Source organism: Rhodoligotrophos defluvii (assembly GCF_005281615.1).
GTDB lineage: Bacteria > Pseudomonadota > Alphaproteobacteria > Rhizobiales > Im1 > Rhodoligotrophos > Rhodoligotrophos defluvii.
Genome location: NZ_SZZM01000001.1, coordinates 1,022,069 through 1,077,593 on the forward strand (window position 1 = coordinate 1,022,069; position 55,525 = coordinate 1,077,593).

The following is a 55,525-nucleotide window of genomic DNA, read 5'->3' on the forward strand; positions in this document are numbered from 1 at the left end:
CGGTCGCCCCTCCCGGTCCGTTGCCACGATGTCGGAGGCCTCGACCTTGTCCACCGTCACGCCGGATCGGGTGATGAGCATGCCCGTGGCGGTCCGGCAGCTCACATTGCCCGAGCCGCCGAAGCAAAATCCATGGGTGCCCAGCAAGCGGTAGGTCTCGGCCACCGCCTCAGCTGTTTCGTCCGGCATTGTCACGTCGATTCTCCCATCCGGCTGAGCAGATAACCCCAATAGCAGGCTTCTCTCCAGCCAAAATGACGGGACGCGGGTGTCACCAGAGCTATGCCGCAGCGGATGCGTCCGCCTGGCCCGGTATGTAGTTGAGAATGGGCCCGAGCCAGCGCTCGACGTCGCTCACCGCCATGCCCTTGCGCGCCGCATAGTCCTCGACCTGATCCCGTTCAACCTTCGCTACGCCGAAATAATATGAGTCCGGATGGGCGAAATAGAGTCCGGAAACCGACGATGCCGGCCACATGGCATAGCTCTCGGTGAGCCGCACGCCGGTCGCCTTCTCCGCATCCAGCAGGCGGAACAGCGTGGCCTTCTCCGTATGATCGGGTTGGGCCGGATAGCCCGGCGCCGGCCTGATGCCGCGATAAGGCTCGGTGATCAACTCCTCCGGCGTGAATGTCTCGTCGGGCGCATAGCCCCAGAACTCGCGCCGCACCCGCTGGTGCATCGCCTCGGCGAAAGCTTCCGCGAACCGGTCAGCCAGCGCCTTCACCAGGATAGATGAATAGTCGTCATTCGCCCGGGCAAATCGCTGGGCAATGGCCTCTTCCTCGATACCGGCGGTCACCACGAAGCCTCCGAGATAGTCGGCCTTGCCCGACTCGATCGGCGCTACGAAATCAGCCAGCGCCATATTGGGCTTGTCCCCGCGCTTGGCCAGCTGCTGGCGCAGGGTGAAGAAGGTGGCAAGCTCCTGCTCCCGGCTCTCGTCCGTGAACAGGCGGATATCGTCACCCACCGCATTGGCCGGCCAGAAGCCGATGACCGCCCGCGGCTTGAACCAGCCTTCGGCGATGATCCTGGCGAGCATCGCCCGGGCATCCTCATAGAGCTGCCGTGCCGCCTGGCCCTGCTTCTCGTCTTCCAATATGGCCGGAAAGCGCCCCTTGAGCTCCCAGGTCTGGAAGAACGGCGTCCAGTCGATATAACGGGCAAGCTCGGCGAGATCGTAGGTGTCGAACACGCGCCTGCCCAGGAAGCGCGGCGCCGGCGGGGCATAATTCGCCCAGTCCGCCTTGAAGGCGTTGGCCCGCGCCCGTGCGAGGGGCAAACGCAGCTTCTCTGCCTCGCTGCGGGCATGCGCCTCCGCCACCTTGCGATATTCGGCCCGCACCGTCTCCACATAGCCGGGCCGGGCCTCCGGCGACATCAGGCTCGAGACCACGCCCACGGCGCGGCTGGCGTCAGTCACATAGACCGCCTGCCCGCGGTTGTAGCGCGGATGGATCTTCACCGCCGTATGCACCCGGCTCGTGGTTGCCCCGCCGATGAGCAACGGCAGGTCGAAGCCTTCCCGCTCCATCTCCGAGGCCACATGCACCATCTCGTCCAGAGACGGGGTGATGAGACCGGACAGACCGATGATGTCCACCTTCTCCTTGCGTGCTGTCTCCAGGATCTTGGTTACCGGCACCATCACCCCGAGATCGATCACCTCGTAATTGTTGCAGGCGAGCACCACGCCGACGATGTTCTTGCCGATGTCGTGGACGTCGCCCTTGACGGTTGCCATCAGAACCTTGCCCGCGGCCGAGCGCCCGCCGCCGTCACCGCCATTGGCCGCCTTCTCCTGCTCCATGTAGGGCAGGAGGTAGGCCACCGCCTGCTTCATCACCCGGGCGGACTTCACCACCTGCGGCAGGAACATCTTGCCCGAGCCGAACAGGTCGCCGACCACGTTCATGCCGGCCATCAGCGGACCTTCGATCACGTGCAGCGGACGCGCTACCTTCTGCCGTGCCTCTTCGACGTCCACGTCGATGAATTCGTTGATGCCGTTGACCAGCGCGTGCTCCAGCCGCTTCTCCACGGGCCAGCTGCGCCAGGCCAGGTCCCTTTCGCTTGCCTCCCGCGTGGCGGTGCCCTTGAAGCGCTCCGCCAAGGCCAGGAGCCGCTCGGTCGCATCCCCCCGGCGGTTGAGCACCACGTCCTCGCAAGCCTCGCGCAGCTCCGGGTCGATCGCCTCGTAGACCGCCAGCTGCCCGGCATTGACGATGCCCATGTCCATCCCTGCCTGGATGGCGTGATAGAGGAACACCGCGTGCATCGCCTCGCGCACCGGCTCATTGCCGCGGAACGAGAAGGACAGGTTCGAAACGCCGCCCGAAACATGCACATGCGGCAAAGTCTGCCGTATGCGGCGCGTCGCCTCGATGAAGGCCAGCCCGTAGCCGTCGTGCTCCTCGATGCCCGTGGCCACCGCGAAGATATTCGGGTCGAACACGATGTCTTCAGGCGGGAAGCCGGCCTTCTCCGTCAGCAGCTTGTATGCGCGGGTGCAGATCTCGACCTTGCGCTCCTGAGTGTCCGCCTGGCCCCCCTCGTCGAAGGCCATCACCACCACCGCTGCCCCATAGGCGCGAACCCGGCGGGCATGCTCCAGAAACGCGTCCTCGCCCTCTTTCAGCGAGATGGAGTTCACCAGGGCCTTGCCCTGCACGCATTTGAGGCCCGCCTCGATGATCGAGAACTTGGAGGAGTCGATCATCACCGGGACCCGGGCAATATCCGGCTCCGCGGCGATGAGATTCAGGAACTCCACCATGACCCGCTCGGAGTCGATGAGGCCCTCGTCCATATTGACGTCGATGACCTGAGCGCCATTGGCCACCTGATCGCGTGCCACCTCCAGCGCGCCAGCATAGTCGCCGGCGGTGATCAGCTTCCGGAATTTCGCCGAACCCGTGACATTTGTCCGCTCGCCCACATTGACGAAGGGAATGTCTGGCGAGAGCACGAAAGGCTCGAGCCCCGACAGCCGCATGAGCCGCGGAACCTCCGGCACAGCCCGTGGCGCAAGACCGGCCACTGCATCGGCAATCGCGCGGATATGCTCAGGGGTCGAGCCGCAGCAGCCACCCACCACATTGACGAGGCCCTCTTCCGCAAAGCCCCTGATCTGCGCCGCCATGTCGTCCGGGCTTTCATCGTAGCCGCCAAAGGCGTTGGGCAGGCCGGCATTGGGATAGGTGCAGACAAGCGCATCCGCAACGGCCGCGATTTCGGCCACGTGCGGCCGCATGGCGGCGGCGCCCAGCGCGCAATTGAGACCGATGGTGAACGGCTGGGCGTGGCGCACGGAATACCAGAACGCCGTCGGCGTCTGGCCGGACAGAGTCCGGCCGGAAAGATCAGTGATGGTGCCGGAGATCATCACCGGTAGCCGGTTTCCCTTCTCCGCGAAAACCTGCTCGCAGGCGAAGATCGCGGCCTTGGCGTTCAGCGTGTCGAAGATCGTCTCGATCAGGATGATCTCGGCGCCGCCGTCCATGAGCCCGCGGACCTGCTCGCCATAGGCGTCGCGGAGCTGGTCGAAGGTCACCGCGCGATAGCCCGGGTTGTTCACGTCAGGCGAGATCGAGGCCGTGCGGTTGGTTGGTCCGAGCGCGCCGGCCACGAAGCGCCGCCGGCCGTCGCGCGCCATCGCTTCCGCGCACGCCGCGCGCGCCAGGCGCGCGCTCTGCACGTTCATCTCATAGACGAGGGCCTCGGTGCCGTAATCCGCCTGCGCGATGCTGGTCGAGGAGAAGGTGTTCGTCTCGATGATGTCGGCCCCGGCCAGGCAATAATCGAGATGGATCTGCCGGATCGCCTCGGGTTGGGTCAGCGATAACAAGTCGTTGTTGCCCTGGAGCTGACAGCTGCAGCCAGCCGTATGGGTGCCGTGGAAGTGACCTTCCCCGAAGCCCAACCCCTGGATCTGGGTCCCCATCGCTCCATCGAGGATAAGGATCCGCTCACGCGCCAGCCGGGCGAGAGCGGTGCGAATCTCGCTGCCGCTGGCTGGCGCTGAATGGCTGAGGTTATCCGACATGCTGTCGTCCTAGCTTCAAGGGACCATCTCGTAATCGAGATATAAAGATATGGTTATATATGCGCAACCAGGAAGCTCCGATATCACGCAAAGATTCCCCCACGCTATCTGGTTATGTGAGGAGAGGACAAAACAAGCCCCCGCACTGGAGCGCGGGGGCTTCGGTGGACGGACGATGCCAATTTGGATGGCGGCTAGGGGGAATGATCGGCAAAGGGGGCTATCTGCCGGTGGCCTCCTGCGGGGCTCACTGATGCCAAAGATCGCCCAGAGCGTGCAACACTTGTTCAGCTGTGGCTGGCACGAAGTGATCCCCACCGGGAGCATGATGATCCTGCGGATCGCCGGTATTTGGGTGGAACGCAGCGTAACCTACAAACGGCTGGGCCGCAGATGACTGCCCGGTAGTATAGGTTACCGGATTGTTGTTTGTGATATACGTACCACCGAGACCAAGATTTATGTGAGGCCCCAAATCGTAATGCTGATTAAACATACTAACCATCGACGCACCATAAGAAGCGATTGAGCTGCAACCCTACTCATGATTGTCTAGCGCCAGGTCTTTAATATTCCATTATTTGTAACAGTACGATTGCGAGGTCCCGTAGCCGTCAAAGCTCATCACCTCAATCTGCTCAACTGGGCACTGCCGCCTGAACCCATGGTCAGCATCCAAAAACACCATCCTGCAGCCGCTCTCGTTCCAATATCCATCGCTTGACAAACCGATTGGAAATCACCAGCCTTCTTCATATGAAGAGGCGCATGAAAATCGTCCGAGCTCTGTTTCTGCGGGCCCACCCCATCGCGGGCTAGCGCGCCCTCGGCTCGGCATCTGGCGCTTCCGGGCCGAGGGTCCGAGGCTTTCATTCCCAAGCGCAGAACCAACGACGGCCGCCATGCCTCCTTAAGCTTGCCGGCCGTACTGTCGACGTTCCGCTGAGTTGTTCCACCAGCGGCCGCTAGGCGGCCGATCGATAGGACTTGCCCATGCGCAAAGACACTCATTCCGCGAGAAAGCCAAGCATCATCATCAGCGATAGTGATTACGAGCGCTTGACCAGGCTTGCGACCAACGCCCTGGGATCGATGGCGGAGGTCGCGGAGGAGCTTCTGGCCGAGCTCGAACGCGCCAAGGTGGTCGACGACAAGGCGGTGCCGGCCAATGTGGTGCGCATGGGGTCCACCGTCACCTATCGCGCCGACAATGGCCAGGAACGCACGGTTACGCTGGTCAATCCCGGCGAGGCGGACATAGCGGAGGGCAAGATCTCGATCATGACCCCGATCGGCACCGCTCTGATCGGCCTCGCCGAGGGCAAGTCCATCGGCTGGCTGGGACGCGACGGCCACAAGCATCGTCTTACAGTCCTCTCGGTGGGCCAGCACTGATCATGGCGGCCGTCATCGCGCGTGCATCTCGGACCCGAGCCATACCGCGATGCCGGTGGCCGCAGCCACTGCGGTGGCGAAGGCGCCCTGCAGGAGGTAGCCGCCCGTGGGCGCATCCCAGTCGAGCATCTCACCGGCGACAAAGGTGCCGGGCAGCGCCTTGAGCATGAAATGCTCGTCCACCGCATCGAAGCGAATCCCGCCGGCCGAGGAGATCGCACGGGCAATCGGCTGAACGCCGGTGAGCGCGAGTGGCACAGCCTTGACCAGCGCAGCAAGGGCCACAGGATCGGTGGGAACCGCGCCGGCCGTGGCTTCGTGCAAAATGCCGATCGCCAGCGGCGTCAAACCGACCGCCTTGCGGAAGGCATTGGACCGTGACTCCCCGCGGCGCCGGCGGACCAGCCGGTCGGCGATCCGCTCCGCATCGAGATCCGGCCGAAGATCCGCGGTGAGCAACGCCCTCCCCTTCCGCTCGATCGTGGTACGCAGGCGGGAAGACAGGGCATAGACCGCGCCGCCTTCGATGCCATAGCGGGTGATCATGGCTTCGCCGCGTACGCTTGCTCCATCATGCGACAGCCTCACCGGCTTGAGCGGCTGTCCCGCGAACCGGTCGCGAAACCTCTCGCTCCAGGCGATGTCGAACCCCATGTTGGAAGGCGCGAGCTGCGCAATGGGGACGCCGCGGGCGGCAAGGATCTCGGTCCATGCGCCATCGGCGCCAAGCCGCGGCCAGCTCGCGCCGCCCAGGGCGAGCAGGGTGGCAGCGGCCCTGACGGAAATCAGCTGTCCGTTGGCCTCACGGAACAGCAGCGCGCCGTCTTCGTGCCAGCCAAGCCAGCGATGGCGGGTTAGCACCCGCACCCCTTGGCGATCGAGCCGCGCCAGCCAGGCGCGCAGCAGCGGCGAAGCCTTCATGGCCCGCGGAAACACCCGCCCGCTGGAGCCCACGAAGGTCTCGGCGTCCAGGCCGTCCGCCCAGGCACGCAAGGCTTCAGGTGGAAAGGCCTTGATGGCGCGCAGCAAGGCTTCCCCACCTGGGTCATACCGCGCGAGGAACCGGTGAAGGTCCTCGCCATGGGTGAGATTGAGGCCGCCACGCCCTGCCATCAGCAATTTGCGCCCGACCGAGGGCATGTGCTCGTAGACCGTGACCCTGCAGCCGGCGGCGCTCAGGCGATCGGCCGCCATCAAGCCGGCCGGGCCGCCGCCGATCACCGCAACGAAAGGTCTTTCTTCACCATTTTCAGGCTGGCTGCTCATCGGCCGCCCTTGTGGGCGATCGAGGCTGACCGGGCAAGCATATTCCGTCAGTCCCCGCGCTCCCCTTTGCGCGGGGCTGCAAAAGGGCTAAACACCGCGCATGAAATTCCTCGACCGCGCCAAAATCTATGTTCGCTCAGGCGATGGCGGCTCCGGCAGCGTCAGCTTCCGGCGCGAGAAATTCATCGAGTTCGGCGGACCGGATGGGGGCGATGGTGGGCGCGGCGGCGACGTGTGGGCCGAAGCGGTCGATGGCCTGAACACCCTGATCGATTACCGCTACAAGCAGCATTTCAAGGCGCAGCGCGGCACCAACGGCATGGGCCAGAACCGCACCGGCCCATCGGGCAAGGATCTCGTGCTCAAGGTGCCGGTCGGCACCCAGATCTTCGAGGAGGACGGCGAGACCCTGATCGCCGACTTGACCGCGGTCGGCCAGCGGGTGCGCCTGGCGGTGGGCGGCAATGGCGGCTTCGGCAACAGCCACTTCAAGTCATCGACCAACCGCGCGCCCCGACGGGCAAATCCCGGCCAGCCGGGCGAGGAACGCTGGATCTGGCTGCAGCTCAAGCTCATTGCGGATGCCGGACTGGTAGGCCTGCCCAATGCCGGCAAGTCCACCATGTTGGCAGCGGTCACGGCGGCCAAGCCCAAGATCGCCGATTACCCCTTCACCACCCTTTCGCCTGTGCTCGGCGTGGTGCATGTGGACGGCAATGAATTCGTGCTCGCCGACATCCCCGGCCTCATCGAGGGCGCCCACCGCGGTGTCGGCCTCGGCCACCGCTTCCTCGGCCATGTGGAGCGCTGCGCCGTGCTGCTGCATCTGATCGATGCCACCCAGGACGATCCGGTCGCCGCATACCGCACCGTACGCGGCGAGCTCGATCTCTATGGTCACGGACTTGCGGAAAAGCCGGAGATCGTGGCCCTCAACAAGATCGACGCGCTCGCCACCGAGGACGTCGAGGCGATGCGCGCGGCGCTCGCTCAGCAGATCGGCAATCCGGTGCTCGCCCTGTCCGGTGCTGCCGGCATCGGGGTGAAAGAAGCCATGCGTGAGCTCTTCCGCATCCTCTCGCGCGAGCGGCCGCAACCGCTGCACGAGAGCGCGGAAGAGAAGCCTCGTGAGGGCTGGCAGCCATGAGACGGCTCGATCGGTCGAAACGGCTGGTGGTCAAGATCGGCTCGGCCCTGCTCGTCAATCCGGATGGGCAGCTTAACCGGCCCTGGCTCGAGAGCCTCATCCACGACTTGGCGCAACTCAAAGCCGCGGGCGTCGAGACGCTCATCGTCTCATCCGGCGCAATCGCCTTGGGCCGCCGCACCCTCGGCCTGCCGAAGCGCCCGCTGAAATTGGCCGAAAGCCAAGCGGCTGCCGCCGTCGGCCAGATCGCGCTGGCCCGGGCTTATCAGCAGATCCTGGCCGAGCACGGCTATGTGGCGGCCCAGATCCTGCTCACCCTCAAGGACACGGAAGAGCGCCGCCGCTATCTCAACGCGCGCTCCACCGTCGGCACGCTGCTCAAGCAGGGCGCCGTACCGGTCATCAACGAGAATGACACGGTGGCCACCACCGAGATCCGCTATGGCGACAATGACCGCCTCGCCGCCCGGGTCAGCAGCATGATGTCGGCCGATTGCCTGGTGCTGCTGTCGGATGTGGACGGCCTTTATACCGCTGCCCCCGGCGCCGGCGCCGACGCGCGGTTGGTCGCCGAAGTGCACGAGATCACGCCCGAGATCATGGCTATGGCCGGCAAGCCGGTGAGCGGCGTCGGCTCCGGCGGAATGATCACCAAGATCGAGGCCGCGCGCATCGCCGTCGGTGCCGGCGCGCATATGGTGATCGCCTCCGGCCGCCACCTAAATCCCTTGCGCCGCATCGATGCCGGGGCGCCGTGCACCTGGTTCCTGTCCAGCGCATCACCGGTTGCCTCGCGCAAGCGGTGGATTGCCGGCGCGCTCGAGCCCGCCGGCAGGCTGATCGTGGATCAGGGCGCGGTCAACGCGCTGCTTGATGGCCGCAGCCTCCTGCCCGCCGGCGTGAAACGGGTGGACGGATCCTTCGCGCGGGGCGATACAGTAAGCATCTGTGCCTTGTCGGGGGTAGAGATCGCGCGCGGCCTGGTTGCCTACGACCGGGACGAGGCGGAGCGCATTGCCGGCGCCCGCAGCCACGAGATCGAGCAGCGACTCGGCTGGCGCGGTCGCGACGAGATGGTGCACCGCGACGATCTCGTCATCATTGGGAGCTTGCATCATGAAGCTGGCTGAGGTGGCCGCAGACACGCCTTCGCTTGCGGCGTCCATGGCCGAGATTGGACAGGCGACGCGGGCGGCCGCGGCCGTGCTGGCGCGCACGCCGACCAGCGCGAAGAATATGGCGCTCCTCGGCATGGCGGCCGAGATCCGCGCCGCCCAAACAGCCATTCTGGCGGCCAACGACGCCGATATGGGGCGAGCCAAGGCCGCAAAGCTGGCGCCGTCCTTCCTCGACCGCCTGCAGCTCACCGAGGCACGCATCGAGGCCATGGCCCGCGGGCTCGAGGAGATCGCAGCGCTTCCCGACCCGGTGGGAGAGACCATCGCCGAATGGACCCGGCCCAATGGCCTCGCCATCTCCAGGGTAAGGACGCCCATCGGTGTGATCGGCGTGATCTATGAGAGCCGCCCTAATGTGACGGCAGATGCCGGCGCGCTCTGCCTGAAGGCGGGAAATGCCGCCGTTCTGCGCGGCGGCTCCGACAGCTTCGAAAGCAGCCGCGCCATAGCCGATTGCCTGGCCGCAGGTCTCGCAAAGGCGGGGCTGCCGCGCGCCGCCATTCAGCTGGTGCCCAGCAGCGACCGCGCGGCGGTCGGCATGATGCTGGCCGGCCTCGACGGCAATATCGACCTGATCATCCCCCGCGGCGGCAAGAGCCTGGTCGCCCGGGTTCAGGCCGAGGCGCGTGTACCCGTATTCAGCCATCTCGAGGGCATCTGCCACGTTTATGTGGACAAGGCGGCCGATCCGAAGATGGCCCGCGACGTGGTGCTCAACGCCAAGATGCGCCGCACCGGCATTTGCGGCGCCGCTGAAACCCTGCTGGTCGACCGTGCCGGCGCCGACCGCCACCTCAAGCCGCTGATCGAAACCCTGATCCAATCCGGCTGCGAGGTGCGCGGCTGCCGCGAAACGCGGGCGGCCGACCCTCGCGTGAGGCCTGCCACCGAAGCGGACTGGTCCACCGAATATCTCGATGCCATCGTGTCCATGCGGGTCGTGGATGGGGTCGACGCGGCCATCGACCATATCGCCCGCTACGGCTCGCAGCATACGGACGCGATCATCACCGATGACGAGGCCACAGCCGAGCATTTCCTCGGCGCGGTGGACAGCGCCATCGTGCTGCACAATGCCTCCACGCAATTCGCCGATGGCGGCGAATTCGGCATGGGGGCAGAGATCGGCATCGCCACCGGCAAGCTGCATGCGCGTGGCCCCGTGGGCGTGGAGCAGCTGACCACGTTCAAATACGTGGTCCGCGGCAGCGGCCAGACTCGCCCTTGAGCAGGGCCTGACCTGGCATGAGCCGTCTCCCCCTGCCGTTCCCCGCGGTCAGCCCCGGCATGCGCATCGGCATCTTCGGTGGCTCCTTCAATCCCGCCCATGCCGGCCATCTGGCCATTGCGAATGAGGCCTTGAAACGCCTGCGCCTCGATGAGCTCTGGTGGCTGGTCTCGCCTCAGAACCCCCTGAAGGACCCATCCGAAACCGACGATTTCGAGCGCCGTGTCGCGCTTTCTCGCAAGCTGGTCCATCATCCCAGGATCAAGATCATGACTTTCGAACGGCAGCTTGGTACCACCAACACCGCCGCCACCTTGCGCGCGCTGCGGCCGTTGCTGGCTCGCGCCCGTTTCGCCTGGGTGATGGGCGCCGACAGCTTCGCGACCCTGCACCGCTGGCACAACTGGCTGCGGATTCCCCAGGCGCTGCCGCTCGCCGTGTTCGACCGCCCTGGCTACACTCTGCAAGCCTTGCATTCGCCGGCGGCGCAACGGCTCGCGCCGTTCCGGCTGGACGCCAGCGACAGCGCCGCCTTGCCTGGCCATCCAACGCCCGCCTGGTGCTTCATTCCCATTCCCCGCCGCTCCGACAGCTCCACGGCCCTGCGCCGCCGCCCGGCAGCAAAATAGAAACAGTGCGGCTCTATTCGGCGCTTGTGTTGCAGCCGGCCTATTGCACATCGAACGAAGGGCGCTAATCTAACAGAGTCAGAACGAGGTTGAAGATCGTGGCGTTAACGCGTGCGTAACCTATCGTGTCGTGGAACCGTGGCGCCTGATTGCGCGAATCGGGCGCTGACGCCGGGAAAGGATCATAGCTCTGACAGTTCGTGCAGATGGATACGATGCCGTGCATCGTGTGGAAACTGGAGTGCTGCCCGAAGGCAGTATTTCGAAACTGGTGGCCGAGGTTCGCGATTCACTTGATGATTCCAAGGCCGAAGACGTGGTCGCCATCGACCTGACTGGACGTACTCCGATCGCCGACTATATGGTCATCGCCTCCGGCCGGTCGGACCGTCACGTCGGCGCAATCGCCGAGCATCTGGTCGAGAACCTGAAGAAATCCGGACATCGCGATATCAAGGTCCAAGGCCTCACTCATTGCGACTGGGTGCTGGTCGACACTGGGGATGTCATCGTGCACATCTTCCGGCCGGACGTTCGCGAGTTTTACAACCTGGAAAAGCTCTGGTCGGAAAACGCACCGATCGAGCGGCGGGTCTGACCGGGGCCCGCCGGCCAACCAGGCCGGACTGATCTCTAGAGGGCTTCCCGAGCGGGGGCCGGCGGGTTTATGCGTCTATCTCTCATCGCGATCGGCCGCCAGAAGCGGGGGCCGGAATACGAGCTGTTCGACATCTACCGCAAGCGGACCATCGCACAGGGCCGCTCCCTCGGCATCACCGCCGTCTCGCTCAAGGAGCTGCCAGAGGCCGCTGCAGGTTCGCCGGCGCTCCGGCAAGACGACGAGGCGCAGCGGCTGCTCCAGCAAGTGCCGGATCGCGCCGTCGCCGTGACACTCGACGAGCGCGGCCGCGAGCTGACCAGTGAAGGCTTTGCCGAATACCTGAAGGCCTGGCTGGAAGGCGGGGCGCCGGAAGTGTCCTTCCTGCTCGGCGGCCCCGATGGCCATGGCCAGCAGGTCCGCGATGCCGCGAAACTGGTGCTTGCCCTCGGCCGGATGACCTGGCCGCACGGGCTCGCGAGAGTGCTGCTGATGGAACAGATTTACCGTTCGGTCACCATTTTGCTCAATCATCCCTACCACCGGGCGTGAGGCTGTGGGGCCCTGGAGAGGGTGCATCGAGGTGACGTGGAGCATGCCGCTGACCAGCCCTGGTCTTGACGGCCATCGCGACGGCCGTAGACCTGGCTCGGACCCGTCCGGCACGGGAGGAGCAGGCATCTGCCGGTCCCCAGGCCTGATCCGCGTGGTCGAGCAGGCTCGGCCAAGACACCTGCCCTGCACCATTCATCCACGCATCCGCGTCGCCACCGCACTGATCATCGGCACGGTTCTTGCTTGCCTGTTGCCCACCGGGGCCTCGCCTCTGGCCAATACCGCCACAGGCGAAGGGCCCTCGCCGGAAGAGCAGCTGAAGCAGAACGAGTTGGACGCTGTTAGTAGAGAACTCGAGCAGCGCAAGGCCCGCGAGGCGGAGCTGAGCGCGAGACTCGCCGAGCTCGAACGGGAGTCGGCCGAGCTTTCCCAGCGGCTGGTCGGCCTCGCGGCCAAGATCCAGTCGCGGGAGGGCGCGATCACCGCGGCTGAGCAGCGCCTGACCGTGTTTGACGAGCAGGCGCGAGCCTTGCATAAGCGGCTCGCGGAGCGGCGCACTTTCCTCTCGGAGCTGCTGGCGGGACTGCAGCGGCTGGAGCGCAACCCGCCGCCGGCGCTGGCCGTGAGACCCGATGACGCACTGCAGGCCGTGCGCAGCGCTATGGTCATGGGCGAAGTTGTGGCCCAACTAAAGAGCCAGGCGGACGCCCTGAGCGCCGATCTCGCAAATTTGACCGAGCTGCGCCGCCGGATGCTGCGAGAGGGCGAGGTTCTCGAAGCCAATATGACAGGCCTCGAGCAGGAGCGTGCGGAAATCGCTGCCCTTCACAGGCAGAAGCAGGCCTTGGTCGAGGCCACGTCGGAGCAGCTGGGCGAGGAACGCAAGCGGGCGGAAGCTGCCGCGGCGAAGGCCGCTTCCCTAAAGGACCTGCTGCGCAAGCTGGAGACCGACAGGCTCGCTGCGGCGGAAGCGCGACGGCAAGCGGAGGCGCGACGCCTTGCCGCCCAAATGACGCCGCAAATACCGTTCACTCGTGCTAAAGGGAAAGTGAACTTCCCTGCGCAAGGAGCCGTGGTACGACATTACGGCGACGACAACGGGTTCGGTGGTCGCAGCCAAGGGGTCTCGATCGCGACCCGACCTGAGGCGCAGGTGACAGCGCCGAGCGACGGCACGGTGAAATACGCCGGCTCGTTTCGCAGCTACGGGGAAATCTTGATCCTGGACGTTGGCGAGGATTATCATATCTTGCTAGCTGGGCTGGATAGGACGATGGTCCAGACAGGACAGTTCGTTCGGGCTGGCGAGCCTGTGGGCGTCATGGGCAAAGACCCCGCTCGGGCAACATTGATCGGCGATAGGACGGGTGATCCGCGGCCGATTCTGTATATTGAGTTTCGAAAGAACAGCGATACGATCGATCCTGCGCCCTGGTGGGCTGGAACAGGTAGAGAGGCACGGAAGTAATGCGAAGGAAATTTCTCGGCGCGGTCGGCTACGGAGCTGTCGGCGCAATTGTCGCGACCGTCGTTTGGAACGGTGCCTCCGCCCTGGATGCAGCGACCACGGCCTCGAAGACAGATACCTATCGGCAGCTGAACCTGTTCGGCGACGTGTTCGACCGTGTCCGGTCGGACTATGTGGAGCCGCCGGACGAGGAGCAGCTGATCGATTCCGCTATCAACGGTATGCTGTCCTCTTTGGATCCGCATTCGAGCTATATGAACTCGGAGCGGTTCCGCGAGATGCAGGTGCAGACCCGTGGCGAGTTCGGAGGCCTCGGCATCGAGGTCACTATGGAGAACGGCCTGGTTAAGGTGGTCTATCCCATTGAGGATACGCCCGCCTCGCGCGCCGGGGTGAAGCCGGATGACTTGATCATCGGCATAGACGGCCAGGAGGTGATGGGGCTTACCCTGAACCAGGCTGTGGACATGATGCGCGGGCCAGTCAACACGCCGATCAAGCTGACCATCCAGCGCAAAGGTGTGGATAAGCCGCTCGATATCGAGATGAAGCGCGCCATCATCCGGATCCGCGCGGTTCGCTCGGAAATGGAAGGCGATGTGGCCTATATCCGGCTGACGTCGTTCAACGAGCAGACCCAGGAGGGCCTGGAGCAGGCGATCCGCGATGCGAAGAAGCAGCTCGGTGACAAGCTGAAGGGCTATATCATCGATCTCCGCAACAACCCGGGCGGCCTTCTCGACGCGGCGATCTCGGTTTCAGACACCGTGCTGGATCGCGGTGAGATCGTGTCGACGCGCGGGCGCAACGCCGACGAGACCCAGCGCTATAACGCCCAGTCTGGCGACTTGCTCGACGGCAAGCCGGTGGTGGTGCTGATCAATGGCGGCTCGGCCTCGGCGTCCGAAATCGTCGCCGGCGCGCTCCAGGACCACAAGCGAGCCACGCTGATCGGCACGCGGTCCTTCGGCAAGGGTTCGGTGCAGACCATCATTCCGATGGGCAGCTACGGTGCCCTCCGCCTGACCACGGCACGCTACTACACGCCGTCCGGCCGCTCGATTCAGGCGCAGGGTATCGAGCCGGACATCAAGGTCGAGCAGGATATTCCTGAGGAAGAGGCCGGCAAGTTCCAGACGCGCGGCGAGGCGAGTCTTCGCGGGCACCTGCAGAACGACAACGGCGAGGAAGCGTCGGGTTCGCCCGCCTACGTGCCGAAGGAAAAGGAAAAGGATACCCAGCTGCAATATGCGCTCAACTACCTGCGTGGCGGCGCGGTGAGCGCGGCCATAAAGCAGGCGAAGCCCGCAGCAACGACGGCGCCGCAGGTCAAGGCCAACTGACGAAGACGCGGCTGTGTACGCAGACCAGCCACGCGAGCGGACAAGCCGTTCGCGTGGCTTTATCATCATGTCTCCCGATAGCGATTGCCATGGCCTCGAACCGGCGAATCGGGGTAGACCGGCTATGGCTGTCGTGACGTGCTAAGATTTACAAGAAAAATCTGAAATCCGGTCGTATGGCGGCGAGGCAATGGCGGATAGCCTCTGGGACGATGTCGGATGATCTTCGCAAATCGCTTCACCCGAGGGCTGAAAGGCCCGTGACGGGCAGATCGCTTGCCAAGCCGCTCTATATCGCGGTTGGCACGCTGGCAGTTCTGATGATCAGCGTCTTCATTTGGCTCATGCTCGCCCATGACCCTGACGCCGGCCAGCCGAAAGTTGTGATCGACATCGAACGATCGGACCGCCTGACAACCGGCTCTATACAGGCTCCAGGTCCTGTAGCCGGCCTGCCTACCGCTCCTGACACACGCTCGCTTCCGGACCGCATCTCCCCGGCGCTGCCGCCTGCACCCGCGCCAAGCCTCGTGGAGGCTGGCCGATATGGCCCCCTGCCACGGGTAAGCCAGGGTGAAAAGCCGCTATTCGCCTATGCCAGGCCGCTCTCGCGGGAGCAGGTGAACTCGCCGTTGCCGAAGATCGCCCTCGTCATCGCCGGTATTGGTGGCGACCCCCATGTTCCAATGGTTGTCCTCGACCGTCTGCCGGCCGATATAACCTTGGCTGTACCCTCCTCCGCTCGGGACGCACAAGGCTGGATTGATCGGGCGCGCGAGAAGGGGCACGAGGTGCTCCTGGAACTGCCCATGGAGCCCGCGGCCTTCTCGGAAGCGGGCCTGTCCAGGCGGCCGATCCTGGCCGACGCAGCCGAGCACGACATCGTCGACGACATGCATTGGCACCTGAGCCGTGCCTCGGGCTACTTCGCCGCCGCCAATCCGTCCCGGAGCCGCTATCGCAGCAATGCGGAGGCGCTCCGGACCATCTTTCGAGAGCTCGGGCAGCGTGGCTTGGGCTTCATCGAAATCACGCCCGGCACGGCCGCCGCCCGGCAGGTTGCCACGTCTATGGGGCTGGATTACGCAGGCGTCGATCTCGTCGTCGATGCCAATCCGACCGGCACGCGTATCGAGGCGGCCTTGGACCGGCTGGTGGACGTGGCCCAGAGGAACGGCTTCGCCATGGCAAGCGCTACAGCGACGCCGACCACCATCGAGCGGCTTTCAGCTTGGCTCGACAAGGTGAATGGACGAGAGGCGGTGGTCGTGCCGGCGAGCGCCGCTCTGCTCATGCCCCGCAACGGATGGAAGTGATGACGCTGCTTGACGACGCCCAGATTGCCGCGATGCCCTACCGGCCTTGTGTTGGCATCATGCTGGCCAACCGCGAGAACAAGGTATGGATAGGACGTCGCGTGCCGAAATGGGAGTGCGACGGCGGACCCGAACTCTGGCAAATGCCGCAAGGCGGTATCGACGAGGGTGAGGATCCGCGCGAGGCAGCGTTCCGCGAGCTGTTCGAAGAGGTGGGCACGCGCAGCGCCTCGATCATCGCGGAATCGGAGCAGTGGTTTCAATACGATCTGCCACGCTCGGCCATCGGCAAGGCATTGGAGGGGCGCTATCGGGGCCAGAAGCAGAAATGGTTCCTGATGCGCCACGAGGGCCAGGATTCCGATTTCAATCTCGTGCCCGTCGATGGTGGCGAGATCGAGTTCGACGACTGGCGCTGGGTTCATGTGGACGAAGTGACGGGCCTCGTGGTGCCGTTCAAACGCCGCGTTTATGAACAGGTGGTCGCCGTCTTCGCCCCTTATCTGCGGGCGTAAGCCCAGGCGTGACCGGCGCATGCGGCCTCCCGCCGGCGAAACCTGGGCGGTTTAGCCATAAGGATGGCTGGAATCGTCTGCCGGACGAGCTATCATCGGCCCCAAGGCTCATTCATATGACACTGGGGAAACGCTGATGATCACGCTCACACGCCGGCACGTTCTCCTGGGAAGCTTCGCGACGGCGGCCGCCGCCTTGAGCTTTCCCACGCGCGGCAGCGCCGCCGAGTTCATCAATATCGCCACCGGTGGCACCAGCGGTGTCTATTATCCCCTCGGCGTCGCGCTTTCGAAAGTCTACGGCTCGGTTCTCCCCGACGCCAAGATCTCTGTCCAGGCGACAAAGGCATCTGTCGAGAACCTCAACCTGATCCAAGCCGGACGGGCCGAGGTGGCCTTCAGCTTGGGCGATGCGGTGGCCGATGCGTGGAATGGCGAAAAGGAAGCGGGCTTCAACAACAAGCTCACCAAGCTGCGCGCCATCGGCGGCCTCTATAATAACTATGTCCAAATCGTCGCGTCCGAGGCATCGGGAATCAAGACGCTCGCCGACCTGAAGGGCAAGCGCATCTCGGTCGGCGCGCCCCGCTCGGGCACCGAGCTCAACGCCAGGGCCGTGCTTGGCGCCGCCGGCCTGACCTACGACGACTTCAGCAAGGTAGAATATCTGCCGTTCGGCGAATCGGTCGATCTCATGAAGAACCGGCAGCTCGACGTGACGCTGCAATCGGCAGGGCTTGGCGTATCCTCCATCAAGGACCTTGCCACCTCCATCCCCATCGTGGTGGTTCCCGTACCCCAGGACGTGGTGGAGAAGATCGGGAACCCGGCCTATCAGCCCAGCGTGATTCCGGCGGGCACCTACGAGGGCCAGCCCGCCGATGTTCCGGCAGTGGCCATCACCAACATCCTGGTGACGCGGGAGGACTTGTCCGAGGACACCGTCTATCAGCTGACCAAGTCAATGTTCGACCACCTCAGCGATTTGGTCTCCGCGCACTCGGCGGCAAAGGGCATCGATCCCAACAAGGCGGCGAAGAACCTTCCCATCCCGCTGCATCCGGGCGCCGAGCGGTACTACAAGGAGACTGGCGTCCTCTAAGAGCACGAGGTGAGTTGACGCGTGCCATCCCTGTCGAGCGAGCACGAAGCGGCAGTGAGCCCGGTCTCGGATCGCCCGGCAGCGGATAGCCACGTCGAGGATGCTGCGCAGAACCCATCGCTCAAGGCTCTGTACCTCGTTGGCGTGGTCTTCTCCCTCTTCCAGATCTGGACCGCTGCCTACAGCCCCTTGTCCAGCCTCGTGGTCCGCTCGATCCATGTCGGCTTCCTGCTGCTGATCATCTTCGGCCTTGCCGCGGCAAAAGCGCAGAGTGGAGCGCAGCGCGTGCTGTTGTGGATGCTTGGCGCTGTAGGTTTCCTGTTGGGTCTCTATCACTGGATCTTCGAGACCGATCTGCTGTTGCGCGCCGGCATGCCGTCAACGGCGGACCTAGCCGTCGGCATCGCGGTGATCCTGCTCGTGTTCGAAGCCACGCGCCGCACCATGGGCTGGGCCCTGCCGATCCTCTGCGGCCTCTGCCTCGCCTATGGCATGTGGGGCCAATACCTGCCCGGCCCGCTCGCCACCCGCGGTTATGCCTTCGAGCAGATCATCGAGCAGCTCTACATGGGCACCGAAGGCATCTACGGCACGCCCATCTATGTGTCGGCCACCTATATCTTCCTGTTCATCCTGTTCGGCACGTTTCTCGAGCGGGCCGGCATGATCAAGCTGTTCAACGACATCTCCATGGGCCTTGTCGGCCATCGCAGGGGCGGGCCGGGAAAGGTGTCCGTGCTGTCATCCGGCTTTATGGGCACTATCAACGGCTCGGGCGTCGCCAACGTGGTCACCACCGGCCAGTTCACCATTCCGCTGATGAAGCGCTTCGGCTATTCGCCGGTGTTTGCCGGCGCCGTCGAAGCCACCTCCAGCATGGGCGGCCAGATCATGCCGCCGGTCATGGGCGCGGTAGCCTTCATCATGGCGGAGACTTTGGGCCTGCCCTATGTGGAGATCGTGAAGGCTGCCATCGTCCCAGCCCTGCTCTACTTCGCCGCCGCCTTCTGGTCGGTCCATCTGGAAGCTGGCCGCAAGCGGCTGCTGGGCCTGCCGAAGGAAGAATGCCCAAGCCCGCTGCAAGCCCTGCGTGAAAAATGGTATCTGGTCCTGCCGCTGGCCGTTCTCGTCTACCTGCTGTTCTCCGGCTACACGCCCCTGTTCTCGGGCACGGTGAGCCTCGCGCTCACGCTCGTGCTCATTCTGGGCGCGGCCATTGCTCTCAACCTGCGCGGCACCGCCCTGCGCGTCGTGCTTTGGGTGGTGCTGGGCCTGCTGTGCGGCTCCTTCTTTGAGGTCGGAATAACCGGCGTCTTTCTGGTGGTGCTTGGCCTGATGCTGGCCAATCTGCTCACACGGGGCGGCCGCGAGACCTTGCGGCTGTCGGTCGACAGCCTGGCGGAAGGAGCGCGGCATGCGGTCAATGTCGGCATCGCCTGTGCCATTGTCGGCGTGCTGATCGGCATCTTCACGCTCACCGGCGCGGCGGTGCAGTTCGCCGAATTGATTCTCGCCTTTGGCCAGAACAGCCTGTTTCTCAGCCTGGTCCTCACCATGGTGGCCTGCATTCTGCTCGGCACCGGACTTCCCACCATACCGAACTACATCATCACCAGCGCCATCGCTGCCCCGGCCCTGCTGGAGCTCGGCGTGCCGCTGCTGGTCTCACATATGTTCGTGTTCTACTTCGGCATCATGGCCGACCTGACGCCGCCGGTCGCCCTCGCGGCCTTCGCCGCAGCGCCCATCGCCCGCGCCTCGGGCATGGCCATCGGCTGGCAGGCGACCCGCATCGCGATGCCCGGCTACGTCGTGCCATTCATGGCCGTCTATGATCCCGCCCTCATGCTGCAGAGTGGTGACTGGCTCGACAGCGGCTATATGGCATTCAAGGCGTTGCTGGCGATCGGCTTATGGGGCGGCGCGATGGTCGGCTTCCTCAAGAGTCCACTGAACTGGCCGGAACGCATTGTCGCCACCGCCGCGGCGTTCCTGCTGGTCCTGGCCATACCCATAACGGACCAGCTGGGCTTTGGGCTCGCCGTCGCCTTCCTGCTCTGGCATTGGTGGCGCACGCGGCACGTTGTGGAAAGCAAACCCGCGTGAGCCTGCTGTGCCTCATGGCCGGCGCGGCGCTGGCGACCCTCACCCTGCCGAACGACCGCTTCACTCTGGCCTGGACTCATTCCGTGGAGAAGCAGGTCTGGGAGGAGGACTACCGGGTCGGCGCGATGGGACTGACCCTGGAGGAGGCGCGTATACACGGGTCCGGCGCGGGCATGGAGCCCGGACCGGATGCGGCGCTGACCGCAGACGGCTGGTGGCGCTATCACCCGCAGCGGCCTCCTCTGCCCGAACTGACCCTCGCCGCTTCCGATTTCACGGCCGATTACCGGATATGCGTCGAAGGCCGGTGTCAGCGGCTCGCAGAACTGATCGACCCGGGCCCGCGTAGCGTGACGCTCAAGCCCTGCCCACGGTCCACCCGTTAGTCTATACAGCAGTCCTGGCCAACCGCCGCTGGTGCCGTGACATATACCACCAGGCCACTGCCTGGATCTTGGTGGTGATGAAGCCGTGCGGATCCAATCCGCCCGCCTTGGCCACCATGGAGATCAGCCGATCCATGTGCTGGCGCTGGTAGACGCCCATCGCCCGCTTCTGATAGGCATCCGCAAAGGTCTTGCGGTGATAGGGCGTATCGCTGTCTGCAGGGTAATTGGCGCAGTAATAGGCACCCGCCAGTTCGTCGTCATCCGCCTCATTCACCCGGCCGACCGCCACCTTGAGCCGCCCCAGCCTGCCCGGCAGCTCCGATTCGTATTTCTTGTAGATCTCGTAGAAACAGCGGTAGTGGGCGAACTCATCCGCCGCCATGAAGGTGACAATCTGCTTGAGGCAGGGCTCGTCCGTGCGGTCCTTGATCGCGGTATAGAACGAGGACGTGCCGCTCTCGACCACGCAGCGCGCGATCATCTCACCGGCCTTGGAGCCTCGCCGTGATTCCTGCGCCGTCGTGTCGATGCTCTGGATTTTCCGGAACCGCTCGAAAGAGCCTTCGAAATCGAAGCTCGGGTCGGCCAGCTTGGCCCAGGCCGCAAGCGCCCGGCCATGCTGTGCCTCCTCTCGGCCCCATTGCTCGATGTTCTGCTGAACGGTCTCGTCGTCGTGAAAGACGTTGCGGAGATAGCTCACATAGTCCGGCGCATTGAACTCGACCAGCGCCGCCGCCTTTACCGCCTTGAGGATTTCCGGATCGACCTTGCTGGCATCGAACGCGCCCCAGTTGATCCGGTCCAAGGTCCACCGCATGGTTCCATGGCCGCCATGCATGGCAAAGCACCTCCACGCCCGCAGATGCCGCAAGGCAAAGCGCGGCATCCGACCCCGCGATTCGTGAACGAGCTTATTATACCGGAGCCGTCAGCGCAGCTTCCACTTGCCGCAGATGATCAAGCGTCTCTTGTGCCTTGCGCCGCTTCTCGTCATCGGTGGCATCAGCCACGTCTTCCTCGGCATCTTTGATGCGTTGGGCGAAGGAGGCCCGATCCAGCTCGGCCAGCGGGATCGCCTCCTCGGCGAGCACCGTCAAACCCTGTGGGTTGACCTCCGCGAAGCCGCCGCGCACGAAGATACGATCCTCTGACCCGCCCTCCCGGCGCACCGCCAACAGGCCCGGCTTCAGCGTGGTGATCAGCGGCGCATGGCGCACGAGCACGGTCATCTCGCCCTCGCCGCCGGGAATGGTTACCTGCTCGACATCACCGGAGAACAGGAGGCGCTCCGGCGATACGAGTTCGAAGTGAAGCAGCTCAGCCATGAAGTGGCGACCCCTTGCGAAAACGCTCTAGATTGCGTTGGCCTCAGGCTGCCTCGGCCGCCAGCTTCTGCGCCTTCTCCACCGCTTCCTCGATGGTGCCCACCATGTAGAAGGCCGCTTCCGGCAGGTGGTCGTACTTGCCCTCGCACAGGCCGGCAAAGCCTTTGATCGTGTCTTCCAGGTTCACGAACTTGCCCGGCGCACCGGTGAACACCTCAGCCACATGGAACGGCTGCGACAGGAAGCGCTCGATCTTGCGGGCGCGCGAGACCACCAGCTTGTCCTCTTCCGACAGCTCGTCCATGCCCAGAATGGCGATGATGTCCTGCAGCGCCTTGTAGCGCTGGAGAATCTCCTGCACCCGGCGGGCAACGGTGTAGTGCTCCTCGCCGATGATGCGCGGATCCAGCATGCGCGAGGTTGAATCCAGCGGGTCGACCGCCGGATAGATGCCCTTTTCCGCAATCGAGCGCGACAGCACGGTGGTCGCGTCCAAATGGGCGAAGGATGTCGCGGGCGCCGGGTCGGTCAAATCGTCCGCGGGCACGTAGATCGCCTGCACCGAGGTGATCGAGCCCTTCGTGGTGGTGGTGATGCGCTCCTGCAGGGCGCCCATGTCGGTTGCAAGCGTCGGCTGATAGCCCACCGCTGAGGGAATACGGCCCAGCAGCGCCGACACTTCCGAGCCCGCCTGAGTGAAGCGGAAGATGTTGTCCACGAAGAACAGCACGTCCTGTCCCTGGTCGCGGAAATATTCGGCGACGGTGAGGCCGGTGAGGCCAACCCGGGCGCGCGCGCCGGGCGGCTCGTTCATCTGGCCATAGACGAGTGCGCACTTGGAGCCTTCGCCACCGCCCTTCTTGTTCACGCCGGACTCGATGAACTCGTGATAGAGATCATTGCCCTCGCGCGTACGCTCGCCAACCCCGGCGAACACCGAATAGCCGCCATGGGCCTTGGCGATGTTGTTGATGAGCTCCTGAATGAGCACGGTCTTGCCCACGCCGGCACCGCCGAACAGGCCGATCTTGCCGCCCTTTGCGTAAGGTGCGAGCAGGTCCACCACCTTGATGCCGGTGATCAGGATTTCCGCTTCCGTCGATTGGTCGACGAATTCGGGCGCCGGCTGGTGGATCGAACGCGTTTCCTGGTGCGGCACCGGCCCGGCCTGATCGACCGGCTCGCCGATCACGTTCATGATCCGGCCCAGGGTGCCAGGGCCCACCGGAACCGAGATCGGCGCGCCGGTATCCACCACGTCCTGGCCGCGCACCAAGCCTTCGGTCGAGTCCATGGCGATCGAACGCACCGTGTTCTCGCCCAGATGCTGCGCCACCTCGAGCACCAGACGATTGTCGCCGTTCTTGGTCTCGAGCGCGTTCAGGATCTCGGGCAGGTGGTCATCGAACTGAACGTCGACGACCGCGCCCGTAACCTGACGGATCCGGCCGATCGGATTGTTCGGCTGCTTGGCTTCGGCGGGCCTTACCCGAGTGGCCCTCTTCGTGGTCGTCGGTGTGGCGGTCGTGGTGGTGGTCATCGGTCAATCCCTGCTTGATCCAGTGTCGCACGCGGAAGCTGCCGGCCCATGCGGCCGCGTCACACAGCCTCGGCGCCCGAGATGATTTCGATAAGCTCCTTGGTGATCATCGCCTGACGGGTGCGGTTGTAGTTCAGCGTCAGCTTGTCGATCATTTCGCCGGCGTTGCGGGTGGCCGCATCCATCGCCGACATGCGCGCGCCCTGCTCGCCCGCAGCATTCTCGAGCAGCGCCCGGAAGATCTGAACCGAGACGTTGCGCGGCAGGAGCTCGTCCAGGATCTCGGTTTCCTCGGGCTCGTATTCATAGATCGCCCCGCCGAGATCGAGCTTCGGCGCATCGGCGGCGGCCACGGCATCAATCCGCGCCGGGATCAGCTGCACCGCCGTCGGCTTCTGCGTCATCACGTTCTTGAAGTTCGAATAGAACAGGGTCGCGACGTCGAATTCGCCCGCGTCGAACATCTCGAACACCTTGCGGCTGACGAGCTGGGCCTCGCCGAACCCGATGCGGCGGACACTGCGGAACTCGATCGTATCGAGGATCTGCTGGCCAAGGGTGCGGCGCAACGCATCGCGCCCCTTGCGGCCGACGCAGAGGATCTTGACTGTCTTGCCCTGATTGATCAGCTGAAAGGCATGGTCGCGGGCGAGCTTGGCGATATTGGAGTTGAACCCGCCGCACAGGCCGCGCTCCGCGGTCATCACGATCAGCAGATGCACCTGGTCGCGGCCGGTTCCGGTCAGCAACCGTGGCGCGGCACCATCGGCATTGATACCGCTGGCCAGGTTCGCCAGGACCGCCTCCATCCGCTCGGCATAGGGCCGCGCCGCCTCGGCTGCCTCCTGCGCCCGGCGCAGCTTGGCGGCGGCGACCATCTGCATCGCCTTGGTGATCTTCTGCGTCGAGCGGACGCTGGAGATCCGGTTTCTGAGGTCCTTCAAGCTCGGCATTCAGCCGCTTTCCTCTGCTCGGTCTTCAACAGGATCGCTAACCCGCGTCAGGCTCAGGCGGCGAAGGCCTTGGCGAAGCTGTCCACCGCTGCTTTCAGCTTATCCGCTGTAGCGGGGCTCAGTTCCTTCTCCGTCCGGATCGTGTCGAGAATATCCTGATGCCTGTCGTGCATGATGCGCAGCAATTCCTCCTCGAAGGCACGCACCTTGCTGACCGGCAGCCGGTCCAGATAGCCGTTCACGCCCGCGTAGATCACGACCACCTGCTCCTCGACCGCCAGCGGCGAGAACTGTGGCTGCTTCAGAAGCTCCGTCAGGCGCGCGCCACGGGCCAACAGACGCTGGGTCGCGGCATCGAGATCGGAGCCGAACTGGGCGAAGGCGGCCATTTCGCGATACTGGGCAAGCTCGCCCTTGATGCGGCCGGCCACCTGCTTCATGGCCTTGATCTGGGCGGCCGAACCCACGCGCGACACCGAGAGGCCCACATTCACGGCCGGCCGGATGCCCTGATAGAACAGGTCGGTCTCGAGGAAGATCTGCCCGTCGGTGATCGAGATCACGTTGGTCGGGATATAGGCCGACACGTCGTTGGCCTGCGTTTCCACCACCGGCAGCGCCGTCAGCGAGCCCGCACCATAATCGTCGTTCAGCTTCGCCGCGCGCTCGAGCAGGCGGGAATGCAGGTAGAACACGTCGCCCGGATAGGCCTCGCGCCCCGGCGGACGGCGTAGCAGCAGCGACATCTGGCGATAGGCGACCGCCTGCTTCGACAGGTCGTCATAGGCCAGCAGCGCGTGCATGCCGTTGTCGCGGAAGTACTCGCCGATGGTGCAGCCCGTATAGGGCGCAAGATACTGCATCGGCGCCGGGTCGGACGCCGTGGCGGCAACGACCACCGAATATTCCAGCGCGCCGTTCTCCTCCAGCGTCTTCACCAGCTGCGCCACGGTGGACCGCTTCTGCCCGCAGGCCACATAGACGCAGTAGAGCTTCTGCTTCTCGTCGCCCGTGGCATTGACCGTCTTCTGGTTGAGGATGGTGTCGACGATGATCGCGGTCTTGCCGGTCTGGCGGTCGCCGATGATCAGCTCGCGCTGGCCGCGGCCGATCGGGATCAGCGCGTCGATGGCCTTGATGCCGGTCTGCATGGGCTCATGCACCGACTTGCGCGGGATGATGCCCGGCGCCTTCACGTCCACGCGCCGGCGCTCGCTGCTGACGATCGGCCCCTTGCCGTCGATCGGGTTGCCCAGGGCGTCGACCACGCGGCCGAGCAAGCCCTTGCCCACCGGCACCTCGACGATGGCGCCCGTGCGCTTGACCACGTCGCCTTCCTTGATCTCGCGGTCGGAACCGAAGATCACCACGCCGACATTGTCCACTTCCAGGTTCAGGGCCATGCCCCGGGTGCCGTTGGCGAACTCGACCATTTCGCCGGCCTGAACATTGTCCAGGCCGTAGACGCGGGCGATGCCGTCACCGACCGACAGGACCTGGCCGACCTCGGAGACCTCCGCCTCGCGGCCGAAGTTCTTGATCTGCTCCTTGAGGATCGCGGAAATTTCCGCCGGACGGATATCCATCACCCAACCTCTCTCATGGCGATACGAAGATTCTGCAGTTTCGTGCGCAGCGAGCCGTCAATCATGCGGCTGCCGACCTTGACCACCAGGCCGCCGAGGATAGAAGGCTCCACCTTGGTGTCCACTTGAACGTCACGCCCCACGGCGGTCTGCAGCGCCTGCCTGATCCGATCGATCTGATCGGCGGTCAGCGGCTCGGCCGAAGTCACCTGGGCCGTCTCCTCGCCGCGGTGCGCAGCCAGGAGCTTCTTGTAGGCGGAAATCATCTCGCCGATGGCGAACAGCCGGCGATTGCGGGCGGCGAGCGCAATGAAGTTCGCCGCAAGCCCGGTGATGTTGGCCGCGCTGAGAACCGCCGTGATGGCCCGCATCTGCTCGTCCGGCGTGAAGACGGGGCTGCGGACGAGGCGCTGAAGATCGGGGGAGTCGGCAACAAGCGCGGCGAACTGGTCGAGATCGGCCCCCACCTTGTCCAACGCGCCCTCCGAAAGCGCGAGTTCGAACAGGGCGGTTGCGTACCGCCCCGGCATGCCTTCAACTGTCGAACGCGTTGCCGCCACCTTGACCTGTCTCTTCACAAAACTCCGGCTGGATCGCGCATTCTCATTAGCACGAAGCCAACGGATTGATTTAGCGAGATAAATTCAGTGAGGAACAGGCGAGTAGCTGAGCGTTCCCCCTAAACGGGCTCCATCTAACACAGGAAGATGGCGCTGGCAACGCGGCGGAGGCGCCTGATTGTCGCAAAATATGGCCGCCGCGCGCAAAAGCGGCCGGCGCAGCAGCGCAGAGGCGGCTCAAAGGAAGCTATACGGATCAATATCGATGTCGATCCGCAGCGACCCGCGGGGCTGAATCCCATTCAGCCATGCGGCAATAAACCCCTGAATGTTGAAGTCGCGCTCCGCCTGCACCAGCAACCGGAAACGGTAGCGGCCGCGGATGAGGGCGATCGGGGCGGGCGAGGGTCCGAACACCTGGCCGCCTTTGGCAGCAGGAACGCGTCGGCCGAGCTCCCGGGCGAACCGCTCGGTCTCGAGCTGGTCGCGGCCCGAAATGATCAAGGCGGCGAGGCGGCCATATGGCGGCATCTTCGCCTGCTCGCGCTGCCGCTTCTCCTGGGCGAGGAACGCGGCCTCGTCCCCCGAAGCCAGGGCCCGCATGAGCGGATGGTCGGGCATGTATGTCTGGATGAACGCGCGGCCCGGCAGGCTCTCGCGTCCGGCCCGCCCCGCCACCTGCGACAGGAGTTGATAGGTGCGCTCGGCCGCCCGCGGGTCCGCATTGCCCAGCACCAGGTCCGCATCGATGACGCCCACCAGGGTGAGCCCAGGGAAATGATGGCCCTTGGCCACAAGCTGAGTGCCGATCACGATGTCGTAGCGCCGCTCTGCCACGTCCCGGAAGATCTCGCGCAGGAATGCCCCCCGCACCAGGTCGCTCGACAGGAGGGCAATTCGGGCGCCGGGAAACCGCTCGGCCACCTCCTCCGCCAGGCGCTCGATGCCTGGCCCGCACGGCACAAGCGAGTTTTCTGCGTTGCAGGCCGGACAGACATGAGGCACCGGCGCCACATGGCCGCAATGATGGCATTGCAGCTGCCGCCGGAAGCGATGCTCCACCAGCCATGTCTCGCAGTTCGGGCACTGCAGCCGATGGCCGCAGGCCCGGCACAGGGTCAGCGGCGCATAACCGCGCCGGTTGAGGAACAGAAGCGCCTGTTCGCCTTCCTGGAGCGTGCGTACCACCTCGGCAACAAGCGGCTCGGATATCCACCGGCCGCGTTCCACCGGACTTGAACGCATGTCGATCAAGTCGATGCTGGGCAGCTGTGCATCGCCGTGGCGGGCCGAGAGCGTCACATGTCGATAACGGCCGCGATCCACGTTCACCAGCGACTCCAGTGACGGTGTCGCCGACGACAGGATCACCGGAAATTTGCCGAGCGAGCCATAGGCCACGGCCATGTCGCGCGCATGATAGGTGACCCCCTCCTCCTGCTTGAACGCGGCCTCGTGCTCTTCATCGACCACGATCAGGCCGAGCCGGTCGAACGGCAGGAACAGAGCTGAGCGCGCGCCGAGCACGATTTTCGCGGTGCCATTGGCCACGCCGCGCCACACCCGTTCGCGCTCGGTCGACTTCAGCGCGGAATGCCACTCGGCCGGAGCTGCGCCGAAACGATCCTTGAGCCGGCGGATGAAGCCCGCTGTCAGCGCGATCTCGGGCAGGAGCACCAGCACCTGCCGGTCGGCGGCCAGGGTTGCGGCAATAGCTTCGCAATAGACCTCCGTCTTGCCGGAGCCGGTCACGCCGTCCAGCAGGGTGACCGAGAAGGCCCGCTCCGCCACGGCGGCCCGCAAGGCCTGCGCAGCTTGCGCCTGCTCGTTCGACAGGCCGCGATGCGGCTGTATGTGGGGCACCTCGAACGGCCGGTCTGCCGGAAAATGGTGCGGCACGAGCGCCCCAGCCTCCACCAATCCGCGCACCACCGCGCTGGTGACCCCTGCCGCTTCCGCCAGCTCGCTCGCCCGCCAGATCAGTCCGTCCGAGGCGAGTTCCAGCACCCGCGCCCGCTGCGGTGTCAGCCGCTCCGGCTGGATCCCCGTCCAGCGATAGCCGGTCTGCATCCGCGGGTCGCCCAAGGCCGCCGGCACCCGCAGGCACATGCGCAGCACGAGGCCGGCAGGCACGAGGTTATAGGCCGCCACCCATTCGATGAACCGGCGCTGCAGGTCCTTGAGCGGCGGAGCGTCGTATTTCTCCCGCACCGGGCGCAGCTTGGGGCCGCTCGGCACCGCGCCGAGCCTGCGGGGCTCCGTCCAGACGATGCCGATCGTATCTCGGGGGCCGAGCGGCACCCGGACATAGTCGCCGGGACCGACGTCGAGATGCGGCGGCACCAGATAGGAGTAAGCACCGGGCAGCGCGAGCGGCAGCAGAACATCGACCACGCGCTGCGCGGCAGCCGTAGCGTCGCTCTCTTCGAATCGGTCCAGGGCCCGTGCAGGCATGAGGCTCAAACTGATGGCAACACGCCGTTAAGGCAATCCGGTCATGGTGTGGCGACCGTCCGTTCTGCGCGACAAGTGGGGTTGCCGAAATGCTAGCGCCAGCCGAGGCCATCATTGCTGCGCCCGATGCAGCACAGGAAGTCGCCGCCTGGTTCGCCTATGTCCAGGCTGAGAAACGCGCATCCCCCAAGACGCTGGAAGCCTACCGCCGCGATGTCAGGCAGTTCCTGGCCTTTCTCGCCCACCATCTCGGCGGACCTGCATCGCTCAAGGATCTCGCTGCCCTGCGGCCGGCCGATTTTCGCGCCTTCCTCGCCGCCCGGCGCCGGGAGGGTGTGGAAAGCCGCAGCCTTGCCCGGCAACTCTCCGCGATACGCGGTCTCTACCGCTTTATGGACCGCAAAAGCGTGCTGCACAATCCTGCGCTCGCGGCAATCCGCTCCCCGAAAATACCCCATGCCGTACCGAAGCCGCTGACCGCAGATGCCGCCAAGCGCCTGATATCGGACGAGGGAAGGCAGTATGACGAAAGCACCCCACCTTGGGTGAAAGCCCGGGATGTGGCCATCCTCACCCTGCTCTACGGCTGTGGCCTGCGCATCTCCGAAGCGCTCGCCCTCTCGCGCCGTGAGGCGCCGAAGCCGGGCCAGGACGTGCTGACCATCACCGGCAAAGGCAACAAGACCCGCATCGTACCGGTGCTGCCGGTGGTACAGATCGCCATTGCCGAATACCTGTCGCTGTGCCCGTTCGCAGCCGTGCTGGATGGGCCGCTCTTCGTCGGCGTGAAGGGCGCGCGCCTCAACCCGCGCATCATCCAGCGCCTCATGGAACGGCTGCGCGGCGCCCTTGGCCTGCCGGAGACGGCCACCCCCCATGCCCTGCGGCATTCCTTTGCCACGCATCTCCTGAGCGCCGGGGCCGATCTGCGCTCCATCCAAGAGCTGCTCGGGCACGCGAGCCTGTCGACGACCCAGGTCTATACGGAGGTCGATCGCGCCCACCTGCTCAAGCAGTACCAGGCAGCGCATCCGCGCGCCTGAGCGTCGCCTCGCGCAACCGTGAAGCCCATCGCTTTGTTCATCCCCATGTGTCCGTGCTAGTCTGGGCGTGTCCAGACGATATGGAGAGACGCAATGAAAGCGAGCATCCTCACCCTGGCACTAGCCGTGTCGGCCGTTGCTTTCGCGGCCGGCGCTCAGGCTTGTACATACAAGAGCGTACAGACCACATCCGCACCGATGACGGTCGCCGAGGTGCCGCCGGCCGCCCCTGCGCCGGCCCCCTCGACCAAGCAATAGCAAAAAGAGACGACATGCAGCCTCGAGCCGGTCATGCCTTGCCATGATCGGCTCTTTCGTGTCGGCCGCCGGCCGAGAGATCAAGCGAAAGCCTTTGCCAGAATGAACAGCGCGCTCTTGATCAGCGCGTAAAGAACACCCCAGACCAGCGCCACGGCGCCGACCGCCGTCCCCAGGCCGATCAGGGTCCACACCCCATCCCGCTCGAGAATCCCGAGCGACAACAGGCAGATCGCCAGGGCGGGCAGCATGTTGCCCAGCGGGATCGGCAGGAACAGGATGATGGTCAGCAAGAAGCACACCGCGCCGATAAAATACTCCGCCGGCGGGTGAGCGAACAGGCCCAACCTGGGGCGAAGCAGGCGCTCGGCCTTGGCGAGCCAAGGAGAAGCCCGCGTGATGAGGGCCGCGAAGTCGCTGCGCGCCATCGAGCGTTTGGTGATGACCTTCGGCAGCCACGGACGCAAGCCCAGCATGAGCTGAGCGGCAAGGAAGATCAGGGGAACACCGAGCACCGACGATGTACCAGGCGGCGTGGGTATCACGTTCGGTAGCGCGAAAATGAACAAGAGGGCGGCGAGCGCCCTGTCGTGCATGGCCGTCAGCAGGTCGCCGACCGAGATGCGCTCGCGGCTGTGGTCCGCGGCGATGTCGCTGAGAACCTCGGAAAGCTTGCGGCCCTCCTTCGGCGCGGCCCTTGAGCCAAGAAAAGCGCTGGTGGTCGGATCGTCAGAGGCCATGCAACCTGCACAATGTGGACGGGGTTACTGTTGCGGGCCGGCGAGGCTGCGGCACACCGGGTCTTTGGAACATCGCATCAGAAGGGTTGCCGATGCCCAAACGGCAGTGCTTTGGCACACCGCCACCAGGAAAGATAGCTTGTCCGAAAGATTACCCACCATCCCGAGCTTTGTCTGACGAGCCGCCTTGACGTAAGCCGCATGCGATCACGGCGCAGACAGTTTCCGTCCCATGTGGGATGACATGCTACGGTGCGCAACCCGGTTGAGGCGACCAGCATTCCATCTCCTCGTTTGGGGCAGCATGCCCTACGAACCATTCCCGCGAGCATCTTACGGTCATAGGTCTCAATTCCGACGCCACCCGCGGGACGATTGATGATGCCCGATATCTGCAACCGAGGATACTCGCGATTTTGAGAGGCCTTAGCATTTCACTACGAAAGCTTCACAACGGAGCGCAAATGGAAGGCAACCCGCCGAAAATCTCAGAACTCCTAAGCAGCCTTGTTCAGCGCGCCAAGGGCGAGAAGATCACGGTGGGCGACATGCTGGACCCGGTCCGCAGCCGCGCTCACGGCCTCGGCCTTTTCCTGTTCGCGCTACCCGAAGCCCTGCCCCTCCCGGTGGCCGGCGTGTCGGCCATCCTCGCCATACCTCTCGTGCTGATTTCCGGACACCTGGTGATCTTCGGGTCGCAGCGCGGACTGCCGCCTGGAATTCTCCGCCGCAAGATGCCGAGCCGCCTGCTGCGCATGGCCGTTGCCAAGGCCATCCCCATTCTGGAGCGTATCGAGAAGATTTCGCGCCCGCGCTGGCTGGCATGGACCAGCATGGAAAGGGTGCTCGGGCTCTTCTGCCTGGCCCTGGCCATCATCATCGCTTTGCCCATACCCTTCGGCAATCTGCCGCCGGCCGTATGCCTCGCCACCATCGCCTTCGGCATGTTGCAGCGAGACGGCTTGCTGGTCGCTGCGGGGCTGATCGGGTCAATCCTGCTGTTTGGCGGTCTCGTCGCGCTGGGCGACTTCCTGCTCCAGTTGTATCACCGCGTAACGGGCTGAGCATCCGCCTGGTGGCTGTTCGGCCTTGCCTTATGTCTATACGTCTGGCATTCTCGACATATGGACACAGAACATGCCATCACCGCCTTTGCCGCCCTGGCGCAGCCCACCCGGCTTGAAGTCTTTCGCCTGCTGGTGGCACGGGAGCCGACCGGTATGCCAGCCGGCGAAATCGCTCGCCGGCTTTCGGTGCCGCACAATACCATGTCGACCCATCTTGCCATCCTCGCCCGGGCGGGCCTCGTCGAAGCGCACCGCCAGAGCCGGTCGATCATCTATCGCGCCCGCCTTGATGTCGTGCAGAAGCTCATAGCCTATCTCGTGAACGATTGCTGCGGCGGCCGTCCCGAGGTGTGCAGACCGCTCGTCGCCGCCCTCGCCCCGTGCTGTCCAGCGGAGGAACCAGGCCGAAGGGAGCTTGCCCATGAGTAAACCTGTCTACAACGTGTTGTTCCTGTGCACCGGGAACTCCGCCCGCTCCATATTGGCCGAGAGCATCCTGAACAAGGACGGCGCCGGCAAGTTCCGCGCCTATTCTGCAGGCAGCATACCGAAGGGCGAAATCAATCCGCTCGCGTTGCAAGTGCTGACCGATCTGGGCTATCCCACCGAGGGCCTGCGCTCCAAATCGTGGGATGAGTTTGCAGCGCCAGGCGCTCCAGCCATGGATTTCGTTTTCACGGTCTGCGACAACGCGGCCGGAGAGGTTTGCCCGATCTGGCCGGGTCAGCCCATGACGGCCCATTGGGGCATCGAAGATCCGGCCGCCGTCGAGGGAACGGAGATCCAGAGGAAAGCAGCCTTTCTGGCTGCACTCCGCTATCTGAAGAATCGCATTGCGACCTTCACGGCGCTGCCGATCGCCAGCCTCGACCGGCTGGCACTCACCGCCAAGCTGCGGGAGATCGGCCGGGGCGAGGGTTCGACGTCCAAACAGCCAAGCGCTGCGTGAAGGAACCATGTCGCTATTCGAACGCTGGCTGACCCTGTGGGTCGCCCTCTGCATCATCGCTGGCATTGCCCTGGGCCACCTCGCACCCGGGCTGTTCCATGCGCTTGCCGCCGCCGAAATCGCCAAGGTCAATCTGCCGGTCGCGGTGCTGGTCTGGCTGATGATCGTGCCCATGCTGGTGAAGGTGGACTTCGCGGCCCTTGGCGAGGTGAGGCAGCACTGGCGTGGCATCGGCGTCACCCTGCTGGTCAACTGGGCGGTCAAGCCGTTCTCCATGGCGGCGCTCGGCTGGCTCTTCATAGGATACCTCTTCAGGCCCTATCTGCCGGCGGGGCAGATCGACAGCTATATCGCCGGGCTGATCATTCTGGCGGCAGCCCCCTGCACCGCCATGGTGTTCGTATGGTCCAACCTGACCAGGGGCGAACCCCACTTCACCCTGAGCCAGGTTGCCCTCAACGACACCATCATGGTGTTCGCCTTCGCGCCTATTGTCGGCCTGCTGCTCGGCCTCTCAGCCATCACCGTGCCGTGGGACACTCTGGTCCTGTCGGTGGTGCTCTATATTGTAGTACCTGTGATTGCAGCTCAGATCCTGCGCCGTTATGTGCTCGCATCCGGCGGCGCGCCCGCGCTGCAGGGGCTGCTGCGGCGTCTCCAACCGGCCTCGTTGATTGCTCTGCTCGCCACGCTCATCCTTCTGTTCGGCTTCCAAGGCGAGCAGATCCTGGGTCAGCCGCTGATCATCGCGCTGCTCGCAGTGCCCATCCTCATCCAGGTCTATTTCAATGCCGGCCTTGCCTACATCCTGAACCGCATCTCCGGCGAGCAGCATTGCGTGGCTGGTCCATCCGCGCTGATCGGGGCCTCCAACTTCTTCGAGCTCGCGGTGGCGGCGGCCATCAGCCTGTTCGGCTTCCAGTCGGGCGCAGCGCTCGCCACCGTGGTGGGCGTGCTGATCGAGGTTCCCGTGATGCTCTCGGTCGTCTGGATGGTGAACCGGTCTAAGGATTGGTATGAGAGCGGCCGCGCCGTCACCAAGCCGGCGAGCAAGCCTACCCCTTCATAATGAAGGCAGCCGCTGCGCCCTCTTGCCGATCTCGGCCCAGGGATCGCCGCGCTTCTTGAGCCGCGTCGGTATGGTTGCCAGCGTGAAGCGCCCGGGGTCGAGATCGGGCGTAACCTCATCCCAGGTCAGCGGCGTGGACACCGGTGCATTGAGCCGCGACCGGGTGGAGTAAGGCGCGACCGCCGTAGACGTCGGGTCGTTGCGCAGGTAATCGATGAAGATGCGGCCCTTGCGCTCCGCCTTCGAGATGCGCGGCAGATAACGCTCCGGTGCCGCCTTCGACATGGCCTCCGCCACACCGCGCGCAAACGCCTTCACCTCCGGCCATTCATGCCGCCGCTGCAAGGGGATCACCACGTGCAGCCCCTTGCCGCCGGTGGTCTTGATGAAAGCCGTGAGCCCATGTCGTTCGAGCGCGGCGCGCACCTCGTGCGCAGCCTTCACCACATCGGCAAACCCCAGGCCCTCGCCCGGGTCGAGATCGAAGATCACCCGGTCCGGGCGGTCCGGCCGGTCGATGCGCGAACCCCAGGGGTGGATCTCCAGCACGCCCATCTGCACCAGCGCGATCAGCCCCTGCCGGTTAGTGATGTAGAGATAGGCGCCCGCGTCCTCGTGTCCGGCAACCGCGATCTCGCGCAGCTGTTCCGGAACGCCTGAACCCGCATGGCGCTGGAAGAAGCACTTCTTCTGCCGGCCCGTCGGACAGCGCACCAGGCTGATCGGCCGCTTCGCCACATGGGGCAGGATATGGTCAGCCACCGCCAGGTAATAATCCGCGAGCGCCCGCTTGGTGATGCCCTGCTCGGGATAGAGCACCTTGTCGGGGCTGGTGAGGCGAACACTATTCACCTCGATCGCTTCCGCTACGGCCACCCTAGCCTCCCAGCATTTTGCCCACCAGCGCCGCGGGCCTTGCTTCCTGTTGCAGCTGGTCGAAGGTGCATTGGCGCGGCGCCTTGTCCGGCCGCCAGCGCAACAGCTTGGTGCCGTGCCGGAACCGGTTGCCGGTCACGTGGTCATACCGCACCTCCACCACAAGCTCAGGCTTGAGCGGCTGCCATTCCGCCGAACGCTCGGTGCTCCACCGGCTAGGCCCTCCCGGCGCATCCCCGGTAAAGCCCGGCGGCGCGACCAGCTTTTCCAAGCGCTTGGTCAGGGCCGGCCGCTCCGCATTGGATATCGTCGCGGTGAAGCCTACATGGTTGAGCCGGCCGGCATCGTCATAGAGTCCCAGCAGGAGGGAACCGACCTGATCCGAGTTCTGGCCGTAGCGGAAGCCGCCCACCACACAATCGGCACTGCGCAGGCGCTTGACCTTGAGCATGGTCCGCTCGCCGGGCTCATACGGGCCATCCAGCCGCTTCGCCACCACCCCATCCAATGCGCCGCCCGCCTTCTCCAGCCATTCCCGCGCCGCACTGACCTCACGACTATAGGGCGAGAGGCGCAATCCATCCTGCTTCCCGGCCGCCTCGAAGAAGGCTTCGAGCGCCGCCCGCCGCGCCGGCAACCGCTCGTCCATCAGCGAGCGCCCATCGGCGCCCAACAGCATGTCGAACAGGATATAGATGGCGGGCGTCTCGGCGGAGAGCCTGCGGATGCGGCTTTCCGCCGGGTGCAGCCGCATCTGCAGCGCGTCGAAGGACAGGCTGTCGTCCAGTGGCACCGCCAGCTCGCCGTCGAGCACGAACCTGTCTGCCGGAAGCGGCCGCAGCATGGCGACCACCTCGGGGAAATAGCGTCCCAAAGGCTTGCCTGATTTCGCCCTCAACTCAACCTCACTCCCGGCGCGGAACGCCAGGCAGCGAAACCCGTCCCATTTCGGCTCGAACTGCCAGCCCGCTTCCTCCGGCAGCGCGTCAACCGAGGCCGCTTCCATCGGAACGGTGGTGACCGGAACGGCGAGGTCGGCAAGGCCGGTCATGGCCGCCGATCCGGCTTCAGCATTCCCTCTGCTCGGCCCGCGTTCGGCCGCGGCAGATCCAAATGCAGGCAAACGGCCGCGGCGATATCCGCGAAGGTGTCGCGTCGGCCGAGGCTGCCAGCAGCAGCCGAATGCCCATAGAGCAGGATGGGCGTCAGCTCACGGGTATGGTCGGTGCCCGGCCAGGTCGGATCACAGCCATGGTCAGCCGTGATCACCAGGAGGTCGCCGTCGTCAAGCCGCTCCGTCAGCGCCGGCAGCCGCTGATCGAAGGCTTCCAGCGCGGTCGCATAGCCCGGCAGGTCGCGGCGATGGCCATAGACCGTGTCGAAATCCACGAAATTCGTGAACATGAGGCCGCCATCGTGAAGTTGCGCCAGCCCCTCCAGGGTCCGATCGAACAAGGCGGCATTCCCGCTCGCCTTCAGCACCCGGCCGGTGCCGGAATGGGCAAAGATGTCGCCGATCTTGCCCACCGAGATAACATTGCGCCCTTCCGCCGTGGCAATGTCTAACACTGTCGGGAGCGGCGGCTTCACTGCATAGTCCCGGCGGTTGCCGGTGCGTTCGAAATTAGCGCGCGAGGAGCCGACGAAGGGCCGCGCGATTACCCGCCCGATCCCCAGCGCTTCCGTCAGGGGCTGGGCGATTTCGCACACCCGGTAGAGCCGGTCGAGCCCGAAGCTCTCCTCGTGGGCGGCGATTTGGAACACGCTGTCGGCGGAGGTGTAGCAGATGGGCTTGCCCGTACGCATGTGCTCCTCGCCGAGCGAGGCAATGATGGCGGTGCCCGACGCATGACAATCGCCAAGAATGCCGGGAAGCTCCGCCCGGCGACACAGCTCCGCCACCAGCTCGGGCGGAAAGCAGGGCGACGTGCGCGGGAAATAGCCCCAATCGAACGGCACCGGCACGCCGGCGATCTCCCAGTGGCCCGAAGGCGTGTCCTTGCCCTTGGACCGCTCCACCCCAAAGCCGTAACGGCCGCGCGGCCGGCCATTCGCCGAAAGCCCGGGCGGGCAGGTCCCGGTCGCCATCGCGCAGGCCCGGCCTAGCCCCATGGCATCGAGATTGGGCAGGGCGAGGGGCCCTTGCCGGCCCCCTGCCACGTCACCCGCCCCACGGGCGCAACCCTCGGCAATGTGGCCGATCGTGTTCGCCCCCGCATCGCCATAGGCGGCCGCATCGGGGGCCGAGCCAATCCCGACCGAATCCAGAACGAGGATGATAGCCCGGGGCATGGGCACGTCCTTCTGCTCAAGCCTAAGCTCAACGTCCGCGCGGCGGCTGGCGTTCCTCGCCACCCGACCGCTGCAGCCAATAGGCAGCCCCATCCCACAGCCGCAACAGGCGCTCCCCGGCCACGTTCAGCCCGAACCCGTTCTCCCGGCCAAGCGCTTCGAGCTCTGCACGATCGCGCCCATCATCGCCGCGATAGGAATAGTTGAAGATCACCAGCGAACCGCCGGGTCTCAGCACCCGGGCCGCTTCCGTCACATGCGCCCGCGCCAGATCGGAACCGGCATCAACGACATACGGGAAGCTGTCCACCGCCAGCACCACGTCGAACCGCCCATCCGCGAATATGCCGAGACCCTGCCGCTCGCCCTGCACCACGGTGACGTTGCCGAGCCCAGCGCAGCGCCGCCGCGCTTCGGCCACCATGTGTGGCGAGATGTCCAGCCCTACAACACACCCCATCTCGCTCGCGAGCGCACGGAGAAAGCGGCCGATGCCACAGCCGATTTCGAGCACGGCCCGGTCTGGCCCGAGCAGACGCCACGATCTGAGCAGATCCACCACCTCGGTGGTCGCAGCATCGAGAATATCGGCCCGCCCGAGCGAGTAAAGCGCGACGCTCGCCTCGGGGGAGAGCACCGCGGCACGATCGAAAGCGCTGGCCCACCCGGCCGTTCCCTTGCCCGCCTGCTCGGTCGCCTGCACGGCTTTCACCGTATGATAGGCTCCGGGTGTGCTCTCCCACAGCCGGAGCGCCGCGATCAGGTTGCAACGCTGATCCGCTGGAACGGCAGCCGAGAGCGCATCCTCCAAAACGCCACGCGCAAGCTCCGGCGTTTCGGCCCACAAGAACAGCTGCATCAGCAGCAGGTTCGGCCCGATCCGCCCCTCCGCACAGGCCTGCAGCACGGTGCGCACCGGCTCGCTAACCTCTCTTGTCACCTCACGCGTGGACATGGGCGTCAACCCGGCGGAAGACGCGCCGCTGCGTCCACTGCTCCGCCGCGCCCCATTCGAACTTGTAAGGCTCGTCGCCGCGCAGGAAATGGAAGCGCTCGGCCCCGTCGCGCACCGCCTGCTCGATGGCATGGCCGATCAGCAGCGTGCCCGGGCTCTCGAAGGCGAAATCGGGGTTGAAGCCGCCGAGATAGGCATAGGCATGTCGCCCACGCAAGAATCCGTAATAGATGCCGGCGGTCGCACCAGTGATGCTCAGACGGTAGATCCGGGCAATACCCGCCTCGTTGAGCCGCCGCATGGCCATGCGATGGAATTCCCGCGCACGGGCATTGGCGAGCACAGCGGTCTCACCGTGGTGATGCCAGCGGGCGCGATGGAATTCAAGCAAGGCGGCGAATGCGTCATCCGTGTCCTCCGACCCGATCCGCTCGATGGCAACCGGGCCGCGGCGGCGCGCCCGATTTCTCGCCATGCGCAGCTTGCGCCGCTTGCGGGGAGGTATGACCTTCGCCAGCGCCTCCACACTGGCCGGCAGGCTCAGTACCGGGCAGATGCTCTGGGCGACGGTTTCGTCCTGCATGCCGGAAGGACGTGCCAGAGAAAGACCAGCTGCGCCGGACAGCAATTCCGGCAGTTCCCATTCGTGCCAGCTCAGGTCCGAGCGCAGGATGTGGCTGACCAGTGCCGAGGACCCAGCCTCCGCACAGGCGGGATCGACAAGCAGGTCGAGATAGTCGCTCACCGAAATGCCAAGGGGCAGCAGCCGCTTCCCGAGCGGCCCCACCTCGCGGTAGAGCGGCGCCATGCCGACAAGTCGATCACCCCACCGCGCCGTCACCACGAACAGATCGCCGGGCGCGAACACCTCCCACCAGGTCACGAGCCAGTCCGGATGCTGAAACGGCGTGGCCGTGGGAACCCGCTCCCAAAGCGCGCGCCACTCCGCAACCAGCCCTGGTAACTCGGCATCTCTCCGATGGTCCGCCACGGCAATGGTCATGGTACGCTCCCGGCCGCAGCCGCCGGCTCCGAACGGGCAAGCCGCCGATAGAGGTCGAGATAGCGCGCGACCATTTGCTCCACCGAGAACCGTGCCTCGGCCACTGCCCGGCAGACTGCCGGATCGATTTCCGCCACGCCCCCGATGGCCGCCGCCATCTCCTGCTCGTCCCGCACGAGAAATCCGGTGCGGCCGTGTTCCACCGTCTCGGCAAGCGCGCCCGTGCCCATGGCCACCACCGGCGTGCCGGCGGCCAAGGCCTCCCGCGCCACCAGCGAACTCGTCTCCGGCGCCAGCGAGGGAACGAGCACGCAGCGAGCCGCCGCCAGCAGCCGCTGCTTCTGCGCAAAGCCGACCGGCCCGATGAATCGCCGCCGATGGTCGAGCCGCGGCACCACCTCCTCCTCGAAATAGCGGCGGTGATCGGGATAGTCGAACACCTGACCCGCGATCAGCAGCGAGACATTGGCCCGCTTCGCCGCCTCAATCGCCACGTGGATGCCCTTCTCTGGACAGATCCGCGACAGCACTAGGCAGAAGCCGCTCTTGGCCGACGCGGTCACGGCATCAGGAATCGGCACCCCATTTTCGATCGGCGCCAGCAGGCCCGGCACGCGCGGACAAGCCTCGTGCTGCTGGCGGGAGACGCAGTTGAACCACGTGTCCGGCCGCAAGGGCCGCAGCGCTTCCGCCGGATACCACGATATGGGCATGTGCAGCGTCACCAGCACCGGCAAGCCTGGCGGCGGTAGATAGTTCGAGAAGTCCAGTCCATGCATGTGGATGAGATCCACCGGCCAGCGCCGCAGGGCCAGAGCAACGGCACGGCGCTGCGCCTCATAGGCTTGGCCCCGCGTCTGCTCGTCAGCGGGATCTGTAAAGGCCGACACTGGCATGAGCACGCCGGACGCCCGTGATCCTTCGCACGCGACCACGATCGACCGGCATCCCGCCGCAGAGAGCGCTTCATCCAGATGGCTGAGCACCTGCTCGGCGCCGCCCACTGCGTCCCGGCTGACCGGCGCGAACGGATAGGCGACGCTGAGCACGGTGAGGCTCATGCCGGCGCGCCCTCCAGACCCAGGTCCGCCAGGGCTTCGGCCGCCAGCACCAGCCAGCGCGCCCCGGTCATGCCCCAGTCATGATCCTCATAGAGCAGGCGGCCCCGGTTCGGCAGGTGCCGAAAATCATAGGCCGGCGCCCACCGGAACCGTTCCTGTTCGCACGGGAATTGCGACAGCATCCGCGCCTGGGTCTGATGCGCCGCAACCATACGGCCTTTCAGGACACGCGTCTCGTCATCCAGCGAGATCGTCAGCCCTTCCGGGCCATCGGGGAAGCGCTGCACCACCATGCCATTCTCGCCGAGGTGGTAGAGAGGCATTTCGATGATCCCCAACTCCCACCCCTCTCGTCGCATCAGCGCCGCCGCCGCATGGACGGCGAAGGCGGTGGCATCATGATCGGGATGGCCGCCCTCATAGGCATGGGTCAGCATCAGCGTGATTTGACGCGCGCGGAGCACCCCTGCCAGCGTCCGCGACAGCGCCGCCAGTGAAAGCGCCGCCTGCTGGTCCGGAATACCCAGTCGCACCACATCAGCCACATCGACTTTGGCCAGCCCGAGCGCCCGGTCGAGCTCCCGCGCCCGCGCCGCCGCATAGGCCTCGGCCGAGGCAAAGCCATGCGCTTTGGCACCCGAGTCTTTCCGCGGCGCGCCATCGGTTGCAACGATCGCCGTGACCCCGCGCAGGCGGGCGAGTAACGCACCGCAGCCGATGGTCTCGTCATCTGGATGGGCCGTAATCACAGCCACATGCCGCGCATTGATGATCGCCCGCGGATCCGCAATGACCTCAAGAAAATCCTGCGCGGCAATGGGGTCCGCCTCATCATCCACAATGCGCGCTGCGCCCGACATCACGCCGGCCCTACCCCACCGCCGCCGCGCGCGGCTGCCAGTCCCGCGCCGTGCCGTTCACGTAGCGCCGGATCATGGCCGCGCAGAACTCGGCAAATTCCTCCGGCACCAGCGGCGCGCTGGTATGGTGGGGCGCAATTCCCCGGTGCTCCGGCGTGAAGCAGAAGGTCAAGGTCACGTCGAAATCGGCCAGCGCCTCCATCTGCCGATCGAACCAGGCCAGGGCATTGGGCCTGAAGCTGTCCGCCCAAGAGAGCCCTGTGCGCAGATGCCGAACCCCCAGCCGCTTCATCCAGGCAACCGCTTCATCCAGCCGATGGTCCTCGAAATGGAACCACTGGCAGATACCGAGATCCGGGGTGAAGTCGCCGAAAGTTTCCAGCGCCGGCTTGGGCGAGCCGTCCTCACGCAGGATTCCCATGTAGAAGTGGCGGTAGTAGGAGGAACCTTCCGCCTCCTTGTGCCGGGTGGTCGCACCCCAGGCTTGCGGCAGGTCATACAAGCTATACCAGTGGATGCGCTCGGTCTTGCCGACCAGCAGCTCCGCGGTGCGCCTCAGACCCCAGACCTGCACTTCCTCGGCACCGAAGGTGGAGATGCCGACTTCCGTCACCCAGACGGGCAGTTTGGTCACCGCCCGGATCTCGTCGATCTTGGCCGGCCATTCGTGGATCTGCCAAAGGTTCCAATCGAGTGGGAAGCCATGCACCGCCACCACGTCCACATGGTCGAGCACACCCTTGCCGGTCATGTTCTGGATGAACAGCGGGTCGATCGGAGAAATGCCGCCCAGTACACGCATTACTCCGGGTGCCTCAGCGCGGATGGCCTGGCCTGCCAGCACGGCCATTTCACCGAAACGGCTCCAGTCGGGATCGATTTCCGGGTCCCAATGCGACTTGTTGTTGGGCTCGTTCCAGATCATTGCGGCTTCGATCATGTCTGCGGGTTCCTCGCTGGGTAAACGGCTCCGGCCCCGTGGGGCGCTTCAACGCGGCGGCAGATAAAGACCTCCTCTTCCGGATGATCCTCGATGGCAAAGCCGGCGCTGCGCAGCATCGCTTCTGCGCAGGCGGCATTGGGTACCCACCAATTGGTGGGATCATCGGCATAGGAATGCTCGATGAAATACAGCTTGGGATAGCTGGGCCGGTGAAAATGATCGGTGGCGGAGAAAGGATAGTTCACCTCGACCGGCTCGATCTCCCGGCTGCCCCGCTGCATGGACTGGAACACCAGGAGATCCCCGGCCACATGCTCGTGGATCAGATCCAGCGCCAGCAGCGGATGCCGCAAATGATAGAGCACGCCCATGAACAGCACGATGTCGAACCGCTCGCCGAGCGCGCCGACATCATAGACCGACAGCTGGCGAAATTCGATATCGAGCCCATGCACCTCGGCGGCGAACCGCGCCTGAGCGAGGTAGTCCGGGTCGAAATCGATGCCGACCACCCGGTCCGCCCCGCGCCGCTTCATTTCGATCGAATAGAAGCCGCCGTTGCAGCCGATATCGAGCACCGTCTTGCCGGCAAGATCCGCCGGGATGGCACTGCCGAACTGGCGCCACTTCACATTGGGATAATCGCCAAGGAAGTGATCCGGCGCCGTATGCACGCCCTTCAGATCGATATTGTGGAACCATGGCCCCAGCGCCCGCGCCCGCTCCTGGATTTCGGCCGTGGTCAGCTCCCGCACGCCCATCACAGTCTCTCCCTGCTCCTCTCCTCCGCCGCGCCGGCGGGAATGGCGGCAGGCGCCCGCACCAGACCACGTCCCCGCCGCGCCATACGATGAGCGCCCGTGCGGCGCAGGAGGGTCATCGCCGAGCGGTAGCCATTGAACGTCCCCACATCCACATAGGAGCGGCCGGCCTTGACCCCGATCGCGCGGCCACCCCGGGCGATGTATTCGTTGACGAGTGTGCCGATGAATTCGTCTTGGGCCTCGCGCTCCAGCCACAGCGCCTTGAGCTCGTGCAGGATGCGCCCGGGCATCTTGAACGCGCCCCAGATCCAGTTGGATGAGGCATCCGGCCGCTTCACCTGGATTTCCAGCACGTTGCCATGCTCGTCCAGCCGCACCGCGTCGAACAGCTCGGGCTTCTCGACCGGAAAGAGGAGGAACGAGAGCGCATCATCCGGAAGGTCCGTCAGCGCCGCCTCCGGGAACCACACTGTGTCCGGCAGCCCGATCACCACCGGCTCATCCGGCGCCAGCAGCGGTGTGGCTCGAAAGATCGAGTCACATAAGCCCGTCGCTTGCGGCTGTACCACATAGGCGATGGTCGCCGGTCCATAGGCGCTGCCGTAATATTCGATGATGTCGGTCTTCCCCGGCGAGATGACGAAGCAGATCTTGTCCGCACCGGCCCGGATCATCCGCTCCACCAGATACTCGCTCACCGCGCATGGCCGCTCCGTTCCGCCATCCATGCGACTGCCCACGGGCAAGAGTTCCTTGGAAAAGGCGAGAGGCTGAATGCGGCTGCCTCGTCCGGCAGCGGGAATGATGCCCCACATCTTAAGCCTCCATTGAAAGCTGCTGGCGCGCCTCGGATGGACGCTCGCCCAGCAATGCAACCAGCTCGCGGGCTCGCCGTTCCGAGGTGTGTTCCGCAAGCACGCGCTCCCGGGCGTCAGTCGCCATACGCGCAAGCTCCGCATCGGAAAGGTCGAGAGCTGCCGTTACGTCCTCGGCCCGTTCAGCCACCAGGATCTCGCGGCCCGGCGTGAAGAAATCGCCGAGCCCGTCCCAGGTGTCGGAGATGAGCGGAGCTCCGCAAGCGGCGGCCTCGAACAACCGGCCGGAGGGACACCAGCCCATGTCGGCCATGGCGCGGCGAGTGACATTCAGAGTCAACCGGGAGGACGCGAAGAACGCCGGGTGCTCCGATGGCGGTAGATGGCGCACGAAATAGATGTTGTCGGTCCAGGGGAAATCGATTGGATACTGCGCACCGGCAATCAGGAACCGGTGATGTGGCCGCTGGCGCGCCGGCTCGATGAGCAGCTTGCCCAGCGTCTGCTGGCGGTCGGCCGCATAGGTGCCGATATAGGACAGGTCCGCCCGGTAGGCCTCCACCGGCTGCGCCGGACAATGCACCTCCGGGTCCACATGCCCATAGAGCGGCGCCACCCGCCGTGCGCCGAGGCGCGATTGCAGCTCCTGCAGCGCCGCGCCGCCGGTATAGCTGAGCACGAGGTCGAAGTCGCGGAGCTCCCGCGGGCCGATATAGGCCACCGGCTCACCCTGGCCCAAATTCGCAAGGGTCACCGGCGTGTCGAGATCATAGAACACGTGCAGCGGCCGTCGGGCATCGAGCAGCATATCACCCGCGGCCAGCGCATCTGGGCAGTAAGATGTGACGATCGCCGCATCCGCCAGCGCCAATTCGCGCTTGGCACGCCCGCTGATCTCCGCCCAGTCCTGGTACAGGATCAGCGCGCCGCCCGGCAGTTCCCACAGGTCGCGGTTATGGGCGTAATACGGCACGTCGCGTTCGAAGAACACCACGCGGTGTCCATGGGCGTGCAAGGCACGGCACAACCCGCGCCACAGAGTGGCGTGGCCGTTGCCCCAGGACGAGCTGATGGTCAGTCCGAAGATGACGATGTTCATGGGAGGACCTTCTCGTTGAGCGCGAGCACTTTGGCCCCCCACGCGCCAACCACCACGGTGCTGATCGAACCTGCATCGATCTCGATGCGGTCATAGGCATCGATAGGCATCATCATGAGGTGCAGAAGCGCGCTGCGGATCACGTCCCCATGGCTGACCAGCGCAACCCGCCCCCCGGGATGGTTCGCGGCGAGACGGTGAATATGGGTGCTGATCCGGGCCTGCGCCTCCAGCATGCTTTCACCGCCCGGTGGCTTGGTGGCGCTACGCCGCTCGTTCCAGGCAACCCAGTGGGGATCGGCCGCAAGCTCGTCGAAGGTCTTGCCGGTCCATGCCCCCATATCGATCTCATCCAGCGCTTCCACCGGCTGAACGGGAACCGATGCTGCGTGAGCGATGGCTTCCGCCGTCTCCATCGCGCGCAGGCGGGGGCTCGACTCGACGAAATCGAGGCCCTCGTCCGCCAATCGGCGGCCCAAGGCGGCGGCCTGAACGCGGCCTTCCTCGGAAAGGCTCACCTGTCCCATGCGACCGACCAATCTGTGATGGAGCGATCCATGCGCCGCATGCCTCACCAGGAATATGACTGTCGACACGCCGCCTTCCCGTCACGCCTCGCCTTCGATGAAGGCCAGCACGCGAGCGCGTGCCTCCTCGTCCGTGAACTGCTGGGGTGGGGATTTCATGAAATAGCTGGAAGGCCCGACCAGAGCGCCGCCCACGCGGCGGTCGAGGCCGAGCTTGGCACACCGCACCGCATCTACCACGATGCCGGCGGAATTGGGCGAGTCCCACACCTCCAGCTTCAGCTCGAGATTGAGCGGCACCCCGCCGAAGGCGGTGCCCTCCATGCGGATATAGGCCCATTTCCGGTCCGTGAGCCACGGCACGTGATCGCTAGGCCCCACATGGATATTCTCCGGCGACATGGGCACGTCGAATTGGCTGGTGACCGCCCGGGTCTTCGAGATCTTCTTGGACTCGAGTCGCTCCCGCTCCAGCATGTTGCGGAAATCCGTATTGCCGCCGAAATTGAGCTGGTAGGTGCGGTCGAGCCGCACGCCGCGCTCGCGGAACAGATTGGCCAGCACCCGATGCACGATGGTGGCGCCCACCTGGCTCTTGATGTCGTCCCCGATAATGGGAAGTCCACGTTCCTCGAAGCGGCGCTGCCAGTCGGGATTGGACGCGACGAACACGGGGATGCAGTTCACGAACGCGCAGCCGGCACTCAGCGCCTGCTCTGCATAGAACTCCGTCGCCTTCTGGGAGCCCACCGGCAGGTAGCACACCACCACATGGGTGCCCGAATCCCGCAGCACCTGGGCCACGTCGGCCACCGGTTCCTTCGATTCCGGCACCTCGTCGCGGATATAGCGGCCAAGCCCGTCGAGCGTCGGGCCACGCCGCACAGTCACCCCCAGAGGCTTCACCTCGGCAAATTTCTCGGTGTTGTTCGGCGCAACGAAGATTGCCTCCGCTACATCGCGGCCGACTTTGCCGGCATTCACGTCGAAAGCCGAGGCGACTTCGATGTCCCGTACGCGATAGCCGCCGATATCCGCGCGGCTCAGGCCCGGAATGGGAACGTTGTCGCGGGCGTCCGCATAATATGTAAGACCCTGGACGAACGAAGAGGCGCAGTTGCCGACTCCAACGATGCCAACCCTCACTTTCGGAGAGCGAACAGCAGCAGTTTCCATACCCTTCTCCCGTCAGCGAGGCGACTGCCACGCGGCAGACCGCACGTGTCCTGCCCAAGGCAGCACCACATGAGCCTTCGCAGAGCGGCATCGCGCCCCGCCAGGGAAAAGCGTATGTTGCTGAATTAGTTCCACGCGGCTTAAGGCAGGCCGCGTGCCTGCAGGAGGGCGAGATCACCGTCCGTCTGGAAAGAACTCGACGTGGCTGTCGCCGGTCCGGCCATAGTAGACCGCCCGCTTTCCGAGCAGCGAGACGAAATAGCCGGTGCACCCCGCCGCCGCGATCCGGCTGCAGAATGTGAGGTAGTCGATCGCCCCTGCCTGAACATCACGGATGGCTGCCTCGACTGCAGCGCCGGAGAAGGTCGCTGGGGCGGCCGTATTTGCCGCGTGGCACGGAACCACTTCCGAGGTGTCGTCCGGCATGTAGTAGGTCTTTTCGGCCCGGACCAGGTCGGCGTGGTAGCGCTCTACACCAGCCGCGGCGAGAGCCTTCACCACATCGCCGAAATTGAGCCGGCCGCTGTCTGAGCCTTCCGTGCAGTGGCGAACCACGGCTTTGGTAGCCTCCTCCATTTCGCTCCTCCTGGTCGTATTCGGAACTCAGTCCACAGGAACGGCCCGCAGGCCCTGCCGTCTGACGATGTCGCGCATCACCCGCTCGATCGTCGTCCGTTCACTCTGATCCAGGTGGCCAAAGAATTCGGCATCGTTCTGGTCGGCCAGCGCGGCAAGGACCGGCACCAGGCGCCGCCCCGCTTCCGTGAGCGCCACCGCCTGGAAGCGACGGTCGGTTTTTCCTGCGGAGCGGCTGACCAGGGTCTTCGCTTCGAGCCTGTCGACCAGCTTCGAGATCGCGCCTCGCGTCATCCCGAGCCGCTCGGCAATCGCGCTCGGCACCAGCTGCTCCTCGTCATAAAGCTCGCGCAGGACCACCCATTCGGCCACGGTCACCCCTTGGGACGCGACTTTTCGCCGGAATGCGTGCGACACCTGGTTCGAAACGAAGCGCAACCAGTAGCCGAGATGGGACTCCAGAGGGCTGATCTGCGTCATCGACATCACCACCATGTCGTTTCCTAGGAAACCATTTAATCATTTCCTTGTCAACTGTTTTGCGTTCGAGACGCCGGTTGCCGTTCGTCCTACACTCGTCCGAGCGATTGCCCCTTGCCGGGTACCTTTGAGAACGCGGGAGTGCCGAATGAATATCGTTTTGATTTATGGCACGGCGGCGCCTGCTGGCCGACTGGCCAAAGCCATGCGCGCGGTGACTGAACGCATCTGGCCTGCGGATGGTGCCCATGCCACCGTGATCGATCTGGCGGAAATCAGCCTGCCGTTTGCCGGCGCTACACCATGGGATCGCCTGTCCGATCAGGTCCGCGAGGCCATCGAGACCGTTGTAGCGGCCAACGCGGTCATCATCTTTTCGCCGGTCTACCGAGCGAGCGCGCCCGGCAGCCTGAAGAATTTTCTCGATCTCTTGCCCGTGGAGGCCTTTGAAGCCAAGCCGGTGGCCATAGTCGCGATGGGTGCGACGCACCATCATTTTCTCGCCGTCGAGGCCGACTTGCACCCGATCCTGTCGTGGTTCGGCGCAATCCTGCTGCCGAGCCTCTATCTCTCGTCCGCCTCCTTCGAACAAGGCGAGCTGACTGGGAACACCGCAGACGACCTTGCGGCCTATACCTCGAGCGTCTTGGACGCCGCACGCCGTCTGCACGGCTTGCGATTCATGCCGAGGCCGCTGGCCGCGGCAAAGCCGTGAGGCCGCACGCGAAGCAACGTCGCACGCGCTGTCTGCTGCTCAGGGAAATGGTGCCGCCTGCGTGACTCGAACACGCGACCTACGCATTACGAATGCGCCGCTCTACCGGCTGAGCTAAGGCGGCCCAAAATCAAACACGCCCTGAACGGGTCGGAGGACCCGACAGATACTCCCTCGACCATGAAATGGCAACCCGCTCGCGATGATCAACAGGCGATTATCGCGGCAAGGTGCTGCCCAACCACTCCGGCTGCCGCTTCTCGTCGGCATCGGTCTCGCCGTCCGGCTCGGGACCGGGGTCATCCGGCTGTTTTTCCATGCCGGACTGGCCCTTGGCGACCACCTCCGGTGTGAGTTCGCCAAGATCCGGGTAGGGAATGACGACCGGTGGCGGCACCACGGCCGACGCGGGCGAGGGGACGGCCGCAACCACGACCGATTTTGCCGGCCTCTCCTCCGTGGCCGGCTCGGGCCGCCCTGGGTCTGCTGGTGCGGGAGGTGGCGACGAAGCACCCGCCGTTGCGGTGGGCGAGGCCGCCGAAGCCGCTTCCTCCGAAGGTGAATGCTCGATGGCTTCCGCGGGCCGGGCGGCCGCTTCCTCCGCCGGCAAGGTTGGTCCGATACCCTCGACCGGCCGTTTCCACACGAAGGCATCCAGCTCGCCGGTCACCGGCGAGACCGGCAGCCAGACCTCGGACACATGGCCATCCGCAGTCCAAGCAGGGTCGCGCGGCGCCGAAACCGCCCGCGCCAGCCACTCGCGCTCCTTGCCGCGGTCATCGTGCTCCAGCCTTTCGATCTCGGCCATCAGCAGGCAAATGCCGGCGCTGGGATGATGGTCGAGATAGGGCGCCAGCGCCTCGCGCGCGCTTCCAAAGTCCCGTGCCTCGATGGCGGCCCGCGCCAATGCCACGGCGCCCTCCTCGCCGCCCGCCTTCTGGCCGATCAGCAGGCGCACCCGCCTCAGTCTATCCTGAGCGGAATCCCCCGGCCGCACATGCGCGTAAGCCTCGGCAAGGTCGCGATGGGGATTGTAACCCCAGGTCTTCTCGATCATGCGCATGGCCTTGCGCACGCTGCCGCGCTGAGCCAGAAGCCGCGCTGCAACCAGAACCGCCGGCACCAGCTCGGGCGCATCCTTATGCGCCTTGGTGGCGAGCCGCAGCGCCTCGTCCTCGTTGCTGGGCTCGAGCGCCATGGCTTCGGCCGTCTCGGCAACCGCGCGCTTGCGCTGGGCTTCGGCTGTCGAGATGAGCCCGGCCCGGCGTTGATTCTCGATCAAGGTCACCACGCCCGGCCAGTCCTGCTGGGCGGAATGCACGGCCAGCATGGCGTTGGATGCCCAGGGCAGGTCCGGCTTGATACGGGCCGCGCGTTCGGCAAGCCGCCGCGCTTCCGCAAGGTTGCCCGCCTGGCGCGCCTGGTTGAAGAGACCCCGCAGGCCCAAAAGCTCCGTTTCGCGATTGCGCAGCATGCCTTCGAAGATCTGACGTACGCTGGTGGCATTCCCTTCGAGCTGAGCCGTCTGCGCCTGCAGCAGCTTGACCAGCGGCTCGTCCGGAAGGTTGCGGGCTGCGATCTGCGCCTGCCGTTGCGCCCCATGAAGATCGCCTGCACCGATCGCGATGATGCCGCGGCTCAAGGCGCGATGACCCTTGCGCCGCCGCCGGTGCCCAAAGAAGTCCGATACAGCGGCAGGAGCAAACACCAGCCTTCGCAGCAGAGACCACAGAAGGGCAATGGCGGCCATGAGCGCCAGCAGGCAGAAAACCGCGGCGATCATTGGCATCTGGATGTGATAGCCCAGCCAGACGATGTTCAACGTGCCGGGGCGATCCGCAAGCCAAGCTATTCCGGCAGCGATCAGCGCGATGATGATGAACCGGAAGATGATTGGCCACATGAAGACGCCCTCAGTTCATGCTTCCGGACATGGTCTGGATCTGCTCCAGCGCCTGGCTGGTTACGCGCGCGAGCGCTTCGTCGGCGTCGCTGCGCGCGCGAGCCGCCTGCATCCAATCCGCCAAAGCCGGAGGTGGCGCGGCACCGGCTGCCTGCGCGATCCGCATGGCGGCGGCATAGTCACCCGCACCGACATAGGGCTGCATGCGCCCGGTCACCTCGAGCCAGTCGACTTCGTCCACCGGGCGGACCTGCACGATGCTCCTCAACCGATGCACAAGGGCATCCCAGGTGCCGGAAGCCGGTTCAGGTTCTGATCGCGCGGCAGCCTGTTCCAGGTTCTGGCGAATAGTGGCAAAGCGCTGCTGCAGGGTTTGGTGCGTGGGCACGCCTTGATCCGCATAGGGCTCGAGCCGCTCGAGTTCCGGGGAGCCGCCGATCCGATTCCGTAGCGAATCGAAGTCGTTTCGGAACGGCTCGCCATTGGCAAGCTTGCTGCGCAGAGAGTCGAGGGAAGCGGCGATCGCCGTCGCGGCGGCGGCGCGTTCTGCCTCCCGTTGCTGCTCGGCTTGCAGCCTGGTCTGCAGGGTGTGTTCCAAGGCCTCCAAGCGCTGGGTCAGTTGGCTCAGGCTCTGGCCCGCCGCACCGGTGTCGTTCTGCGCTTGCCGCAGCATGCCGAGCTCCGACTCCACGGTCTGGAGCCTTGCCGCCGCCGCTTCTGTCGCCTGGCGCAGCTCGGCAATCGCATCGGCATTGGCCGGCGACGCGGACGCGCCGCTCTCGCGCAGCTCGGTCAACGCACTATCCAGCCGCTGCGCCAGCGCGCGCGCATCGTCGACCCTGGCACGCACGTCATTGACGTCCTGTCGCAGGCCCGTCGCCGCTTCCTCCACCGTCGTGACCCGGGCCTTCAGGGATTCCAGCGCCTCCGAAAACGTATCCAGCCGGTTCCGGTTGTCGCGGGCGGCTTGTTCGAGGGCGGGCAGACGTGCCAGCATGTCCTGAATTTGCGGGCTCGGGAAATAGTCGTTCCCATACGTGCGATAGAGCAGGATGCCGCCGAGCAGGCCGGCGGTGAAGAGCAGGGCGGCAATGCCCCCGCGCAGCCATTGGCGGACGCGGGCATCGCCATCCTCCCCTGCCTCCGGCGGCGGCGAGCCGTCGCCTCCCGCCAGATCCTCTTCGCCGGCACCGACATTGCCCTCCGTCGTTTCAGCCGGCTTGTCTCCCGTCGCCGTCGGCTGAGCTGCGGCGGCATCGTCCGGCTGCGGCCCGGCCTTGACACCGATCGAAGCTTCGGGCTCGGCATCCTCGGAGCTGCTCGCGGCCGCAGCCGCAGGCTTGTCGGGCTTGATCTCCGTCGCCCTGAGATCGATCACCGGCGGCCGACGGCCCGGCCGGTCCTGGCCGCCTTTGCTATCGCGCTCGTCGTTATATGCCATCGCTCTCTCGAATCCGCCCCGAAGGGATGTTGGCTGTCAGCAATCGCTGCTCAGACCGCGTTGATCCGGTTCATAATACTGTCCACGCTGGGTGCTGCAGCAACAATAACGCGCAACGGCACAGTGCACCCGCAGCCGACCGCCTCGGCAACCGCGTTCGAAAGGCAGAAATGGGTAACGCCGACAAGCCGCTCGGCAAGTCCGGCTTGGCTAACGAGAGAACACCAGATTCGCGCCGTGCGCGCGGACAAGAGCACCGCCCCGTCCAACTCGTGTCGCGACAGGGCGGCAGCCACGCCCTCCGAAAGACGGTCCGCGGGGCGCGCTTCATAGACCACGCGCTGCACCACCCCGAAGCCCCGGGCCTCGAGATCCGACTTGAGGTCGCGGGCGATATGCTTGCCCGATGCATAGAGCACCGGCCCCTTCTCCGGCGAAAGACGGTCACCGGCGAGCGAAAGAAGCGAGCCCGCATCCCCGCCTGCCGCCGTCACGTTGCGAAAGCCGGATCCAGAGGCGGCAGCCGCCGTTTTCTCGCCGACCGTCAGCACCGGAATCCCGTGCAGGAAAGCGAAGCCCGCGAGCTGCCGGGCCGCATGGGCGCTCGACAACAGAATGGCCTGGTAGGGCAGATCGGGTATTTGAGCCGAGGCGGGCACGATATCGAGCAGCGGTTCGATCAAGATACTGTGGCCCGATCGTTCCAGACGGTCTGCCAAAGCGACGGCATCCTTTCGCGGACGGGTAATGACTAGGCGCATGCTAGCCGCCCTCCGTGAAGAATGCCTTGCCCGCGTCCCGCAGGATCTCCTGTGCCGCGTCCTGCCCGAGGGATACCGCATCGGCGGCGGAACCATGCCGCTCCACTTCGTATGCACTGCTTCCATCCGGCGCCAGCACCATGCCCCGGAAGGAAATCGCGTCGGCCGTCAGCCGGCACAAGCCGGCGATCGGCGTCCGGCACGAGCCGTCCAGGAGGGCCAGGAAGGCACGCTCGCAGGCAACCTCAGTTGCGGTGCGGCGGTCATCGAGAGCCTCAACCAGCTCGGCCATCCGCGCGTCCCCAATGCGCATCTCGATGCCGATTGCGCCCTGCGCCACCGCAGGTAGCATCTCTTCCGGCTCGATGAGGGCCGTGATCTCCCGCTCGAGCCCAAGGCGGCGCAGGCCGGCGCTCGCAAGCAAGGTCGCGTGCACCAGGCCGGATCTGAGCTTGGCAAGGCGGGTATCCACATTGCCGCGGAACTCGACCATCTCTATGTCCGGACGCAGCCGGCTGATCTGAGCGCGCCGGCGCACCGATGACGATCCCATCACCGCGCCATGCGGCAGGTCGCGGATGCGCGGCGCTACCGGGCTTAAGAAAGCATCCCGCGGGTCTTCCCGGGGCAGCATCGCGCCAATGGTGAGACCGTCCGGCAAAACGGAAGGCATGTCCTTCATGGAGTGAATTGCGAGATCGATGCTGCCATCGAGCAGCGCAATTTCGATTTCCTTGGTGAACAAGCCCTTGCCGCCGATCGCGGCGAGCGGCCGGTCCTTCACTCGATCTCCGGTGGTGGTGATCGGAACGATGCTGACCTCGTCGTCGGTGAGACCATGCGCCTGCATCAGCCGGCGCTTGGTTTCCTCCGCTTGCACCAGCGCGAGCCTGCTGCCACGGGTGCCGATACGAATGGGAATGGTTTGCAACTGTGCCGTTTCCGATGCTAGTGGCTGTGAGCGACACTTTGGTCTGTAAACAACGCTTTGATTTGAGAAAGCGCATCCTGGCCGTGAACGCAATGCCGATGCCGATACCGCCTGTCGAGACCGCCGCCGCAAAAGCCGTGCGAGGCCGCGGCGGCTCGCTCACTGTCTTGGGTATCGAGAGCTCGTGCGACGAGACCGCCGCGGCCGTGATCCGCCGCGAACCGGGCGGCGCGGCAACTGTGCTGGCCGACCTCATTCTGTCTCAGAACGAGGATCATGCGCCCTTCGGCGGCGTGGTGCCGGAGGTTGCGGCGCGCGCTCATGTCGCGCATCTCGACCGGCTGGTCCGGCAGGCGATGGACAAAAGCGGCCTTGATTTCCCCGACCTGGACGGCATCGCCGCGACCGCGGGTCCCGGCCTTATCGGCGGGCTGCTGGTCGGACTGACCATGGCGCGCGCCATCGGCCAGGTGCACGATCTGCCCGTCCTGCCGATCAACCACCTGGAAGGCCATGCGCTCACCGCACGCCTGACCGACGGCCTGCCATTTCCTTATCTTCTGCTGCTCGTCTCCGGCGGGCACACTCAGCTCGTCATCGTCGAGGATGTCGGCCGCTACGCCCGGCTCGGCACCACGATCGACGATGCGCTGGGTGAGGCCTTCGACAAGACCGCCAAGCTGCTGGGACTTGGCTATCCTGGCGGCCCGGAGGTTGAGCGCCGTGCCCGGGCCGGCAACCCCGAGCGATTCCCCTTCCCAAGACCGATGGTGGGACGGGAAGGCTGCGACTTCTCCTTCTCCGGGCTCAAGACCGCCATCCGCCGCGCCGCGCAGGCAGCCATGCCACTCTCTGATCGCGACATTGCCGATATCTGCGCGAGCTTTCAGGCGGCAATTGCCGACTGCGTGGCCGACCGCCTGCGGCATGCCATGCGTGCCTTCACCTCCCGTTATCCCGAGGTCGAGCAGCCGGCCGTGGTCGTCGCCGGCGGGGTCGCGGCGAATGCGGTCCTGCGCCAGGTCATGCTGGACGCGGCCGTCGAAGCCGGCTTCTCCGTCAGCATTCCGCCATTGAGGCTGTGTACCGATAATGCGGTGATGATCGCCTGGGCCGGCGCCGAGCGCCTTGCGGGGGGTCTGCTCGACACCGGCACGACCAATGCTCGGCCGCGCTGGCCGCTTGACCCGCACGCAGCGCCGGCCATTGGCGCGGGAGTGAAAGCTTAGGATGGCGCATTTTTAACAGCGGATCGAGCGGATGAGCGGAGCTGTGGCACGCATCGGCATTATAGGCGCCGGCGCCTGGGGGACAGCGCTGGCCTGCCTGGCACGCCAGGCGGGTGTCGATGTGGTTCTGTGGGCGCGCGAGCCCGAGGTGATCGACGCTATCAACAAACAGCACGAGAACACGCTCTTCCTGCCGGGCATCGCGCTCGACCGTGGTATCCTGGCCACCGGGGATCTCGCCGAAGCCGCGCAGGCCGACATACTTCTGTTGGTCTGCCCGGCCCAGGCCCTGCGGTCGGTAGGGCAGGACATGGCTGCGCATGTCGGACCGGACACGCCTGTCGCCATTTGCGCCAAGGGACTGGAGCGCGGCACGCACAAGCTGATGACGGAGGTTCTGGCGGAGGTCCTGCCGCAGGCCGAGCCCATGGTTCTGTCGGGCCCGAGCTTTGCCGCGGATGTGGCCCGCGGCCTGCCCACCGCTGTCACCCTCGCCGCCCGCACCCATGACAGGGCGTTGGCCGTGGCCGCGACCCTGGCCGGCCCAACCTTCCGCCCCTACATCGGCACCGATCTGATCGGCGCCCAGATCGGCGGAGCGGTGAAGAACGTGCTCGCCATCGCCTGCGGCATCGTTGAGGGCCGCAAGCTGGGCGACAGCGCCAGGGCATCGCTCATGACCCGCGCATTCGCCGAACTCACCCGATTCGGCCGCAGCTTCGGCGCCCACGCCAAAACGCTGGCTGGCCTCTCCGGTCTTGGTGACCTCATCCTCACCTGCTCCAGCTTGCAGTCCCGCAATATGTCGCTGGGCTATGCCATCGGCGAGGGCCGATCGGTGGACGAGGTGCTGGGCGAGCGGCGCTCGGTCAGCGAGGGTGTGTACACGGCCGGGGTCGTCGTGGAGCTGGCCGAGCAGCGCGGCATCGATATGCCGATCGCACGCGCCGTGCATGGCATCGTGGAAGGACGGCTCACGGTCCAGCAAGCGATCGAAGATCTGTTCAATCGGCCGCTGAAGGCCGAGTTTGAACCTGGCTAGTCAAGGGAGGGAGACATGGCCCATTTCGTCATCCTGTGCACCGACGTTCCGAACTCAGCCGAAAAGCGCAACGGTGCCCGGCCCGCGCATCTCCAGTATCTCACCAGCCTCGGCAGCAAGCTGCGCCTGGCCGGACCGTTCATGGCGGACGACGGCAAGACCATGACCGGCAGCATGCTGGTGGTCGAGACCGATACGATCGAGGAGGCCCGCCAGATTGCCGCCGGCGACCCTTACGGTCCCGCCGGT

General features: G+C 65.3%; 54 protein-coding genes and 1 tRNA gene (2 of these 55 cut by a window edge). 24 read left to right on the forward strand and 31 right to left on the reverse strand.

Going from position 1 to position 55,525, the window contains the following annotated elements:
- Positions 1–189, reverse strand: partial view of a class II aldolase/adducin family protein gene (locus E4P09_RS04910; RefSeq protein ID WP_137388423.1) — the 5' end (the start) only. The gene continues 438 nt to the left of window position 1, outside the view; the window shows 189 of its 627 coding nt (coding positions 1–189); its start codon is at positions 187–189; its stop codon lies beyond the left edge, outside the window.
- Between the two features lie 91 nt (positions 190–280).
- The gene (gene metH / locus E4P09_RS04915; protein ID WP_137388424.1) at positions 281–4,048 is read right to left on the reverse strand and encodes a methionine synthase; all 3,768 of its coding nucleotides are present in this window, start codon (positions 4,046–4,048) and stop codon (positions 281–283) included.
- Between the two features lie 993 nt (positions 4,049–5,041).
- Here metH and rnk point away from each other — a divergent pair.
- Entirely contained in the window at positions 5,042–5,443 is a 402-nt protein-coding gene (gene rnk, locus E4P09_RS04920) for a nucleoside diphosphate kinase regulator (RefSeq protein ID WP_137388425.1), read from the forward strand.
- Positions 5,444–5,455: 12 nt separating this feature from the next.
- Here the strand turns inward: rnk and E4P09_RS04925 are convergent, their stop codons facing one another.
- Positions 5,456–6,709 carry a BaiN/RdsA family NAD(P)/FAD-dependent oxidoreductase gene (locus tag E4P09_RS04925; RefSeq protein WP_137388426.1) on the reverse strand — a complete coding sequence of 418 codons (1,254 nt, stop codon included), beginning with the start codon at positions 6,707–6,709 and terminating at the stop codon, positions 5,456–5,458.
- 100 nt (positions 6,710–6,809) lie between these two features.
- Between E4P09_RS04925 and obgE the strand changes: the two genes are divergently transcribed.
- The 13 genes from obgE to E4P09_RS04990 all read left to right on the forward strand — a co-directional run bounded on the left by obgE (position 6,810) and on the right by E4P09_RS04990 (position 20,280).
- On the forward strand, positions 6,810–7,856 hold the full coding sequence (gene obgE / locus E4P09_RS04930) for a GTPase ObgE (protein WP_137388427.1): 1,047 nt from the start codon (positions 6,810–6,812) through the stop codon (positions 7,854–7,856).
- Positions 7,853–8,986, forward strand: a complete 1,134-nt coding sequence (gene proB / locus E4P09_RS04935; RefSeq protein WP_137388428.1) for a glutamate 5-kinase — start codon at positions 7,853–7,855, stop codon at positions 8,984–8,986. The genes obgE and proB overlap by 4 nt, the downstream gene beginning before the upstream one ends.
- Positions 8,973–10,262, forward strand: a complete 1,290-nt coding sequence (locus tag E4P09_RS04940) for a glutamate-5-semialdehyde dehydrogenase (RefSeq protein ID WP_137388429.1) — start codon at positions 8,973–8,975, stop codon at positions 10,260–10,262. Before proB ends, E4P09_RS04940 begins: the two co-directional genes overlap by 14 nt.
- 17 nt (positions 10,263–10,279) lie before the next feature.
- Positions 10,280–10,891 (forward strand): nicotinate-nucleotide adenylyltransferase, encoded by a 612-nt coding sequence (locus tag E4P09_RS04945; RefSeq protein ID WP_137388430.1) that lies wholly within the window; start codon positions 10,280–10,282, stop codon positions 10,889–10,891.
- Positions 10,892–11,132: 241 nt separating this feature from the next.
- Positions 11,133–11,489 (forward strand): ribosome silencing factor, encoded by a 357-nt coding sequence (gene rsfS / locus E4P09_RS04950; protein ID WP_239025026.1) that lies wholly within the window; start codon positions 11,133–11,135, stop codon positions 11,487–11,489.
- 69 nt (positions 11,490–11,558) lie between these two features.
- A complete protein-coding gene (gene rlmH, locus E4P09_RS04955) occupies positions 11,559–12,041 on the forward strand; it encodes a 23S rRNA (pseudouridine(1915)-N(3))-methyltransferase RlmH (protein ID WP_137388431.1) in 483 nt (160 codons plus the stop codon).
- Between the two features lie 43 nt (positions 12,042–12,084).
- Positions 12,085–13,512: a murein hydrolase activator EnvC family protein gene (locus E4P09_RS04960; protein ID WP_137388432.1), complete on the forward strand. Its 1,428-nt coding sequence runs from the start codon at positions 12,085–12,087 to the stop codon at positions 13,510–13,512.
- On the forward strand, positions 13,512–14,855 hold the full coding sequence (locus E4P09_RS04965) for a S41 family peptidase (RefSeq protein WP_137388433.1): 1,344 nt from the start codon (positions 13,512–13,514) through the stop codon (positions 14,853–14,855). Before E4P09_RS04960 ends, E4P09_RS04965 begins: the two co-directional genes overlap by 1 nt.
- A 260-nt stretch (positions 14,856–15,115) precedes the next feature.
- Complete coding sequence (locus E4P09_RS04970) at positions 15,116–16,171, forward strand: divergent polysaccharide deacetylase family protein (protein ID WP_170984232.1); 1,056 nt, start codon at positions 15,116–15,118, stop codon at positions 16,169–16,171.
- Positions 16,171–16,686 carry an RNA pyrophosphohydrolase gene (locus tag E4P09_RS04975; RefSeq protein ID WP_137388435.1) on the forward strand — a complete coding sequence of 172 codons (516 nt, stop codon included), beginning with the start codon at positions 16,171–16,173 and terminating at the stop codon, positions 16,684–16,686. The genes E4P09_RS04970 and E4P09_RS04975 overlap by 1 nt, the downstream gene beginning before the upstream one ends.
- 136 nt (positions 16,687–16,822) lie before the next feature.
- On the forward strand, positions 16,823–17,788 hold the full coding sequence (locus tag E4P09_RS04980) for a TAXI family TRAP transporter solute-binding subunit (RefSeq protein ID WP_137388436.1): 966 nt from the start codon (positions 16,823–16,825) through the stop codon (positions 17,786–17,788).
- A gap of 21 nt (positions 17,789–17,809) precedes the next feature.
- A complete protein-coding gene (locus E4P09_RS04985) occupies positions 17,810–19,894 on the forward strand; it encodes a TRAP transporter permease (RefSeq protein WP_428977688.1) in 2,085 nt (694 codons plus the stop codon).
- A complete protein-coding gene (locus E4P09_RS04990; RefSeq protein ID WP_338048986.1) occupies positions 19,891–20,280 on the forward strand; it encodes a DUF1850 domain-containing protein in 390 nt (129 codons plus the stop codon). The genes E4P09_RS04985 and E4P09_RS04990 overlap by 4 nt, the downstream gene beginning before the upstream one ends.
- Before the next feature lies 1 nt (position 20,281).
- On the opposite strand, the gene E4P09_RS04995 is transcribed toward E4P09_RS04990, so the two are convergent.
- From E4P09_RS04995 to E4P09_RS05025, 7 genes are all read right to left on the reverse strand, one after another.
- Entirely contained in the window at positions 20,282–21,121 is an 840-nt protein-coding gene (locus E4P09_RS04995; RefSeq protein WP_239025027.1) for a ferritin-like domain-containing protein, read from the reverse strand.
- 76 nt (positions 21,122–21,197) lie between these two features.
- Positions 21,198–21,608 (reverse strand): F0F1 ATP synthase subunit epsilon, encoded by a 411-nt coding sequence (locus tag E4P09_RS05000; protein ID WP_137388437.1) that lies wholly within the window; start codon positions 21,606–21,608, stop codon positions 21,198–21,200.
- 43 nt (positions 21,609–21,651) lie between these two features.
- Positions 21,652–23,148 (reverse strand): F0F1 ATP synthase subunit beta, encoded by a 1,497-nt coding sequence (atpD, locus tag E4P09_RS05005; RefSeq protein WP_137388438.1) that lies wholly within the window; start codon positions 23,146–23,148, stop codon positions 21,652–21,654.
- Between the two features lie 59 nt (positions 23,149–23,207).
- Positions 23,208–24,101: a F0F1 ATP synthase subunit gamma gene (locus tag E4P09_RS05010; protein ID WP_137388439.1), complete on the reverse strand. Its 894-nt coding sequence runs from the start codon at positions 24,099–24,101 to the stop codon at positions 23,208–23,210.
- Between the two features lie 53 nt (positions 24,102–24,154).
- Entirely contained in the window at positions 24,155–25,687 is a 1,533-nt protein-coding gene (gene atpA / locus E4P09_RS05015; protein WP_137388440.1) for a F0F1 ATP synthase subunit alpha, read from the reverse strand.
- The gene (locus tag E4P09_RS05020; RefSeq protein ID WP_137389247.1) at positions 25,687–26,247 is read right to left on the reverse strand and encodes a F0F1 ATP synthase subunit delta; all 561 of its coding nucleotides are present in this window, start codon (positions 26,245–26,247) and stop codon (positions 25,687–25,689) included. Before E4P09_RS05020 ends, atpA begins: the two co-directional genes overlap by 1 nt.
- 237 nt (positions 26,248–26,484) lie before the next feature.
- On the reverse strand, positions 26,485–28,701 hold the full coding sequence (locus tag E4P09_RS05025) for a primosomal protein N' (protein ID WP_137388441.1): 2,217 nt from the start codon (positions 28,699–28,701) through the stop codon (positions 26,485–26,487).
- Between the two features lie 89 nt (positions 28,702–28,790).
- Here E4P09_RS05025 and E4P09_RS05030 point away from each other — a divergent pair, with 89 nt between their 5' ends.
- Complete coding sequence (locus E4P09_RS05030; RefSeq protein WP_137388442.1) at positions 28,791–29,744, forward strand: tyrosine recombinase XerC; 954 nt, start codon at positions 28,791–28,793, stop codon at positions 29,742–29,744.
- Between the two features lie 93 nt (positions 29,745–29,837).
- Positions 29,838–30,002, forward strand: a complete 165-nt coding sequence (locus tag E4P09_RS25855) for a hypothetical protein (protein ID WP_170984233.1) — start codon at positions 29,838–29,840, stop codon at positions 30,000–30,002.
- Between the two features lie 80 nt (positions 30,003–30,082).
- On the opposite strand, the gene E4P09_RS05035 is transcribed toward E4P09_RS25855, so the two are convergent.
- Positions 30,083–30,742, reverse strand: coding sequence for an exopolysaccharide biosynthesis protein (locus tag E4P09_RS05035; protein ID WP_137388443.1), 660 nt, complete (start codon positions 30,740–30,742; stop codon positions 30,083–30,085).
- 464 nt (positions 30,743–31,206) lie between these two features.
- On the opposite strand from E4P09_RS05035, the gene E4P09_RS05040 reads away from it, so the two are divergent.
- Genes E4P09_RS05040 through arsB form a run of 4 tightly spaced genes read left to right on the forward strand, consistent with a single transcriptional unit; the run spans position 31,207 to position 33,827 of the window.
- Positions 31,207–31,806: an exopolysaccharide biosynthesis protein gene (locus tag E4P09_RS05040; protein WP_137388444.1), complete on the forward strand. Its 600-nt coding sequence runs from the start codon at positions 31,207–31,209 to the stop codon at positions 31,804–31,806.
- A gap of 60 nt (positions 31,807–31,866) precedes the next feature.
- Positions 31,867–32,238: an ArsR/SmtB family transcription factor gene (locus E4P09_RS05045; RefSeq protein ID WP_137388445.1), complete on the forward strand. Its 372-nt coding sequence runs from the start codon at positions 31,867–31,869 to the stop codon at positions 32,236–32,238.
- Positions 32,231–32,758, forward strand: coding sequence for an arsenate reductase ArsC (locus E4P09_RS05050; RefSeq protein WP_137388446.1), 528 nt, complete (start codon positions 32,231–32,233; stop codon positions 32,756–32,758). The genes E4P09_RS05045 and E4P09_RS05050 overlap by 8 nt, the downstream gene beginning before the upstream one ends.
- Positions 32,759–32,765: 7 nt before the next feature.
- Entirely contained in the window at positions 32,766–33,827 is a 1,062-nt protein-coding gene (gene arsB / locus E4P09_RS05055; RefSeq protein WP_137388447.1) for an ACR3 family arsenite efflux transporter, read from the forward strand.
- On the opposite strand, the gene ligD is transcribed toward arsB, so the two are convergent.
- From ligD to E4P09_RS05130, 15 genes are all read right to left on the reverse strand, one after another.
- On the reverse strand, positions 33,822–34,703 hold the full coding sequence (gene ligD, locus E4P09_RS05060; RefSeq protein ID WP_137388448.1) for a non-homologous end-joining DNA ligase: 882 nt from the start codon (positions 34,701–34,703) through the stop codon (positions 33,822–33,824). The genes arsB and ligD overlap by 6 nt on opposite strands.
- Position 34,704: 1 nt before the next feature.
- Entirely contained in the window at positions 34,705–35,754 is a 1,050-nt protein-coding gene (locus E4P09_RS05065; protein ID WP_137388449.1) for an ATP-dependent DNA ligase, read from the reverse strand.
- Complete coding sequence (locus tag E4P09_RS05070; protein ID WP_137388450.1) at positions 35,751–36,995, reverse strand: phosphopentomutase; 1,245 nt, start codon at positions 36,993–36,995, stop codon at positions 35,751–35,753. Before E4P09_RS05070 ends, E4P09_RS05065 begins: the two co-directional genes overlap by 4 nt.
- A 28-nt stretch (positions 36,996–37,023) precedes the next feature.
- Positions 37,024–37,950 (reverse strand): class I SAM-dependent methyltransferase, encoded by a 927-nt coding sequence (locus E4P09_RS05075; protein WP_137388451.1) that lies wholly within the window; start codon positions 37,948–37,950, stop codon positions 37,024–37,026.
- Positions 37,937–38,953, reverse strand: coding sequence for a GNAT family N-acetyltransferase (locus E4P09_RS05080; RefSeq protein WP_137388452.1), 1,017 nt, complete (start codon positions 38,951–38,953; stop codon positions 37,937–37,939). Before E4P09_RS05080 ends, E4P09_RS05075 begins: the two co-directional genes overlap by 14 nt.
- On the reverse strand, positions 38,950–40,014 hold the full coding sequence (locus E4P09_RS05085; RefSeq protein ID WP_137388453.1) for a glycosyltransferase family 4 protein: 1,065 nt from the start codon (positions 40,012–40,014) through the stop codon (positions 38,950–38,952). The genes E4P09_RS05080 and E4P09_RS05085 overlap by 4 nt, the downstream gene beginning before the upstream one ends.
- Entirely contained in the window at positions 40,011–40,874 is an 864-nt protein-coding gene (locus E4P09_RS05090) for a PIG-L deacetylase family protein (protein WP_137388454.1), read from the reverse strand. The genes E4P09_RS05085 and E4P09_RS05090 overlap by 4 nt, the downstream gene beginning before the upstream one ends.
- Positions 40,875–40,884: 10 nt before the next feature.
- Positions 40,885–41,814: a glycoside hydrolase 5 family protein gene (locus E4P09_RS05095; RefSeq protein ID WP_137388455.1), complete on the reverse strand. Its 930-nt coding sequence runs from the start codon at positions 41,812–41,814 to the stop codon at positions 40,885–40,887.
- Positions 41,811–42,578, reverse strand: coding sequence for a TIGR04290 family methyltransferase (locus tag E4P09_RS05100; RefSeq protein WP_137388456.1), 768 nt, complete (start codon positions 42,576–42,578; stop codon positions 41,811–41,813). Before E4P09_RS05100 ends, E4P09_RS05095 begins: the two co-directional genes overlap by 4 nt.
- A complete protein-coding gene (locus E4P09_RS05105; RefSeq protein WP_137388457.1) occupies positions 42,578–43,396 on the reverse strand; it encodes a sugar phosphate nucleotidyltransferase in 819 nt (272 codons plus the stop codon). Before E4P09_RS05105 ends, E4P09_RS05100 begins: the two co-directional genes overlap by 1 nt.
- Before the next feature lies 1 nt (position 43,397).
- On the reverse strand, positions 43,398–44,495 hold the full coding sequence (locus E4P09_RS05110) for a CgeB family protein (RefSeq protein WP_137388458.1): 1,098 nt from the start codon (positions 44,493–44,495) through the stop codon (positions 43,398–43,400).
- The gene (locus E4P09_RS05115) at positions 44,492–45,091 is read right to left on the reverse strand and encodes a histidine phosphatase family protein (RefSeq protein ID WP_137388459.1); all 600 of its coding nucleotides are present in this window, start codon (positions 45,089–45,091) and stop codon (positions 44,492–44,494) included. The genes E4P09_RS05110 and E4P09_RS05115 overlap by 4 nt, the downstream gene beginning before the upstream one ends.
- A gap of 12 nt (positions 45,092–45,103) precedes the next feature.
- Entirely contained in the window at positions 45,104–46,198 is a 1,095-nt protein-coding gene (locus tag E4P09_RS05120; protein WP_137388460.1) for an inositol-3-phosphate synthase, read from the reverse strand.
- Between the two features lie 174 nt (positions 46,199–46,372).
- Entirely contained in the window at positions 46,373–46,774 is a 402-nt protein-coding gene (locus E4P09_RS05125; RefSeq protein ID WP_137388461.1) for a DUF1398 domain-containing protein, read from the reverse strand.
- Positions 46,775–46,801: 27 nt separating this feature from the next.
- A complete protein-coding gene (locus tag E4P09_RS05130; protein ID WP_239025028.1) occupies positions 46,802–47,269 on the reverse strand; it encodes a MarR family winged helix-turn-helix transcriptional regulator in 468 nt (155 codons plus the stop codon).
- Positions 47,270–47,402: 133 nt separating this feature from the next.
- On the opposite strand from E4P09_RS05130, the gene E4P09_RS05135 reads away from it, so the two are divergent.
- Positions 47,403–47,969, forward strand: a complete 567-nt coding sequence (locus E4P09_RS05135) for an NADPH-dependent FMN reductase (protein WP_170984234.1) — start codon at positions 47,403–47,405, stop codon at positions 47,967–47,969.
- A 48-nt stretch (positions 47,970–48,017) separates the two neighbouring features.
- Here E4P09_RS05135 and E4P09_RS05140 read toward each other — a convergent pair.
- The 5 genes from E4P09_RS05140 to hemC form a co-directional block, all read right to left on the reverse strand.
- A tRNA-Thr gene (locus E4P09_RS05140) sits at positions 48,018–48,093 on the reverse strand.
- A gap of 93 nt (positions 48,094–48,186) precedes the next feature.
- Positions 48,187–49,872: a heme biosynthesis protein HemY gene (locus E4P09_RS05145; protein ID WP_137388463.1), complete on the reverse strand. Its 1,686-nt coding sequence runs from the start codon at positions 49,870–49,872 to the stop codon at positions 48,187–48,189.
- Positions 49,873–49,882: 10 nt separating this feature from the next.
- Complete coding sequence (locus E4P09_RS05150) at positions 49,883–51,313, reverse strand: hypothetical protein (RefSeq protein WP_137388464.1); 1,431 nt, start codon at positions 51,311–51,313, stop codon at positions 49,883–49,885.
- Between the two features lie 50 nt (positions 51,314–51,363).
- A complete protein-coding gene (locus E4P09_RS05155; RefSeq protein WP_338048987.1) occupies positions 51,364–52,170 on the reverse strand; it encodes a uroporphyrinogen-III synthase in 807 nt (268 codons plus the stop codon).
- Positions 52,076–53,005, reverse strand: coding sequence for a hydroxymethylbilane synthase (hemC, locus tag E4P09_RS05160; RefSeq protein ID WP_137388466.1), 930 nt, complete (start codon positions 53,003–53,005; stop codon positions 52,076–52,078). The genes E4P09_RS05155 and hemC overlap by 95 nt, the downstream gene beginning before the upstream one ends.
- A 98-nt stretch (positions 53,006–53,103) precedes the next feature.
- On the opposite strand from hemC, the gene tsaD reads away from it, so the two are divergent.
- The 3 genes in view from tsaD to E4P09_RS05175 are tightly spaced (at most 31 nt apart) and all read left to right on the forward strand, a layout consistent with a single transcriptional unit that may run on beyond the window.
- On the forward strand, positions 53,104–54,234 hold the full coding sequence (tsaD, locus tag E4P09_RS05165; RefSeq protein ID WP_137388467.1) for a tRNA (adenosine(37)-N6)-threonylcarbamoyltransferase complex transferase subunit TsaD: 1,131 nt from the start codon (positions 53,104–53,106) through the stop codon (positions 54,232–54,234).
- 31 nt (positions 54,235–54,265) lie between these two features.
- Complete coding sequence (locus E4P09_RS05170) at positions 54,266–55,276, forward strand: NAD(P)H-dependent glycerol-3-phosphate dehydrogenase (RefSeq protein WP_137388468.1); 1,011 nt, start codon at positions 54,266–54,268, stop codon at positions 55,274–55,276.
- 15 nt (positions 55,277–55,291) lie between these two features.
- A protein-coding gene (locus E4P09_RS05175) for a YciI family protein (RefSeq protein ID WP_137388469.1) crosses the window boundary here: on the forward strand, positions 55,292–55,525 show its 5' portion. The gene runs 63 nt beyond the window's last position; only the first 234 of its 297 coding nucleotides appear in the window; its start codon is at positions 55,292–55,294; the stop codon falls past the right edge of the window.

What these genes read in the sequence shown, in the direction of transcription:
- metH (WP_137388424.1), bottom strand. Translation starts at nt 4,048, where the DNA reads ATGTCGGATAACCTCAGCCATTCAGCGCCAGCCAGCGGCAGCGAGATT.
- rnk (WP_137388425.1), top strand. Translation starts at nt 5,042, where the DNA reads ATGCGCAAAGACACTCATTCCGCGAGAAAGCCAAGCATCATCATCAGC.
- E4P09_RS04925 (WP_137388426.1), bottom strand. Translation starts at nt 6,709, where the DNA reads ATGAGCAGCCAGCCTGAAAATGGTGAAGAAAGACCTTTCGTTGCGGTG.
- obgE (WP_137388427.1), top strand. Translation starts at nt 6,810, where the DNA reads ATGAAATTCCTCGACCGCGCCAAAATCTATGTTCGCTCAGGCGATGGC.
- proB (WP_137388428.1), top strand. Translation starts at nt 7,853, where the DNA reads ATGAGACGGCTCGATCGGTCGAAACGGCTGGTGGTCAAGATCGGCTCG.
- E4P09_RS04940 (WP_137388429.1), top strand. Translation starts at nt 8,973, where the DNA reads ATGAAGCTGGCTGAGGTGGCCGCAGACACGCCTTCGCTTGCGGCGTCC.
- E4P09_RS04945 (WP_137388430.1), top strand. Translation starts at nt 10,280, where the DNA reads ATGAGCCGTCTCCCCCTGCCGTTCCCCGCGGTCAGCCCCGGCATGCGC.
- rlmH (WP_137388431.1), top strand. Translation starts at nt 11,559, where the DNA reads ATGCGTCTATCTCTCATCGCGATCGGCCGCCAGAAGCGGGGGCCGGAA.
- E4P09_RS04960 (WP_137388432.1), top strand. Translation starts at nt 12,085, where the DNA reads ATGCCGCTGACCAGCCCTGGTCTTGACGGCCATCGCGACGGCCGTAGA.
- E4P09_RS04965 (WP_137388433.1), top strand. Translation starts at nt 13,512, where the DNA reads ATGCGAAGGAAATTTCTCGGCGCGGTCGGCTACGGAGCTGTCGGCGCA.
- E4P09_RS04975 (WP_137388435.1), top strand. Translation starts at nt 16,171, where the DNA reads ATGACGCTGCTTGACGACGCCCAGATTGCCGCGATGCCCTACCGGCCT.
- E4P09_RS04980 (WP_137388436.1), top strand. Translation starts at nt 16,823, where the DNA reads ATGATCACGCTCACACGCCGGCACGTTCTCCTGGGAAGCTTCGCGACG.
- E4P09_RS04995 (WP_239025027.1), bottom strand. Translation starts at nt 21,121, where the DNA reads ATGCATGGCGGCCATGGAACCATGCGGTGGACCTTGGACCGGATCAAC.
- E4P09_RS05000 (WP_137388437.1), bottom strand. Translation starts at nt 21,608, where the DNA reads ATGGCTGAGCTGCTTCACTTCGAACTCGTATCGCCGGAGCGCCTCCTG.
- atpD (WP_137388438.1), bottom strand. Translation starts at nt 23,148, where the DNA reads ATGACCACCACCACGACCGCCACACCGACGACCACGAAGAGGGCCACT.
- E4P09_RS05010 (WP_137388439.1), bottom strand. Translation starts at nt 24,101, where the DNA reads ATGCCGAGCTTGAAGGACCTCAGAAACCGGATCTCCAGCGTCCGCTCG.
- atpA (WP_137388440.1), bottom strand. Translation starts at nt 25,687, where the DNA reads ATGGATATCCGTCCGGCGGAAATTTCCGCGATCCTCAAGGAGCAGATC.
- E4P09_RS05025 (WP_137388441.1), bottom strand. Translation starts at nt 28,701, where the DNA reads ATGCCTGCACGGGCCCTGGACCGATTCGAAGAGAGCGACGCTACGGCT.
- E4P09_RS05030 (WP_137388442.1), top strand. Translation starts at nt 28,791, where the DNA reads ATGCTAGCGCCAGCCGAGGCCATCATTGCTGCGCCCGATGCAGCACAG.
- E4P09_RS25855 (WP_170984233.1), top strand. Translation starts at nt 29,838, where the DNA reads ATGAAAGCGAGCATCCTCACCCTGGCACTAGCCGTGTCGGCCGTTGCT.
- E4P09_RS05035 (WP_137388443.1), bottom strand. Translation starts at nt 30,742, where the DNA reads ATGGCCTCTGACGATCCGACCACCAGCGCTTTTCTTGGCTCAAGGGCC.
- E4P09_RS05040 (WP_137388444.1), top strand. Translation starts at nt 31,207, where the DNA reads ATGGAAGGCAACCCGCCGAAAATCTCAGAACTCCTAAGCAGCCTTGTT.
- E4P09_RS05045 (WP_137388445.1), top strand. Translation starts at nt 31,867, where the DNA reads ATGGACACAGAACATGCCATCACCGCCTTTGCCGCCCTGGCGCAGCCC.
- E4P09_RS05050 (WP_137388446.1), top strand. Translation starts at nt 32,231, where the DNA reads ATGAGTAAACCTGTCTACAACGTGTTGTTCCTGTGCACCGGGAACTCC.
- arsB (WP_137388447.1), top strand. Translation starts at nt 32,766, where the DNA reads ATGTCGCTATTCGAACGCTGGCTGACCCTGTGGGTCGCCCTCTGCATC.
- E4P09_RS05065 (WP_137388449.1), bottom strand. Translation starts at nt 35,754, where the DNA reads ATGACCGGCCTTGCCGACCTCGCCGTTCCGGTCACCACCGTTCCGATG.
- E4P09_RS05070 (WP_137388450.1), bottom strand. Translation starts at nt 36,995, where the DNA reads ATGCCCCGGGCTATCATCCTCGTTCTGGATTCGGTCGGGATTGGCTCG.
- E4P09_RS05075 (WP_137388451.1), bottom strand. Translation starts at nt 37,950, where the DNA reads ATGTCCACGCGTGAGGTGACAAGAGAGGTTAGCGAGCCGGTGCGCACC.
- E4P09_RS05080 (WP_137388452.1), bottom strand. Translation starts at nt 38,953, where the DNA reads ATGACCATTGCCGTGGCGGACCATCGGAGAGATGCCGAGTTACCAGGG.
- E4P09_RS05085 (WP_137388453.1), bottom strand. Translation starts at nt 40,014, where the DNA reads ATGAGCCTCACCGTGCTCAGCGTCGCCTATCCGTTCGCGCCGGTCAGC.
- E4P09_RS05090 (WP_137388454.1), bottom strand. Translation starts at nt 40,874, where the DNA reads ATGTCGGGCGCAGCGCGCATTGTGGATGATGAGGCGGACCCCATTGCC.
- E4P09_RS05095 (WP_137388455.1), bottom strand. Translation starts at nt 41,814, where the DNA reads ATGATCGAAGCCGCAATGATCTGGAACGAGCCCAACAACAAGTCGCAT.
- E4P09_RS05100 (WP_137388456.1), bottom strand. Translation starts at nt 42,578, where the DNA reads ATGGGCGTGCGGGAGCTGACCACGGCCGAAATCCAGGAGCGGGCGCGG.
- E4P09_RS05105 (WP_137388457.1), bottom strand. Translation starts at nt 43,396, where the DNA reads ATGTGGGGCATCATTCCCGCTGCCGGACGAGGCAGCCGCATTCAGCCT.
- E4P09_RS05110 (WP_137388458.1), bottom strand. Translation starts at nt 44,495, where the DNA reads ATGAACATCGTCATCTTCGGACTGACCATCAGCTCGTCCTGGGGCAAC.
- E4P09_RS05120 (WP_137388460.1), bottom strand. Translation starts at nt 46,198, where the DNA reads ATGGAAACTGCTGCTGTTCGCTCTCCGAAAGTGAGGGTTGGCATCGTT.
- E4P09_RS05125 (WP_137388461.1), bottom strand. Translation starts at nt 46,774, where the DNA reads ATGGAGGAGGCTACCAAAGCCGTGGTTCGCCACTGCACGGAAGGCTCA.
- E4P09_RS05130 (WP_239025028.1), bottom strand. Translation starts at nt 47,269, where the DNA reads ATGGTGGTGATGTCGATGACGCAGATCAGCCCTCTGGAGTCCCATCTC.
- E4P09_RS05135 (WP_170984234.1), top strand. Translation starts at nt 47,403, where the DNA reads ATGAATATCGTTTTGATTTATGGCACGGCGGCGCCTGCTGGCCGACTG.
- E4P09_RS05145 (WP_137388463.1), bottom strand. Translation starts at nt 49,872, where the DNA reads ATGTGGCCAATCATCTTCCGGTTCATCATCATCGCGCTGATCGCTGCC.
- E4P09_RS05150 (WP_137388464.1), bottom strand. Translation starts at nt 51,313, where the DNA reads ATGGCATATAACGACGAGCGCGATAGCAAAGGCGGCCAGGACCGGCCG.
- E4P09_RS05155 (WP_338048987.1), bottom strand. Translation starts at nt 52,170, where the DNA reads ATGGTTCCGCCGCCGATGCGGTATCCCTCGGGCAGGACGCGGCACAGG.
- tsaD (WP_137388467.1), top strand. Translation starts at nt 53,104, where the DNA reads ATGCCGATACCGCCTGTCGAGACCGCCGCCGCAAAAGCCGTGCGAGGC.
- E4P09_RS05170 (WP_137388468.1), top strand. Translation starts at nt 54,266, where the DNA reads ATGAGCGGAGCTGTGGCACGCATCGGCATTATAGGCGCCGGCGCCTGG.